Genomic DNA, 57,671 nt, shown 5'->3' with positions numbered 1-57,671 from the left:
TCCTGACGGAGTCCTTGAAGGATATGGCGGTGGAGCATGCGGTTGCACAATCGGTGAACAACGTCGAGAAGATCAAGAAGCAAGTGGATGAAACGTTGAAGATTCCTACGGATATATCCAATAAAATTTATTTCGATAAACAGCTTAAAGTACTGGTGAGCCGAAATTACGAGTCCACATTGGAGGTCTTCCGCGCTTATGCCGATTATACCGAACTGAACGATTACGTACAGCTGTACAAGGAGCTGGCGAATATTCGCTTCTACGTGGATAACCCTACCTTATTGGAGAACTGGGCGATTTTCAAGCTGGGGCCCGATATGCCGGGGGAGGTTTGGTACAAGGAAGCTCTGCAGAAACGAGGCAAAATCGGCTGGTATTTCATCCCGGACCCGACCAAGAAGGACCAGCGATACGTGAGCCTTGTCAGGCCTGTCTATTACGATAACATGAGCTTCTGCGGCATGCTGGTCATTACGGTAAATCCCGCCATTCTGCATTCGATTATTAATCAGGAGCCCTTCGAAACGATGATTCTCTCGGACCAGGATGAGGTGCTGGCCGCCAAGAATCCCTCTCTCGTCGGAAGCTCCATGAAGCATTTGCAGTTGGTTGATTCATTAGGCAGTCAGGACGCTCAGGTGGAGGACACGGTTTACGAAGGAAAACCGGTTAAGGTCATCATTCAATCGATGCAACCGGAGAACAGCAACAACCACCTTCGAATCATCAGCATCGTCCCGCTGGAAACGATTCTTAGGGCGTCCGAACGAATTAGCATTTTCGCTTATGGAATCATATTCAGCAGTCTTTTGTTTGCTCTTCTGGCTATCTTCTTTTTCTCCGGAGCGCTGACCAAACGGATCGGGCTCTTGATTCGCGACATTCGAATGGTCGCCAGAGGCGACCTGAATCACAGCTCGATGGTTCAGGGTACGGATGAAATCGGGCAGCTCTCCCGTCATTTTAATTTCATGGTGAAAAGTGTAGACGAGCTGATGAAACGGGTGGATGAGGCGCAGCGGCAGCAGCATACGCTGGAGCTGAAGCAGCGGGAGATCAAATTTAAAATGCTGGCCAACCAAGTGAACCCGCATTTTCTGTTCAATGTGCTCGAAACCATCCGGATGAAGGCGGTCGTTCAGGAGGAAACGGAAATCGCCGATTCGGTCAGGTCGCTTGGCAAGCTGCTTCGGCACAATCTCGAAATCGGGCAAGAGGCTGTTTCGCTCGTTTCCGAGATCGACCTTGTTCGGACTTATCTGCAAATTCAAAAGTTCCGCTTCGGCGATAAGCTGAGCTACGAGCTCCCTGATCCCGAGGAAGCGGAAGGGATCCTCATTCTCCCGATGCTCCTCCAACCGATTGTGGAGAACGCGATCATTCACGGGATTGAGAACATCATGGGGCAAGGGATGGTAGCAGTCAGGCTGGAGCGGCGTATGACGGACTTCGCTTTGATCGTATCGGATAACGGGCCCGGCATCGATATGGACAAATGCAAGCGGATCATGAACTTACTGGATGATCCGGAAGAAGAGGAAGGCCAGAGAATAGGACTGCGGAATGTGCATCAACGGATCCAACTTTATTACGGTGCATCGTATGGATTAAGCATAAGCAGCGTTCCCGAACAAGGGACGACGGTTCATATACTTTTGCCCTTAGGAGGAGGAAATATCGATGTATAAGCTGGTCATTATTGATGACGAGCCGATGATTCGCCAAGGCTTGAAGAAGCTGATCGACTGGCAGGCTCTCGGGGTTGACATCTGCGGCGAAGCCGACAATGGCATTGACGGTCTGCAGCTGTGCAAGGACATCGGACCGGATGCGGCGATAGTCGATATCCGGATGCCCGGACTGGACGGCCTTCAACTGATCGAGGCGGCCCGGCAAAGCGGGCTCCCGTGCGATTTTATCATTTTAAGCGGCCATTCCGAATTTTCCTATGCCCAGCGTGCGACCGAATTCGGCGTTCGCTGTTATTTGCTCAAGCCGATTGAGCAGTCGGAGCTGATCCATCGCATTCATTCTCTGCGCGAGATTTGGAGCAAGCGGAGGGAAGAACAGGAGCGGGTTCAATCTTCGGCTCGAATCATGACGGAGCATCGGCTGCAGCGGCTTCTCTCACTAGAAGCCGGAACGAATGGCAAGGAAGAAGATCTATCCATGCTTTCAAAGCAGTTGGGGCTTCCTTGGAACGAATACCGGCTCGTCCTCATCGGTGCCGACCGGCAAGAGATGGAAGCGCAGCAGATGGAGCGAATCACCGAAGAGTTACAGCAAACGTTTATTACGCAAGATGGCGGTACCGTATTTCCTGTTCGCCAGTATGTCGTTATGCTGATGGAACGTGCGCCCGCCATGAGCCGGCTGGAGCATTGCATCGCTTCCCTGAAAGAAAAGGTAGGGATAGAGCTGGTCTATACGTTAGCCTCCCCCGTGAGCGTTTTCGAGCGGCTCCGGGAATCGTTTCATGCGGCCCACGAAGTCATGAAGCACCGATTCGTCTGCGAACGCAGGGAGAGCCGGGTTTTGCCGTTCGTAAAATACCCGCAGCTGCCTTCGATGGCGGCGGAAAGCTCCTTTACGCTGGAGAGCTTTGCAGAACGGACGTCCCAAGCGATTGCCGCCGGCAACCGGGAGCTGCTCCTTGTCCTGCTGGAACAAGCGGTGCTGGTGATGCTGCGGCAGAGCTGGAACGAGAAGCAGCTTAAAGCGAGCTTTGCGGCCCTTTATACGGAACTGGTCAAGATCCTCCTCTCGCTAAACGAGCGCCTTCGTTCCGCGATCCCCGCGCTCAACGTAACGATCGAAGCCATGGACGGGCAGACGACGCTGCAAGCGCTGAAAGACTACATGGCGGGGCTGCTTGCGGATATTTCGGAGCAGTGGGGCAAAGACCGCAAAAGCCATAGCTTCTCCAGCATTCTCGAATATATCGGTAACCATTACGGCACCGAGCTGACGCTGGAATCGCTGGCCGACCGGTTTCACTACAATCGCTCTTATTTGGGGAAGATGTTCAAAGCGCAGACAGGCGAATCGTTCAATGCGTATTTAGATCGGATCCGTATGGAGAAAGCGAGGCAATTGCTGGTCGACGATTATAAAGTATATGAAGTGGCCGAGATGGTCGGCTATGCAACCGTCGATTACTTTCATCTTAAGTTCAAGAAAGCTTTCGGTGAATCTCCCTCCTCTTATCGCGACAAATGGAGGGCTAATCGATGAAAATTGATAACGGTTTCAAAAACCTCTCATTTTCACATGACGAATGTCGCATCACTCGGGTACTGCAAACGCTTTATTTGCTTTATAGTAACCACTAGAAGGACTGACACTTTGTAAAGGAGCCACTTGAATGGAAACTATGACGGGATCTCATACGGCTGTTACCGAAGGGAGGAAAAAGTCAACATGGAGTACGATCGTCCGGCAGAGATACCTTTTTCTGATGTCGCTGCCGTTCGTCGGTTGGCTTCTTATCTTCCATTACTTTCCCATTTGGGGCTGGACGATGGCGTTTCAGAAATTCCGGCCCGGCCGATCGTTCAGTGAGCAGCAGTGGGTGGGCTTCGATAATTTCGTTCAGCTTTTTCAGGAGCCGCACTTCTATCTGGTTCTTCGCAATACGTTGGCCATGAGCTTGATGAGCCTGATCGTCGGTTATACCATACCGATTTTGTTCGCGATCCTGCTTAACGAGCTGCGCTTCATGATATTCAAGCGGACCATGCAGACGATCTCGTACCTGCCGCACTTTGTTTCATGGGTGGTTGTGGGGGGAATCGTTACGAAAATGCTGTCGACGGACGGAGGCATTGTGAACCGGATTCTGCTCTGGCTTCAGGTGATCGACAGACCGGTACAGTTTATGGCGCACGGTGAATGGTTCTGGGTCATCGTTACTTTATCCGACCTTTGGAAGGAGATGGGGTGGAATTCCATTATTTACCTGGCGGCGATCGCGGGCATCGATCCGGAGCTCTATGAGGCGGCCAGGGTGGACGGAGCCGGAAGATTCCGGCGTATCTGGCATATTACGCTGCCGGGTATCCGCACGACGATCATGGTGATGATGATCCTTTCCATCGGCTGGTTAACGAGCATCGGCTTCGAGAAGCAGTATTTGCTGGGCAATGCTTTGGTACAGGATTATGCCGAGGTTCTGGACTTATACGTACTGAATTACGGAATCGGTTTGGGCAGGTTTTCGTTCGGTACGGCGATCGGCATCGTCAACACCATCGTCTCGATTTTTCTGCTCCTTACATCTAACTGGGCTTTTAAGCGTTGGACCAAAGAGAGCGTCATTTAGGAGGCGAAGGGATGATGAAACTCCATTGGAGATTACGGCCAACCGATTACGTATTCGAATGCTTTCTTTACCTCTTCATGATCTTCGTCGGAGTGGTAACGATCTACCCGTTCTGGAACATCCTCGCGATTTCCTTGAATGAGGCGATGGACACGGTCCGCGGCGGAATTTACCTATGGCCGCGCGCGTTTACCCTGGAGAACTATAAACAGCTTTTCGTTTACAACAACCTGCTTATCGCCTTTAAAAATTCGGTGCTGCGAACCGTCATCGGCACCGCGATCGGGGTGTTCAGCTCGGCCATGATCGCATATGTGCTCAGCCGCCGGGATTTTATCGCCAGAAAGCCGATGTCGCTCATTTTCGTCCTGACCTTATATTTCTCCGGGGGGATGATTCCGGTCTATATGCTGATGCGGGATCTGCATCTGATGAATTCGTTTTGGGTCTATATTTTGCCTAACCTCGTAAACGCATGGAACGTTTTCGTGATTCGTTCCTTTATGGACGGGCTGCCGATCAGTTTGCAGGAATCCGCCAAGCTGGACGGGGCGAACGATCTTACGATTTTCCTGCGAATCATTATGCCGCTCTGCAAGCCTGTGCTCGCCACGATCGCGCTGTTCATTGCGGTAGGCCAGTGGAATTCGTGGTTCGATACGTTTCTTTATAACAGCGGCGCGGAGCACCTGACCACGCTGCAGTATGAGCTGATGAAAATATTGGCGAATACGACGGCGGGTGCCAATAACGCGGATCTTGCGCGCAGCGGGAACCCTGCGTTATCCGCTCAGGTCTCCCCGGAATCGATCCGGGCGGCGATCACCATCGTGGCCACGCTGCCGATTTTGGTCGTATATCCGTTCCTGCAAAAGTATTTTGTCAAAGGGTTGACGCTCGGCGCGGTGAAAGCTTAAAGAGCCTTACGGCGAGCGGCCGATTCAATCGGGTATCGCCGGGCAGCTTGCCCGGATACATACATAGAGTATTTTCAAGGAGGCTGTATCATGAGGAAAAATAGAAAACTCGCCGCGCTGACCATGGCGGCGGCCATTACGTTGGCAGGCTGCAGTTCCGAGGGCGATTCGAAGGGCTCGGGAGCCGCCGACCATTCGGCCGGAAAGGACGATAAGGCGCCCATTACGCTGACGATGTTTTCGGCAGACCCGAACACCCAGTACGAAAACATGCAAAGCCCGGTAGGGAAAAAAATTACCGAGCTGACCGGCGTAACCCTGAAAATGGATTATCCGGTCGGGGATCCGAAGCAGAAGGTATCGCTTATGGCGGCCAGCGGAGAATATCCCGATCTGATCTTCGCCAAAAACGAAATCGCAACGATTGTGGACGCAGGCGGACTCATCGACCTGGCTCCACTGATCGACAAGCACGGCCCGAATATCAAGAAGCTGTACGGGGACTATTTGAAGCGATTGAAGTGGAGCAGCAAAGACGGTTCCATCTACTTCCTCGGAACGTTCGGCGTGAACGAGGTGCAGTGGGAGCCGAAGGACGGCTTCCAGCTGCAGCACCAGGTGGTGAAGGAGCTCGGCTTCCCCAAGCTGAAGACCTTGCAGGATTACGAAAGCGCAATAAAAGCATATAAGGAGAAACATCCGACCATCGACGGCAAACCGACCATCGGGTTGTCACTATTGGCGGACGACTGGCGCATCGCGCAATCGGTGACGAACCCGGCGGTATTCGCTACCGGCGGCTCCGATGACGGCGAATGGTATATCGACGAGAAGACGATGAAACCGGTATTTCACCTGACCCGTCCTGAAGAGAAGGAATATTTCAAGTGGCTGAATCATATGAACGATATCGGCCTGCTCGATCCGGAAAGCTTCGTGCAGAAGTACGATCAGTACAAGGCGAAGATTGCCTCCGGCCGCGTGCTCGGCATCATTGATTCCAAATGGCAGTACCGCGAGCCCGAGCAATCTCTCCTGCAGGCGGGCAAACCTGAGCTGACATACGGCATGTATCCGATCACGTTGAATGAAAACTTCAAGAATAAGAACTTCCAGAGCGCCGGTTATTCCGCAGGCTGGGGGGTAGGCATCTCCAAGTCGGCGAAGGATCCGGTCCGGGTGATCAAGTTCCTGGATTGGCTCGCATCCGACGAAGCGCAAATCCTCAACAACTGGGGCATCGAAGGCGTACATTACAAGATCGAAAATGGCAAGCGGGTTATCCCCAAGGAAGAAATGGAGCAGCGTGTCAAGGATCCGCAGTACGGCAAGAAAACGGGTATCGGCGTGTACACGTACCCGTTCCCGGAATACGGCTACGGCGTAAAGGATCCGTCCGGTCAAACCTACAAGATTGAGAGCCCGGAGCAAATCATATCCAAGTATTCGGACATCGAGAAGGAAGTGCTTTCGAAATACAACGCCAAGATGTGGATGGATCTCTTCCCCAAGGTGTCCGAGTTCCCTGTTAAGCCATATGGCGCAGCATGGCAAATCAACATTCCGCAGGAAACCGACGGCGCCGTCATTATGCAGAAATGCATGCAGATTGTCCGCAAGCGGATTCCGGAAGCGATCCTGGCGAAGCCGGAGAAATTCGACGAGGTATGGGACAGCTTTCAGAAGGAGCTCGAGCAAGCCGGAGTCCACAAGCTCGAGGCTCAATTCGAAGGTCTGCTGAAGGAACGGATTAAGCTTTGGAATTCCTGAACGCCGGCGTATAGCATAAGAGAAGGAAGTAGGAGGCTGGCGCCCGTGCCGATGGACACGACGTCAGCCGTTCCTTATGCAGGTCTGTTGATAAGCTCCCGGGCAGACCGGTTTTCGCAAGGACGCGCATCCAGCCCAAATGGTATAATGTGGGTATATAGCGATTGGATGTGAGTCTATGGTTAAAATTATCGTTGTTGACGACGAAGAATACATTCGTCAGGGACTGGCGAAGCTGATTCAACGGGCGGGGAAGCAGTATGAGGTGATCGGGACATTCGCCAGCGGTGCGGAGCTGCTGGGTCAGCTTGCCATGCTGGAGCCGGATCTGATCATTACGGATATTAAAATGCCCCGGATGACGGGGCTTGAACTGATCGAACGGCTGCGAACGCTCAGGCCGGACGTACACATAGCCATATTAAGCGGTTTCAGCGATTTCAAGTTTGCCCAAGAAGCTCTGCGGTTTCACGTGTTGGATTATTTGCTCAAGCCCGTGGACCAGGATGAGCTTGACCGGCTTCTCCATATGGTGGAATCCGGGATAAAGGAGAAGCGGCGGAAATCCGAAGGCGCGCTGGAGGAACGCGTTCGATTTTTGCTGACCGAACATGCTCCCGTGCTTTCGGAGCCGTATGTACAGCAAGTAACGAAAGAGCTGAACGAACTTCCTCTATTCCGGAGCCATTGTGCACTCATGCTGGTTCATGCGGAACCGGTTTTGCAAAAGGACGATCTGGATGGGCTCCGAACGTATTGGGAGCATGAATGCAGAGTCTGGGAATGGGATCAGGCACGTTACCTCGTGCTGCTGTCCATAGGTAGCGGCGAACATGCGGGTAGGATGAAAGAGCTTTCGAACATCATGATGCGGCATTTGGCCGCCTATCGGCGAGTGCGAATAGCGGCGAGCGGTATGTTCAGCGGTGCCGAGCATCTTGCCGAAGAAGGACGCAGAGTGGAGAAGGCCTTCTATGAGGCCTGGTTTGCGGAAGGAAAGCAGGTGTTCATGCTGCCATTCGATCCGCCGATTCACGAGAAGCCGCCATATCCGGTACTTTTATTAAGCCGTGAATGGTATCAGGCACTTGAGCTGTCGGATACGGATCGTGCGGTGGAGGAATTGGCGCGTTGGGTTCAAGAGCTGAAAGTCCGCAAGTATCCTTGGCCGCAGCTGCAGGAAAGCTGTACCCATGTACTCGGCCAGATTCGCGAAAAACGGGGATTGGGTGCGTCCGCAGCATTGGAGAGGGAGGAACCGGTCCCTCATCTATATGGGGAATGGGCTGCGTTCGCCGCTTCCTTCCGGCAGATGGCGAGGGAAGAGCTGGCGCAACTGAAGGAAGCAAGGAAGGGCAATCAAGTGATTCATAAGGTCAAAAGCTACATTCAGGAACATTATACGAAAGAACTGGAGCTATCGGAGCTCGCCAATCTCGTATATTTGACCCCCAGCTATTTGAGTAAATTGTTCAAGACGGAGACCGGGGAGACCATTACCGATTACATCATTTCCGTCCGCATTGAGCAGGCCAAACTTACTTTGCGAAGAGCACAAGGGCTGAAAACATACGAGGTCGGAGAAATGGTGGGTTATGCGGACCCGGTTTATTTCAATAAAGTATTCAAAAAGGTGACCGGCATGACGCCGAAGGAATACCGCGAACGCGCCAGGTAAATTAACTTTTCAAGGAAGCATGGTTTTGATAACAAAGGGATTGGGGCGAAAACGATGAGTGAAACACATTGGAATATCGTTCATTGGGACTTCAAAAGCACGGAGGACCGCGAATGGCTTCAGGCCAGCGTACCCGGGTGCGTCCATACGGATCTTCTGAAGCAGGGGATCATCGATAATCCTTTTTACGGAATGAATGAGAAGAGGCTGCAGTGGATTGATAAAAAAGACTGGGAATACCGGACGGTCTTCGATTACCCGGAAGAGCTTCAGTCCACCGAGAGGCTGGAGCTTGTCTTTGCCGGATTGGATACTTACGCGGACGTATGGGTGAATGACGAGCGTGTGATTTCTGCCGACAACATGTTCCGGGAGTGGAAGGCGGACGTGAAATCCATACTTAAGCCGCAAGGCAACGTCATCAGGGTACTGTTTCGCTCTCCGATATCGGTGGATCTTCCCAAGCTGGAGCAGCTCGGTTACGCTCTGCCCGCCGCGAACGACCAATCCGATGTCGGCGGGCTTGGGGAGCAAAAGATCAGTGTCTTTGCCCGTAAGGCGCCTTACCATTACGGCTGGGATTGGGGGCCCCGCTTCGTTACAAGCGGGATATGGCGAGAAGTCAAGCTGATCGGCTGGTCGGAGTGCCGCATTACGGATTTGTATATCCATCAATCCGAGGTCTCGTCTTCCGCCGCTAACCTTCGGGCAGTGGTCGAGGTGGAGGCGGCAGCGCCTTGGAGCGGATCCCTTAAAATAGGGACCGGCGAGCTTCATTGGGAAAGGGATATCGAAGTATCCGCCGGGATTCACCAAGTGGAGCTGGAGCTGCAAATCGAGCGGCCGGATTTGTGGTGGTGCCGAGGACTTGGGGAGCCGAATCTGTACACCTTCCAGGCCGAGCTCATACGGGAAGGAAAGAGCCGAGCGCTGAAATCGGTTCAGACCGGACTGCGGGAGGTCAGACTCGTTACGGAAAAAGACGACGCCGGGTCCACGTTTTATGTGGAGCTGAACGGTGTACCTGTATTTGCTAAAGGAGCCAATCATATCCCGAACGATAGCTTCCTGACGGAAATCACCTATGACCGGTACCGGCATGAAATCGAGACGGCGGTCGCTTCCAACATGAATATGCTGCGAGTCTGGGGAGGAGGCATCTACGAGCAGGATGCTTTCTACGAACTGTGCGACCGGCATGGCTTGCTGGTTTGGCAGGATTTCATGTTTGCTTGCAGCATGTATCCGGGGGATGAAGCGTTTTTAAACAATGTGCAAGCGGAGGCTGAGTATAATGTTAAGCGCCTGCGCAACCATCCTTGTATTGCGCTGTGGTGCGGCAATAACGAGATCGATACCGCATGGGCCCATTATGACGAGAATGCCGGCTGGGGTTGGAAGCAGCAGTATTCGGGAGAGCTTCGCGAGAAGATTTGGGCGGATTATGAGGCAATCTTCCACCGCATATTGCCGGCGGCAGTGAACGCTTACGCACCGGGTATGTCCTACTGGCCTTCGTCGCCGCTTTGCGCGCTGACCGGCGATAGCAGACAGCATGCGTATGCGACCTCCAAAGACGGCGATACGCATTATTGGGGAGTTTGGCATGCCGTGGAGCCTTTCGAGAATTATAATGTGAAAGTGAGCCGGTTTGTCAGCGAATACGGCTTTCAATCGTTTCCTGAATATCGAACGGTACGAACTTACGCCGAAGAATCCGAGATGGCTTTGGAATCGCCGGTCATGCTGGCTCACCAGAAGAATAACCGCGGCAATCAGCTGATTAAAGAATATATGGATATCTATATGAAGGAGCCTAAAGACTTTGCCGGATTTCTATACATGAGTCAGGTGCTTCAGGCGGAGGCGATGAAAATGGCTATTGAAGCGCATCGGCGCCGCAAACCGTTCTGTATGGGCAGCCTGTATTGGCAAATGAACGATTGCTGGCCGGTCGCCTCCTGGGCCGGTATGGATTATTACGGTAATTGGAAGGCTATGCAGTATTATGCGAGACGAAGCTTTCAAGACGTCGCCGTCTCTCTCTATGAGAAGGGGAGCGGGCAGCTGGAACTCTATGTCCTATCGGATCAGCTAGCGGAGGTTAACGGCGAATTGGCATTCCGACTCATGGACTTCGACGGTGTCATTCTATGGCAGCAGCAGTGCGCTGTAAGGATACCGGCCAATTCGAGTCAACAGGTGCTTGCATGGGATCGGAACGAGCTCCTCCGGGACCGTGACCCGGCATCGGTACTCTTTCAGGCTGAGCTGCGATCGCAAGGTTCCGTTCTGGACAAGAAGGAGCATTACTTTGAATCGCATAAAAATTTACGTTTGACGCGACCGGCCATTCAGCTCGCCGTATCGGCGGACAGCGACGGAACGAAGGTTGTACTCGAAACGGATGTGCTGGCCAAGCAGGTATGGCTATCGGCGGAATCGGACGGCCGATTTACCGATAATTTTTTCGATCTGATCCCGGGACAGCCGCAAACCGTCCGATTCCAATCGCAGAACAACACGGCTGCCGATCCGGAGAAGCTGGTCGTACGTTCTATGTTTGATTTTGTCTCATAATCCGGCTATCCTCGTACCGGGATAAGCGCATATCGTATGCGTTCGTGTCATGATCATCCGTTTTCGGGCTATGTAACCGGAGAGCCCCAGCATAGAAATCCATCCACTCGGGTATCGCTCTCCGGTACGTAGTGAAAAGGGTACTTCCTTATTCGTAGTGCAATACCAACGGTTTTGGGGCAAATCGGGTTGTTTTGGGTCCGCAAATGGGGACTTGATATGATAACAGGAAAGACTCCGTTTGTAACATTATTTAAGTTTTTGCTACTCCCAAAGATTTGTGTTTCCATATTATTCGTTCGGCAACCTCCAACTGGTGTTTTTCGCATTCAACAATGACTACTACATCAATTGGCGTATCTCTTACGAACCATTTATTTTTCTTGAATAGCAAGGTGATCGTAACCCCAAGGGCACCTCCAAAAACCAATCCTATCAACGCCCAAATAATGGGCCCCCAAATCCAAATAAATCCATAAATACTTCCCAGCAGCATAAAGACCGTTGCCAAAATGAAAGCCAATTCAAATCTGCTGGCACTTTCTTTATGCGACCGCAGCACATCTGGCGAATCAGGAGAATTTTTATCCAGTGTCGCAACAAAAATATTATCTTTGGAAATTCCCTCTTGTTCCAGATCGCTCAGAGCGAGTTCCAAATAGGCAGTATGTTGAAATGTTGAAATGATATGCACGGACTCACTCCTTTTGTTTTTTTTAGGCATCTTGAAGCGAATGGATTGATAGTTATCCGCCAAATACCTTGACTGTTCCGTTTTATATAATTGATTTGTAAATTGAATGTCGATATAGGTCGAACTGCTAGCAAACCCCAATAGTGAGGGGAGATTTAATAACCACTGCTTACTTATTTCGGTTTTAACCAAATCAAGTTTTCCTTCAACCATCCAATGGATGGATGGAAGCACTTTAGATTGATAAATAGTAAACAAAGTACAGATCAGAAGGAAAAAGCCCAAGGGAAGTCTGTTGGTGTATAAGGCCCCCAAACCGGGCATGAAAAGGGTCCAAATCACACCGTTTATCGGTTTTCGATAATTAAGATAATTAATTTCAAAGGCTCCGATATTAAACGGCATAATAGGCGAATCAACTCGGTCAGCTAACTGGGAGTATTTATTTAAATCCAAGGTGATACGGTAACAATCCCACATGGTAAAAACATAAATGGCCATATAAAGAAGAAACCATCTTGTATCAATTACGGATTTAGCAAGGTGAAATTGACCAATCATTGAATAAAAAATGGCTTCGTTGATATGAGCTTGTACATTGGTAACAAACTCCCAAATCATTAATATGGTTCCCGAGCCATATTTGCATAATTGCATATGTCCGGCTCCCGGAAGGGCGGCAGACCACCATACAAGCGTCCATGGGTTTTGTTCATGAATGTAATTTGCGATATATTGCGAAAGATGTGCCTTAGGACGGCGAAGTTCGTTAGAAAAACTATTTCCCAAGTTCGATAACCTCAATTCCTATTCCAAGTCCATTTCCAAACTTTTTCCCAAGTTCGATAACCTCAATTCCTATTCCAAGTCCATTTCCAAACTTTAAAGGGAGCACGTAATACCAATAAGTTAGCCGTTGTTCTTAAAATCATTTATTGAAAATTCATTTTTAGCAAACCATAATAACCCATACATACCATATATTATATAATGGGTATTTTTTCTATTTCATAAAATATTTATGCGTAATCCGTAAAGAAGGTTAAGTTCTTGTCAACTGCCCGGCGACATAAACATAGGCGCTGTGAGATCCCCGTAACATAGGGATTTTTTAATTCAAAAATTCGACTGAATGGAGGCCGAAGCTCTTCCTATGGAAAGGTATACCAAAAAGATAAGAATCGCGGCCGAAAAACTGGATATGGTCACTAGGGCTCCACGAAAAGGACTGACGAACAACTGAATGTAAGGGTCTATAGCTAATCATATGGAAACAAACGGGCCATCAAGAGATGGTGTGAGCGGCGTATCTTCAAGCGCAAAGTCAAAGCTTGTGAACGTTTACAATGAAACAGCGGGAGTCGATTTTCGGGAATGCATCACCGTAATTTACTGAGGAGGAGAAGGGAGGACTAACCCACATCCTACTTGGCTTCCCATCAAAGAAAGCCATGAAGAAGATGCGGGCTAGGGTGAAAGAATAACCGCTCCAAGAAGCCGTCTTCCATGGTCGCTTCAGGATATAGTGAATGAATTTGAACCCGGTCATTCAAGGATGGCGAGGATACTACGGTAAGACTGACCCACAGTTTCCAGCCGTTTTTCTGCAGAAAATTAATCGGCATATTCGCAGAAGATTGTTTATCTTCCTACGTAACAAGCAAAAGCGGACCAGAATTGGACGATGCTTTGTTTATGAGTGGCTTGAAAACCGTCTCCCCCTGGGACACCGTAATGCTTGAGGTGGAGAACGTCGGAAAGCCGTCATTCCACTGTTTTGGAAAATTCAATGATTTTACCATCCGGAAGTACATAAAAGGTTTGATCGCTTTTGCGTAGTATGGCCATGCCATCAGCTTCGTCTGAAAAAGCGTCATGCCGCCATAATGGACCAGCGCCCAGTATTCCATCGAAACCATCAAAACTTGGCGATACAATCGTTTCGCCTTTAGGATTGATAAAGCCCCATTTTCCATTCACTTTAACTAACGCTTGGCCGTTACGGAACGGAGCTGCAAAATCATACTGTGGCGTTATGACCATTTGAGCCGATTTGTCGATGTAACCGTAGGACTTCCCATCGAATGTAACTGCGGCAAGGCCTTCTCGAAAGTTACCGGCGCCGTAATAAATGGGAGGGATCGCAAATTCGCCTTGCTTGTTAATGTACCCGGCTTTGCCATTTTTGAAAACCGGCGCATATTCCCCGAAAAATCCTCCCGCTACGGATAGTCCCAATTGTTCGAAATCAATAACGAGTTCGCCCTTCGTGTTGATAAAGCCTCTCTCGTCCCCTTCCACATGCGCCATTCCATTAAGGAATTCAGAAGCCGATGTGTATTTAGGCTCTATTACCTCTTCTCCGGAGCGGTTAATAAATCCTACTTTGTTATTTATTGCGAACCGCGCCAAGCCCTCTGAGAAAGGAAACACAATCTCATACTTCGGAGCAATGACAAAGTTGCCTTGCCTATCGATAAACCCCCACTTTCCATCCTTTCTGACAGCAGCCAGCCCTTCTTTAAAATCTCCTGCATATAGTCTAGCGCTTAAATCAAGTGTAATAACGAATTTACCGGTCCGGTCGATATAACCCGCCTGTGATAAATCCTTGCTTACCGCATAGGCAAGCCCTTCTGAAAAAGGATAAGCTAGAGCGAATTTTGGCCTTATCGCTTTTTTACCGGTTTGATCGAAGTATCCCCAGTGACCATATTCCCCTTTGAACAGGTTCATCTTTCCGCCAGCGTTGTAAGGGATAAGTACCCTTTGATCGGCCAATGAAACGACCTCCTGCTGCCTCTGAAGCAAAGCGATGATTTGCTGCATTTTTTGTTTGTCGGATTCGCTGACAGCTTTTTGCCCAGTTATTCTGGCCAAATCCAGAGCAGTGCCTTCCCGATCCGAGGAGGTTACATCCGCTCCGTACTCCAACAGTAGCTGCACGAGCTTCGGATCTTTGTCCATGACAGCAGCTTCCAAGGGGCTGACAGATTCGCCGGAGACGGCTATTTCGTGATTCGGATCCGCACCGTACTGAAGCAGCAGATCGATCATTTCTGTATTTTTATGATGCATGGCCCAAGACAAAGTTGTCGACCCGTCGTCTCGATTGACAAAATTGGCTCCTCCGCGGTGACTTAACGAATACGTGGCTTGCTCCAAATCGTTGTTCTTGGCAGCCACGTAAGTGGGATAACCTTTGTCGAATACAATTTTGATGCGATTGTCACTTTCAACCCAGGATACTTCACCCAAAACTTCTACAAAAGGCTTTAATGGGACGAACACCGCGTCATTGATCACTCTAGGAACAAATGCCAGAGGCTTCGAATAGCCAAAAATTTTGATTTCGGATGAATTTACGTTCAATTCGATCAAACTACCTTTATAAGTGGCCGTGACCATTTGCGTCTCGGCTTCCCATTCAGTTTGCATCCCAACGGTCTCCAAAAAAGGCAGCAGCTCCCCCCAAACCACCCCATCCTCCAAAAACGGCGGCTGAGTGAACGGAACGCGGTATCCATCGGCGTAGACTTCCACCGGATTATCAGAAGCTGCTGCATATCCGTTGTACAAAGGGAATGTAAACAAGAGCAAGAAAAGTAAAGTCATTGTGAATCGGCATATATTGCTTCGTTTCATCGTAACCAGCCCTCTTTTTTCGACATTTGGATAATCTTTCTACATGGATTCAACACTTACATTCAATACTCCTGCTATGGCTTATTTTTTCCTAGGTATATCCCATTGAAGTAACTGGCAGGATAACGTGGTAAATGCCTCGAAAGTATTAGGTATTAATTTAAGGGGGGGGGGGGTTGTTTTGAAAAAAAAGTTAATATTGCTGTTTGCCGCCGTTTTGTTTTGTTTACAACTTAAGGTTGCGGAAGCTATACCAGAACCAAGCAAATTGTCAACGGTAATCACTCTTTTGGAAGAAACGCCGATCTACACTGCCCCCGACGAGACGATAGAGCCAATAGGCGCGCTTGCACCCCAGAATCTCCAAGTTATCGGTGCCGAGGGGAATTGGCTTACCTTTCAAAAAGATACAGACAAAAAATGGTTCAAAGTACAAACTTGGATGGGTGCTGACCAATGGATTCATTTGGAACTTCGGCGGATGGGCTTTATTCAGAAAACCGACATGGGTATATGGCTGAGTAAAGAAACGCGTTTAAATGACTCGCCTTTTTCGGACAGCGCAACCGAGCTTGCTCTTTCGCCACAAACCGTGCGCATCGTCGCACGCTACCAAAATAAATTTCAAAGCAGTTATCTTGCCGAAACGTGGGCAGGTGAAAAATGGCTAATTGATGCGGAGAACCACTCATTCCCTGTAACAATTGTAAATGAGCAAATCGCTTTGTCGACAACTACCTCAAAATTCGATCTTCCGGTTCCTTACGATGGCGATAATGGAGTGCTTCAGCCGCAAATCGTCACCTCTTTCGAAAAATACAACGACTGGTACCACGTGAGAACCGCATCCGGCGAGGAGACATGGATAAACAAGAAATTTTCGGAACCGGAGAACATTCATAGGACGGACGAATCCGTTGAATTTCACACGGTTACACCGTTACGGAAATATCCGAACGTTTACGAAAATCAGTATGGGCGCTATTGCTCCTCAAACGGTGAAAGCCTTTGAAAAATGGGTATCTCCGGACGGCGAACAATGGTTTCACATTCATAGCTGGCAAGGAAATGCATGGATCAAGTCATTAATAAATGACCAATATCTTGACAAAGAAGCCGCTATAAAAATCGCCAAACAAATGGACTCCGTAAACAATCCGCAGTGGAACGCTGAATTTCTAAGAGATTTTCAAGACGAAATATCAAAAGAAAACCGCGCGGTTTGGAAGGTGATCGCCGTTTACCCGGCCGAAAACAAAATGATCGTGTTTATAGACGCCGTGACCGGTAAAGTCTTGGCATTAACCGAAACAGAACCCCCGACGAAAGAAGAGCCAATTGATCAAACGGAGCGGGAAAGATTTAAACCAAAACTTGATCCTGACTTCATTTCCACTGCAAGTCAAGGAAAACTCAAAGGAATTGATGTGGCTCTAGGGAATTCCAAACAAGACTTGATTCGATTATTGGGCGAGCCAGATGAAATCGGCATCCAAGATGGAGAATATTTAAAGTATGGAAATTGCTTCTTCTACTTAAACGAGCGGGATGATCGTGTCCATGTCATCGACGTCAAAATCGAAACGCCTGGAGCCAAAATAAAAGAACTTTTGGGCAAACCGAACTATGAAGGGCCAAACGAAGCCGGCATAGAGGAATATGTAGTCGGATATGAAGCCGGTAATTATTATCTATATTTCAAGTTTCGAACAGAAAATGCGGAACTTGGAGTATTGCGGTTCAAAAATCCAAAAGGCGGATACTAAAATGGTTTTCGGCGTAGAATTGGCGATCTGTCGGCGATAGGCTTCGCTCTCGCGATTCCTATCGCGACGCCGCCACGGCTGCACTGGCAGCGCATCGGACAGCGGAATGGCCGGGCTGAGCTCGATTGGGCAACGATCACTTTCATTTACGTATCGAACATAAAAAAACACAAAGCGACATGACTTATGCTATAATAGTTAAAAAATCGGCGATTCACACAGGAGCTATCCGATGTTTCCCATTGAAAGACTGAATAAAATCAAAGAGCTGCTGTTTAAAAAAAAGCGGGTCGATGTCTACGAGCTGAGCGAGCTGTTTTCCGTTACGGAAGTCACGATTCGCCGGGACCTCGATAAGCTGGAACAGATGGGCGTACTGCTTAAGACGTACGGCGGAGCGGTATTGAATGAAAACCTGCTGCAGGCTCAGCCTGCTACGAATGCAAGTGAAACGGATGACAAAATAGCCGAAGAAAAGCGGATGATCGGCAAAATAGCGGCTCAAATGGTCGAGGACGGGGAAGCGATCTACCTCAGCCCCGGCACCACTTGTCTGGAGATTGCGCGCAACCTGAAGGACAAACGGCTGACCGTCGTCACCAATGACCTATATATCGCGCTTATGTTAAATGAAAGCATCGGCATCAAGGTGGTCGTAACCGGCGGCGATTTAAGGCCGTCCTCGTCGATGCTGACGGGCGGTTTTACGATGCAGACGCTCACCGGCATTTTTATCAATAAAGCGTTTATATCGGTGAAAGGCGTCCATTTTGACTCCGGTTACACGGTGGGAAGCTATGAGGAAGTGATGGTTTTGCAAGAGGTGATGAAAATTTCGAGCGATATTGTCATTGCCGCAGATTATACGAAATTCGGCGCGATCGGCTTTGCGAAGCTCGGAGACTTATCGCTGGCCAGCAAAGTGATCACCAATAAACAAATTCCGTCCGAGTATAAAAAGCACTTTTTCGAACAGGCGGTCAAGCTGTATACCACGTTCGAGCTTGAATAATAAAAAAGCGTGTTCAAGCGCGGGGAATTGAAGGCATACACCAGTTGACGCGAGCGTCACCTAAATGAACAAGTTCCGGAAGAAAAGAGGCGAACAGGTGGAACATTTCCTGCAAATGAAGGACATCACCAAAAGCTTTGGAGACAATACCGTGCTCAGCCGCATCCGGTTCAGCGCGGACCGTGGTGAGGTTCACGCCTTAATCGGGGAGAACGGGGCCGGGAAGACGACGCTGATGAAAATATTGGCGGGCTTGTTCATGCCCGACGAAGGCGACATCATCATCGGCGGGGAAAAGGTGACGATCCAGAGCCCGAGGCAGGCGCAGGATCTTGGCATCGCCATGATTTATCAAGAAATCAGGCTGTTCCAAGATTTGAACATTACCGAAAACGTTTACATAGGCCGAGAACCGCTGAAGAAGTGGAGCCGGTTCATTCATTGGGACCAGGCTTATGCCGAAACCCGCCGGTATTTGGATATGTTCGGTCTGAACATCGATTCGAAAGCGTCGGTCAAATCGCTCAGCGTCGGACAGCAAAAGTTTGTGGAGATCATCAAGGCGTTATCCCGGCAGGCCAAAATTATGATTATGGATGAGCCTACAGCTGCTTTGACTGAGCGGGAAATCGAGCTGCTGTTCGGCGTTATCCGCCATCTTAAGCAGCTTGGGGTAACGATCGTTTACATCTCTCACCGACTTGAGGAGATCAAGCAAATCGCGGATCGGGTAACCGTCATAAGAGACGGCGAAGTCATCCAGACGTGTCCCGTCGGCGAGGTCGAGATCAATGAAATCGTCAAAGCGATGGCCGGCAAAGACCTGAGGGACCGGTACCCGAAGCTGAATGTCAAGAAAGGCAAAGAAATCATGCGGGTGGAAAATCTTTACTTTCAGGGGCGCATCCGGAATATTAATTTTGACATCAGACAGGGCGAGATTATCGGACTGACCGGCCTTAGCGGGGCGGGAAGACGGACGCTGGCCAAAGTATTATTCGGCATTAATGGCCCATACGAGGGGAGCATTACGATTCGCGGCAAATCGTTCCGCTCCATGACGCCTCATATCGCTAAGACGAACGGATTGTGCTATGTGACGGGGATCAACACGGAGGAAGGGTTGATCGCGGATGCGCCCATCTCGGAGAATATTACGTTAACCAATCTCGGAAGAGTGTCGCGCGCCGGCTTCTTGAATGACGCCAAGGAAACGGGCTTTGCCAAGGAGTTTATTGAAAGGCTGGAGATTGCGGCGGACGAGAACGAGCTCGTCGGCAATTTGAGCGGGGGAAAACAGAAGAAGATCGTCTTCGCCAAATGGCTGTTTGCCGGAGCTCACGTGCTGATCATCGACGAACCGACGGCCGGAATCGATATCGGCTCCAAATCGGACATTTATAACATTATGAACGAAATGGTATTGTCCGGCGCTTCGATCATCATCATTTCATCCGATTTGCCCGAAATCATGGGCATGTCGGACCGGATTTTCGTTATGTATAACGGAGAAATCCGTAAAATATTCGAGCGCGAAGAGGCCACGCAGGAACAGATCTTATACTATGCCTCCGGTGCTGTCTGATAATAAAGTTGTTTAAAATGGTCGCAAAAAAAAAAGCAGTAAACCCGGCCTATGAGGCCGGCCGGGTCAGAAATAAAGTTATTTAAAATCATTGAACTAACCACCCGTTAGAATAACGATGACATTCTAACTTTAATAGTACGGCTCATAGACTGCCAATAGCTTCTCCTGGACGCTGGAAATGTTGGCGCGCGGCCTCAACCTTTACCCGGATCGCGCAATCCTCGACATGATCGTTGATCAACCCCATCGCTTGCATAAAGGCATACACCGTAGTTGGTCCTACGAATTTCCAGCCCTGCTTTTTGAGCTCCTTCGACAGCGCGGTCGATTGCGCTGAGATCGATGCGGTCTGCGGCTTTGCCAACTGACTCCGGCCTGGCTCGTACCGCCAAATGAAGGCGGCCAGCGAGCCTTCCCGTTTGATGAGCTCCTGCGCCCGCTGCGCATTGTTAATAACCGCCTCAATCTTACCGCGATGTCGGACGATGCCTTCATCCTCGAGCAGACGGTCGAGGTCACGCTCCGTATAGTTTGCGATTCGATCGAAGTCGAAATTATGGAACGCCGCACGGAAGTTCTCGCGTTTCGCAAGTATGGTGCGCCAACTCAGTCCAGATTGGAAACCCTCCAAACTCAATTTCTCGAACAACCGCTGATCGTCTCTGACCGGAAATCCCCATTCAGTATCGTGATAATGAAGAAACTCCGGCGCGGCCCCGCACCAGCGGCAGCGCAGTTTACCATCATGTCCAACAATCGTCGCGTTCATTGGTCCCTCCCGATTCGTTCGTAAGCTGCGCGGCGCTCGCCATACGGCTCAACCAGTCACACATCAGCTCGACCTCGTGCTTGATGAAACTCTCATCCTGAAACGCTTGCGCCAGCGTGGCGACCCCTTGGCTTCGGGCGAGGAGATGCATCGCCAGCTCGTCGGCGTTTGCTTCGAGGCCGAGAAACGCGAACTGCCGGCTCAACCAGGCCCGAAACAGGGAAAATAGCTCGTTCGCCTCCGCTTTTGAGGCATGATTCAGCTTCGCCAGTTCCGTGCACAGCGTACCTACTGGGCAACCGTACATTTTAATATCAGTTTGGTTCGCGATCAGAATGTTGATAAAGCTCTTGATACGTTCCTCGGGCCGCTCACCTTCATCTTCCCATTGGACGAGCATGTTCCGGGTGTTCTCCAGTCGCAATTGGATCACGGCAGACAGAATTTCATCCTTCGATTTGAAGTGATAAGTGAAGTTCCCCTTAGAAATTTGAACGGAATCGGCAATATCCGCAATCGATGTATGTTCATAACCTCGCTGATAGAATAGACGGTCGGCCGATTCGACGATGTGCTCGCGAGTTGATTTACCCTTCATGTCTAACACCTCCATAGCCGACCACACTTCCAAGGCCAGTCGACTTGCTTATGCTTTCTCATCGCGGTAAAAGGAATAGTCGATGTAACCAGCTTCGCCGCCTTGGTAAAACGTGGCCCGATCAGCTTCATTTAATGGCAGACCCTCCCGATAGCGCTTCACCAGATCCGGATTGGCCAAGAACGGAGTCCCAAAAGCAACCAAGTCTGCGGCGCCACTACGTACTGCCGTTTGGGCACGTACCAAGTCATAGCCATTATTAGCAATATACAGTCCAGAATACTTCGAACGCAAGGCGAGATAGTCCAACTCACTGTTCTTCGTCATCATATCACCTTCGAGCACATGCAAATACGCCAAATCGCGCGAACTCAACTGTTCGACGAAATACGAGAAGTGCGTCTGCGGGTTGGAATCCGACATGGAGTTGAACCGATTTTCCGGGGTCAAGCGAACACCTACGCGCTGCGCAGGCCACACCTCGCATACCGTATCGAGGACTTCGTTCAACAAACGCATACGATTCTGCACGTTGCCTCCATACGCGTCAGCGCGGTGGTTGCTGCCGTCGCGGAGGAATTGATCGATCACATAACCGTTGGCGCCGTGCACCTCCACGCCATCAAAGCCCGCATGTTTGGCCATCTCGGCGGCGTGTTTGAACTGAGCTACAATCTTCGGAATTTCGGAGGTCTCAAGTGCGCGTGGCGTCACAAAATTATGCAATCCAGTATATGTAAAGACTTGTCCCTCCGGCCGCAGCGCCGATGGAGCCACTGGCGTCGCATTGTCCGGCTGTAAGCTTGGGTGGGAGATACGCCCGCAATGCTGCAGCTGAAGAAAGATTCGGCCGCCGGCCGAGTGCACCGCATCGGTCACTCGGAGCCAGCTAACAGCTTGGGTTTCCGTATAGATCCCCGGGGTGAACGGGTAGCCGACCGCCTCAGGTGAAACGGGTACAGACTCAGTGATGATGAGACCAGCACTGGCGCGTTGTTGATAGTAGGTCACCATCATTGGGGGCACAACCCCGTTTGCATCAGCACGATTACGAGTCATCGGTGCCATGACCATCCGATTAGCCAAAGTCAGATCACCCAGTTGAACAGGCTCAAATACATCTTTTGACATTCACGATCACATCTCCTTCAAAGTTTGCAACAAAATTAGGACGATCGTCCAATTTAGTTCAATATTAGCACGATCGTCCTAATTCGTCAATCGAAAAGGGCCGCATTTTTAAAAAACTTTATTATCAAAATTAAAAGACTTTATTATAAACAGCTTTAATTCCAGACAACATCCTGCGTGAAATAAGTCGGTTTGCCGAATGGACATTCATCTGGCTTAATATGAAATTGGATTGACGCAGCTCCAGACCATAGGTCTGGAGCAATTGTTTTGTTTGAAAAAAACATAAACGATCATAAATAAAATAAAAAATAAAATAAATGTATACTCAAACGATTATTCTTATGTTATACTCTACACAACAACGAACGATTTTATAAAAATAATGGATAGGGGCCCAGCTTATGTCAGAGTTTATCCTCGAACTGAAAGCGATTACAAAGACGTTCCCGGGCGTCAAAGCGCTGGATCGCGTTCAGTTTGCGCTCAAGCCCGGAGAAATCCATGCGTTGATGGGCGAGAATGGAGCGGGAAAATCGACGTTTATCAAGATCATTACCGGCGTCCACGCACCGGATGAAGGCGAAATGTTTCTGAACGGCCGAAAAGTCGAGTTCAAAGGGCCGAACGATGCGAAAGCGCACGGAATCGCGGCAATTTATCAGCACGTGACCTGTTATCCGGATTTAAGCGTAACGGAAAATATTTTTATGGGACACGAAAAAGTACATCACCGAACAAAGCGCATCTTATGGAACGAAATGCACGGCGAGGCGCGTGAGCTGCTGAATCGCCTCGGGGCGCCGTTGGATCCGAAGGAGCTGATGGGGTCGCTCAGCGTGGCGCAGCAGCAAATTGTCGAAATAGCGAAAGCGTTGTCCATGAATGCGAAGATTATCATCATGGATGAACCGACGGCGGCTTTGACGAAGCGTGAAAGCGAGGAGCTGTACAAGATTGCGGAGCAGCTTCGCGACAGCGGAGTGGCGATCATCTTCATCTCTCACCGGTTTGAGGACATGTACCGGCTGGCGAGCCGCGTGACGGTGTTCCGGGATGCCCAATATATCGGATGCTGGGGCGTTCAGGACATTACGAATGATGATCTCATCGTGGCGATGGTCGGCAGGGAGGTTACGCAGCTGTATCCGTCCAAGAAAGCGAAAAAAGGCGAGGAGCTTCTGCGCGTCGAAGGGCTGGAGAGAACCGGCTATTTCGCTGATGTATCCTTCAAGCTGCACCGCGGGGAAATCGTCGGTCTGACAGGGCTCGTCGGTGCGGGTCGCACCGAGGTATGCCAAGCGATCTTTGGCATTGAAAGTCCGGACCGCGGCAAGCTGTTTCTGAAAGGCGAGGAAGTCAAGATTAAGAGCCCGCTCCATGCGATGAAGCTCGGTATCGGTTATTTGCCGGAGGACCGGCAAAAGCAAGGTCTTGTGCTTCAGTGGGGAATCGGACGCAACATCACGCTGCCGACCCTCGACGGTTACTCGAGGAAAGGCTGGCTGAACGATGATAAGGAGGCGCACATATCCAAATCTCTCGCCGAGAAAGTGGGTGTCAAGGCAAGCAGCATTCATGATCTTGTCAGCTCCCTATCGGGCGGCAATCAGCAGAAAGTGGTTTTCGCCAAGCTGCTTACCGCCGAACTCGACATCATCATCCTCGATGAGCCGACCAAGGGCGTCGATGTCGGAGCGAAATCGGCGATTTACGAAATGATTAACGAGCTGGCGAGTCAAGGCTACGGCATTCTGCTGGTCTCCTCGGAAATGCCGGAGGTGATCGGGATGAGCGACAGGATCATCGTCATGAAGGAAGGACGGGTGACCGCCGAGTTGAGCGGCGATTCGGCGACGCAGGAAGCAATTCTGGAAGCCTCCATGAGCCATAAAACGTTAACGGGCTGACCGGAATTCCGGTCATGTCGGAAAGCATTATGAATTCAAAGGTGGTGCATCATGGCTGATAAAGCCTTAGAGAAAACTTCAACTTCAATTGCCCGGGGGAACATGTCTCGCAAAGCATCGATCAGCGCGAACATCGCCAAGTTCCGCGAGCTGGGATTGCTTGCCTTTATATTGCTGCTATCCATTCTTGTCCAGGTGCGGAACCCAAGTTTTCTAACCTTGGAAAATGTGAACGACCTTGTAACCAATACGGCTATTCTCAGCATATTAAGCGTGGGGATGATGCTGGTTATCGTAACAAGGGGCATCGATCTTTCGATCGGCGCAACGCTTGCCTTATCGGGGATGATATCCGCGCTTACCGTAAGCGCGAACCCGGAGCTGCATCCTCTGCTCGCCATCGTGCTTGGAACGGCGGTTGGCGTCGTATGCGGCGTTGTTCTCGGTTTCCTGATATCCAAAATGGGCATTCTTCCGATCATCGCCACGTTAGGGATGATGAATGTATTTCGGGGGCTGACGTTTATGGTCAGCGGTGGAAAATGGGTCAGTGCCCATCAAATGCCCGATTCGTTTAAAGCTATTGCGACCGGGTCCATCTTCGGACTGAACACGCTTATTTTTATCGCCGTCGTCATCTACGTGTTCTTCTATTACTTCGTCAATCATACGCGGACCGGCAGGCAAATTTATGCGGTCGGGAGCAATCCCGAGGCGGCGAAAGTAAGCGGTATCAATAACGACAGAATTTTGTGGATGGTGTATACAATCATGGGAGCGTTGTCGGGCCTTGCCGGCGTGCTGTGGGTTTCGAAGTTTGCATCCGCACAAGGCGATACCGCAATGGGGTATGAGTTAAGCGTGATCGCGGCCTGTGTGCTCGGCGGCGTCAGCATTGCCGGAGGTTCGGGGAAAATATCCGGCCTTATCCTCGGTTCAATTCTGCTCGGGATTCTGAACAATGCGCTTCCGCTCATCAACGTTTCGCCATTTTGGCAAATGGCGATTCAAGGCGGTATTATCCTCGTTGCCGTCCTCATCAATGCCCTAGTCAAAAGAGGTGTGGACCGCAACCACCTCATGAGGAGGAAGATCTAGCTCATGGATGCAAGAACGCTGCAGCACAACAAGCCGTTTAGCGTAAAGCAGTTCTTTTTTCAATGGGAATGGCTGCTCGTCGTCATTCTGATTATCGTCAATGTCATGAACACGAACCTTTCACCCTACTACTGGAACTTTGAAAGCATTCGCGACGCAACGATGAGCTTTCTCGACAAGGCATTTATCGTGCTGCCGATGGTGCTCGTCATGATTCTCGGCGATATCGATATTTCCGTTGCTTCCACGGTCGCGTTGTCTTCGGTCATTATGGCCGACCTGTATCACAGGGGCGTCCCGATGGAACTGGCCATCGTCATTTGTCTGATCGTCGGAACGGTATGCGGTCTCGTTAACGGGCTGCTGATCGTTAAGTTTAAGGAACTGTCTTCCGTGATCGTGACGTTGGCGACGATGATCATCTACCGGGGAATCGCTTATATGATCCTGGAGGATCAGGCGAAAGGGCAATTTCCGGAATGGTTCAGCTTCTTCGGCTGGGAATATGTCGGCGGTGTTCCGTTTATTCTGATTGCCTTTGCGTTTTTTGCCGTCATCTACAGCTTGCTCCTGCATAAAACGACGTTCGGACGGCGTATTTACGCGATCGGCAACAACAGTACGGCGAGCCGGTTTTCCGGTGTTCAAGTCGATAAGATCAAGGTGATCGTGTTTGCGCTGGCCGGCCTGATGGCCGCGGTCACCGCCGTTTTCTTAACCTCCAGAATGGGCAGCACGCGGCCGAATGTCGCGACAGGCTACGAACTGGACGTGATCGCCATGGTTGTGCTCGGCGGCATTAGCACCGCGGGCGGCAAAGGAAGAATGATCGGCGCGATCCTCGCCGTATTCCTGATCGGCCTGCTCAGCTACGGGCTCGGACTCGTGAATGTGCCGGCACAGATGCTGCTGATTATCGTGGGACTGCTGCTCATCTTCGCGGTGATGATTCCGAAGCTGAATCGTGCGAAGCTGCGCAAGCCGTAGAGGATATATTACAGCCCGAAGCTGAGGATGATAGGGCGTTGGGCATGTTCCGGCGCTTCGGGGTGTTTTTATAAAAAAGCTGACGATTTCAAAGCATGCTCAGCTTTGCCAAATTTTAAAGGAGGGTTTACGAAATGAAGAAACTGTTATCCACATGTTTGACCGCTGTACTGACTTTATCGATGCTGGCGGGCTGCGGCAGCAATAACGGCGCAGCGCCGGCGAGCGGCTCGAAACCGGCGGACTCGACCGCCAAACCGGCTGATTCCGGCGCGAAGAGCAAGCATGCCATTATTTTCAAGAACACGGGCAATCCTTACGGCGAGAAGCAAATGGAAGGCTTCAAGAACGCCATCACCGAGCTTGGAGGAGAAGCGATTCTGAAAGCGCCGGATCAACCGACGGCGGAAGCGCAAATTAAAATGATCGAGGAGCTCATTTCGCAGAAAGTCAGCTCGATTGCGATCGCTGCGAACGACCCGGATGCGCTGCAGCCTGCTTTGAAGAAAGCGATGAACGCCGGCATTAAGGTACTGTCGCTGGACTCCGCCGTTAATGCGCAGAGCCGCCTCGTGCACGTGAACCAAGCGGATCCGGAGCGGATCGGCCGCGTACAGGTGCAGGCGATCAGCGAGATGATCGGCGGCAAAGGCGAAATCGTCGTGCTCAGCGCGACATCCCAGGCGACGAACCAAAACACGTGGATCGAATGGATGAAGAAGGAGCTGACGGATCCGAAGTACAAGGACATCAAGCTGGTGAAAGTGGCATATGGCGACGATCTGCGTGATAAGAGCGTATCGGAAGCGGAAGCGCTTCTGAAATCGTATCCGGATCTCAAAGGCATCATCGCTCCGACGACAGTCGGTATCGCTGCGGCAGGCAAAGTGCTGACGGATAAAGGGCTGAAGGGCAAGGTGCAGCTGACCGGTCTCGGTCTGCCGAGCGAGATGGCTCAATATATTGAAAGCGGCGTATCGCAATGGATGTATCTGTGGAATCCGGTCGATGTCGGCTACCTGGCAGGCTATACGGCTGACGCGCTTGTAAAAGGCACGATCACCGGCAAAGTCGGTGACAAGTTCAAGGCCGGACGCCTCGGCGACAAGCAGATCATTGCGGACGGCAGTGGAACGCAAATTATGCTCGGCGATCCGTTTAAATTCGATGCCAAAAATATCGGCGAGTGGAAGAAAGTATATTAATTCCAGGTTATCGTGAGAAAAATCGGCGGTGGTCGAAAGCGACCCGCCGATTCTTTTTTTGTCCTCGCTTAAGGAAATTATGCAAAGCTAATTTTTGTGGATAATAGGGGGCTCCCCCAAAAGTAATCGGAATAGGCTGCAAAGGTTCACGTCACTTTTGGGGGACTTTGTCCTCTGCGACGTCTTCGTCAATTCCCGCGCCATTTTTTTCGGAAAGCGAGCGGTGTCAGCTGTTCCTGCTTTTTGAACATATTGATAAAGTGGCTGACATGGTCGAAGCCGACCTGCTCGGCAATCTGCGCCACCGGTTGATCCGTAAACTGCAGCAGCTCCTTCGCGGCGGTGATCCGGTTCCGGATGACGTATTCGATGGGAGCGATCCCCATGTATCTCTTAAATTCTCTCGCCAAATAAAATTTGCTGACGGCGAAGCGGCCGGCTAACGTGTCCATCGTAATTCGTTCCTGGAAGCATCGATTCAAATGCTGAACGATTTCCTCCAAGTAGCTTGGCAGAAAACGTGAGGTTTCTTCCGAGTTCCCTCTCAATTTATACAGCGACAGTTCGGTAAGAAGGTTCACCAGCAGCGCGGAAGCAATATACTCCGTACGCACGTCCTTGGTTTGATGGGTTTCGATTAACCGGCGGATCAGCTCCGAAATGGGAGAAACGGAGGCAACGTCGCATAGGGGCGTTCCATCTCTCATGAAATGATCGAAATAGCTGCGGCTGGCGCTGCCGTTGAAATGAACGAACAGCAGCTCCCAGCTGCCGGTTCGGCTTGTATAGTAGTGCTGGTAATCCATACAATCGATGAAAAAGGTTTGACCGGGCCGAACGGCATAGGTTTGCCCCCGATATTCGAGCGTTCCCGAGCCGGAGAGCGTATGTACGATGAGAAACGAATGGAGGTGCTCGCGCTCGGTATAGTACTGAGGGCCGGCGCGAAGGTGGCCGATTTCCTGCACGTAATAGAACATCGATTTCGCCGGCAGGCTCGGCGTGACGATCAGTCGGGTCGAAGCGGGACTCCAGTCGAGCTCGGCCTTTAATTTGTAGCGCTCCATACCGCATGGCCTCCCTGTGGTACATCTTGTCCTCTTATTATGCAAGATACTGTGATAAGCGGGCAAGATTCTTCGATGTTTTTTGGAATGTAAGCCGTTACAATCGATTGAGGATTACTAAATTTCTGTACAAGGAGTGGTGGGAGGATGTCCCTGCTAACACCGATCAAAGCGACCCGTAAACCGCGAATCGGCTTATATTCCATTGGGCTTCGGGCGTATTGGAGCCAATTTCCCGGGCTGAAGGAGCGGCTTCAGGAGTACGGCGCTTTTTTGGAAAAGAAAATGACTTCGCTTGGGGCGGAGGTATTCAACTATGGACTGGTCGACACCGAGGCGGAAGGGCGAGCGGCGGGGGAGTGGTTGAATGCCCGCAATGTCGATCTCGTCTTCTGCCATTCGGCTACCTACTCTACCAGCTCCACGGTGCTCCCTGTGCATCAGCAGTGCGGTGCCCCCGTCGTCATTCTGAATCTTCAGCCGACGGAGCGGATCAACTATGAGAAGACGACGACAGGCGAATGGCTCGGTCATTGCGGCGCATGCCCAGTTCCGGAAATTTCGAATGCCTTTAATCGAAGCGGCATTGACTTTAAGGTCATCAACGGCTTGCTTGGACTTGACTATACGCCGGCCATTTCACTGACGAACGAGATTACGCATGAGCGAAAAGAAGCGGTGCGCGCGTGGAAGCAAATCGAAGAATGGATTTGCGCCGCCGCCGTGGTCCGGACGCTTCGCCACAGCCGGTTCGGCTTTCTGGGCAATACGTACAGCGGGATGCTCGATATGTACAGCGATTTTACGATGATCCAGGCGCAAACCGGCCTTCACGTGGAAGTGCTCGAAATGTGCGATCTGGACCGGCAGCTCAGGGAAGTGACCGATGCGGAGGTTAAAGCGAAGCGAGCCGAGATCGAAGCGATGTTCCGGATCAGCGGGGACTCGCCCTCCGACCCGATTGCCCGGAAGCCGACGGAAGAGCAGATGGAATGGTCGTGCCGGGTAGCGGCGGCGCAAGAGCGTCTCGTGCGGGAATTCGATCTCGACGCGCTCACTTATTATTACCACGGGGCACCAGGCGGCGAGTACGAAAAACTGCAGGGCGGCTTCATTGTCGGCCACTCCTTGCTCACGGCGCGGGGCATTCCTTGTTCCGGGGAGGGCGACTTAAAGACGGCGGTTGCGATGAAAATATGCGATATTCTTGGCACAGGGGGCAGCTTCTCGGAAATCGTCGTCGTCGATTATGAGGATGAGACAATCCTGCTCGGCCATGACGGGCCATTTCATATCGCGATATCCGATGGCAAGCCGATACTGCGCGGGATGGGATTGTACCACGGCAAGCAGGGCACCGGCGTATCCGTGGAAGCGAAGGTGAAGGCGGGGCCGATTACAACGCTGAACGTGACGCAGACCGGCGACGGCAAGCTGAAGCTGATTATCAGCGAAGGCGAATCGACCGACGGGCCGATCATGCGGATCGGCAATACGCAGACGCCGGTTAAATTCACGCTGCATCCGGACGACTACATGGAGCGTTGGTTCGCCGAAGCGCCGACGCATCATTGCGCGATGTCGATCGGCCATAACGCTTCGGTTCTGGATAAGGTCGGACGTCTCTTGAAATGTCCTACCGTTACCCTGTAACGGCATGTGCACTAGTAGCGAGCGGAGGGAACCCAACTGTTGATGTGCCGGCGTTCCCTCCAATCGAAAACAATAAGGAGTGTGAACCGTGTATGCAGCACATATCATTCGTCTTAAAGATCGATCCTGCGGATTTCGGCGCCTACAAGGAGCGGCACGAGCATGTGTATCCGGAGCTGGAGCGCCGTTTTGGCGAGGTTGGCATCCACAGCTATCATATTTTTTACCATGAAGGGACACTGTTTGCATATATGCTGGTGGAAGATTTCGATGCGGCCATGGCGCAATTGCAGAACGATCCGGCCAACGTAAAGTGGCAGCAGTTTATGTCCGACATGCTGAAGGCATGGGAAGACGGCAATATGATCAAGATGATCCCGCGGATGTACAGTTATGAGAAATAACAGCGTATGAATCTACCATTTGAATGGGAATTGATAATATTTCACATTCCAATGATAATAAACAATAAGTACCATTGGAGAATGCCGGATAATAATATTCACACCATTATGGACCTAAAACAGTTAAAGCATCACGTACTTTGTGTGCAAAAGATAAAGGATTGTCAATGGATTGGAAGTGAATAAACATGATTTGCGGCTGATTCTACAACCAATGTTGGAGGAGACGGGGCTGCGCATAGAGCTTACCTCTCTCTATACGGTTACTTCCCTTTATGGCGAGCCGTATAAGGGCACTGAATGGTATAATCCCGAGCAACAGAGCGTCATGATCTGGTTTCTGGCCAAAGAGACTGGCGGCGAGCTTCGTGCGGGAGACGACATCGACCAAATAGGTTATTTCTCTTACGAGGAGCTCCCCCGAATCGCTTTTCCCGTGCATGAGATCGTGATTCGCAAATTGCTGGACAAATAAACAGCAGAATCACAGGGTAATTTAAACATTTAAACCTATATATGTAATCATCTGCTTGGGATATAATTAATTTTGTTAAACTAAACCGTTTAACTACTTAAAATAGGAAAGGATGACTATTTAATGAAAAAGAGATTGATATCTTTAATGCTTGCTGCTTCATGTTTGTTCACGGTTGCTGTGCCTGCGTTCGCAAGCGATGCAAATTTTTATTTAGACACTTATGGTCAAACTTATTCTACAGGATTACTTGAAGGAGATAGTGTTTCCTTTTTTAATGTAAATAATTTTGGTGGCCATGAAGTGTGGTACGAATTGACAGATCAAAATAATAATTTACTTGCAGTAGGATGGGTACAACCTGATTCATCGATAACCTATAGTCGCTATTCTTATCCTGACACACAAATTGATGGCGCGGCATCGTTGGCTTGGAATTATTGGAATCTGCCTCCTACAAATAACTCAATAACCTCAATTAATATGACTATTGGCTGTACTGGTTCATGTGATGCTTCTGGATATATAGATGTCAACTAATAAATAATTTTTTATGTAATACTGTCTCGTTAAATGCCGCGTAAATCGCGGCTTTTTTATTTATGGGATAAAGTTGCATACAAAAGGACCTAGCAACGATCTTGATGCTGGGTTTTCTTACATTCCCTCATTATTGAAGTATGATCGGTATTCGGACTAAACGCATATTTTTAAAGCAATAGTGTCTCGTCCAATTCATTTTCCGTCGTTTAACATACGTTATGTTGTACTACGATGGAGGAGGATTCATATGGCGGAAAATGTGAAGGTAAGTCCACGATTTAAAAGGCTTTGTATGCAATTCGGAAAAATCTTGGGAGGCGAATCGGAAATTGAAAAAGGTCCGGTTTGTTTTGTCACGCGAATGACGAACTTAAAGGAATCGATCCTAGGAAGAAGAACGCGCTCCCCGTTAGTTCAAATGCAAATGTTCTCCTTTGAATCGCTCGATAAGTCGGGGCGCGCACTGTGCTTGGGCGAGACTGCCGTTCATCAAAATCAGGTGAATCGCTTGATGTCGAATCTCCGAAAACGCGGAATAAAAGTGACAGCGCTTCATAACCACTGGCTTAAAGAAAACCCTCGATTAATGTATATGCACTGGGAAGCCATAATGAATCCGGTTGTATTTGCAAAAAGAACCAAAGAATCCATTGCATTCTTGGGTTAATTGGCTGCTCAGTTTGGAGCTGTAGGTTCACTTCATTTATGAAAGGATGGATTCGTATGACGGAAAAAGTGGTCGTAAGTCCCCGTTTTAAAAAACTATGCAATCAATTTTCAACCATTTTGGGTGGAACAGAGCATGAAATTACTAAGGGGCCGGTTTGTTTTGTCTCTAGAAATAGAAGAATCAATGCCACTATTTTAGGTAGACGTACAACATCCCCATTGGTCCGTTACCAATTGTTTTCGTTTGAATCGCTGGATAAATCGGGACGAGCACTTTGTTTGGGGGAAACGGCGCTATTCCAAAACCAAGTCAATCGTTTGCTGTCAAACCTTCGCAGAAACGGGATTAAAGTAACGGCAGTTCATAATCACTGGCTTAATGAGAAGCCGCGTCTTATGTATATTCACTGGGAGTCCATTGACAATCCCATCGCATTTGCAAGGAAAGTAAAACGTTCTATTGCTTTCTTAGGTTAATAAAGAGCTTCAATATTACGGAGAGCTGCAGTTCATTGCTGCAGCTCTTTATTTTTTCTTAAAAGCAGGAGTCAGTGCCGCACAAGAAGAAATTAAATTTATTGAGTTTAAATGTAATAAAATATGATAAAAAGAGGAAATGAGAACCTTTGAACAAATCGTTTGACTTCTTCAGGGGTTAATACGTATTGAAGGATCTCTATTTCTACCATTAAGTGGTTAATCGAATGAGGTCAGAGAGAAGGCGGGAAGAAATGAAAAATGGAAGTATTATAAATAAACTAAAGAGAATTGAAACAGTCTTTTTATATGGAGTTTTCATTTGTTACATCCTTTTTTTATTTAAGTTATTGTTCTTATCAAGAGTTTCGCTTTTTGATTTGTTAAATAGTCAAAGGACTTTAAACAGGTCAATCAATCTCATTCCTTTTTACAGTATAAAGGAATATATATTTACCAGCTCTGCCACTATAAAAAATTTCGCGTTTGCCAATGTGGCTGGCAATATAATGATCTTTATTCCTCTTGGCACATATTTATCATTATTCAAAACCGATAAAAGAGTAATAATCAATTTGCTATTTATATTCATAGTGAGTTTATTTATTGAAATCATTCAGGGGCTTTTAGGCATTGGAGCATCAGACATTGATGACATAATTTTAAATTGTTTCGGTGGATTAGTTGGTATTGTAGGGTATAAGTTTTTATTGTTTATACTACGAGATGAGAAAAAAGTACGTACAGCAATCACAATACTATCAGCAATTGGATTACCTGTTTTATTATATTATTTATTCGTGGTGAGATTGCGCCTCTGAATATCTATATTGCATATGCGAGATGATGCCCTCCACAAACATATCGCTCCCCTCAACAGGGTTCTATGGCTCTGAATACGTAGTCCGGCAGGTGTGACGTGCTGCGTTCCGTTACAAGTCGGGTCGGGTGACAACAACATTGTCTCATTAAATACGCCGTGTAAATCGCGGCTTTTTCTGTATTATGGGTAAAGCGGCCTTATGAAAATCTTAATAATTTCTCATGCGAAAAATCATAAATAAAGTTACCGAATTTAGTAAAATAGTAGGATGCCAAGGTTTTGTCTGAAAAGGAGCTGAAATCATGTGCGCTAAAGTTCTCATTGTTGACGATGAGCATGAAATAGCGGATTTAGTAGAAGTGTATCTGCGAAATGAAAATTATGAAGTGCTCAAGTTTTATGCCGCAAAGGAAGCTCTTTCCTGCATTGAAACGACGGAGCTTGACCTTGCCATTCTGGACATTATGCTGCCGGATATCAATGGTTTTGCGCTTTGCCAGAAAATACGGGAACGGCATACATATCCCATCATTATGCTGACGGCCAAAGATGAAGAGACGGATAAAATTACGGGGCTCACCTTGGGTGCCGACGACTACATCACAAAACCGTTCCGTCCGCTTGAGATGGTAGCGCGTGTAAAAGCACAGCTGCGGCGCTATAAAAAATACAACACGATGCAGTCTGCGCTTGCTGCCGACCCTGTAATCGTCCATTCCGGTTTGGTTATGAATGTAAACTCGCATGAGTGCCTCCTGAATGAAAAACCGCTCGAGCTGACACCCACCGAGTTTTCCATACTCCGCATATTACTGGAACGAAAGGGCAGCGTGGTAAGTGCCGAGGAACTATTTCGGGAGATTTGGAAGGACGAGTATTACAGCAAAAGCAACAATACGATCACCGTTCATATCCGTCACTTGCGTGAAAAAATGGGCGATACTGTAGAAAACCCAAAGTATATCAAGACCGTATGGGGGGTCGGCTATAAAATTGAAAAGCAATAAGAAGGGCAATTATGCAAGGTTGAAGCAAAAAGCTTTTTTACAGATGCTGCTGATTACGGTTTCCGCTGTCGTTACCGTTTTTTTGTTGCGGGATATTCTACGTGGACAGATTGGAGATCGCATCGTTCAATTTCTGATTGATACTTTTGATCTGGATAATTCCGCTGCACAGCAAATCTATCAGTTAGTATTTCGCAATAACATAGAAATCATTCTGTTTCTTTTGACTTTGGTTTTGCTGGTCATTCATTCCCGGTTCTTTATCTCGTGGTTCACAAAATATTTTGATGAAATCAGCTCCGGCATGGATCGGCTTGTGGAAGATTCGGAGGATAGAATATCCCTCTCCCCGGAGATGGATTTCATGGAAAATCGTCTGAATACCATAAAGGACCAGCTGCAAAGACAGAAAAAGGCTGCTCAGGAAGCGGAGCAGCGCAAAAATGATTTGGTCGTTTATTTGGCCCACGACATCAGGACTCCGCTTACATCGGTTATAGGTTACTTGAGTTTATTGGACGAGGCTCCCGATATGCCCATGGAGAAGAGAGCCAAATATACTCACATTACTCTCGACAAAGCCTATCGCTTGGAGAAACTAATCAACGAGTTTTTTGAAATCACCCGGTACAACTTGCAGCAAATCAAGCTGGAAAAGGAAACGATAGACCTTTACTACATGCTTGTGCAAATGGCAGACGAGTTTTATCCGATCTTATCCGAAAAAGGAAATACCACTGTACTTCACGCAGACGAAAATTTGACGGTGTACGGCGACCCGGTGAAACTGGCGCGGGTCTTCAATAATATTCTGAAAAACGCGGCCGCCTACAGCTACCCCAACACGGAAATCGTTATTTCTGCAGAGGAAATGGAAGGTTCGATAAAGATCGTTTTTCAAAATCAAGGCAATACCATTCCACCGGACAAGCTGGCCGCTATTTTCGAGAAGTTTTATCGCTTGGATGAAGCGCGCACGGCGGGCACCGGCGGTTCCGGGTTAGGGTTGTCCATCGCCAAAGAAATCGTCACCCTGCACGGTGGAACCATTGAGGCTCAAAGCAAAGAGAACATAGTTACCTTTACGGTATCTTTACCTGTTAGACATTAGGAAAAACTCAATCCGATGTTAGGATTTTCTTAGGAATTCATCAACTCCATATTAAAAAACGGCCTGGCCGCTTTTGATAACATGGGTTTATCAAAGCAGACAGGCTTTTTATTTTGCAGAAAGGATGGTTGACCCCGTGGAGAAAAAAGGAATCACGATTTACGGATGTGAAGAGGACGAAGCGGATTTGTTCAGAAGGTATTCACCGCATTATGGTGTTGAACCGACGATCGTCCAATCCGCGGTATCGGCAGAAAACGCCGCGTTGGCATCGGGCAATTGCTGTATAAGCGTTAACCATAAAACGGAAATAGATCTTTCCACTCTTCGCGCCCTCAAAGAGAACGGCATCGCTTACATATCCACAAGAAGCATAGGCTGCAATCACATTGACATGGAAGCGGCTGAACAGCTTGGCATTACTGTTGGCAATGTAGCATATTCGCCGGCCAGCGTAGCGGATTTTACTTTGATGCTGATACTCATGTCCATACGAAATGCAAAGTCGGTTTTATGCAAGGCAGACGTCCATGATTACAAGCTTTGCGCTGTACCGGGACGGGAGCTGCGCGACATGACGGTGGGGGTACTCGGGACAGGGCGTATAGGTCAGGCGGTTATTGATCGGCTAAACGGCTTCGGATGCCGCATACTGGCTTACAACTTGCATCCGCAAGCTAAGGCCGAATATGTGACTCTGAGCGAGCTGCTGCGGCAAAGTGATGTCCTGACGCTCCATATGCCGCTAAATAGCGATACATACCATATACTTGACCGGAAACGAATCGAAAGCATGAAACAAGGGGCCTTTGTTATTAACACCGCACGCGGTTCTCTTATTGACACAGAGGCGCTGGTCGGGGCTCTGGAAGCTGGGAGGCTGGGTGGCGCCGCACTCGATGTCGTTGAAGGTGAAGAAGGTATATTTTATCGCGACTGTACCAACAAGCCGATCCATAATCAACTGCTGCTGCGACTGCAAAAATTGCCGAATGTGATTATTACGCCGCATACCGCTTTTTACACCGATCACGCGCTGCAAGATATCGTGGAGAACTCAATTCAGAACTGCTTGGCATTCGAAAGGGGAAGAAGATAAATGAACAAGCTCAAGATTGCCGTTTTATTCGGAGGCTGTTCGGAAGAACATGACGTCTCCATAAAATCCGCACAGGAGATCGCCAGAAACCTTGACCCGGAGAAATTTGATCCGCTTTACATCGGGATAACCAAAGCCGGCGGATGGAAGCTCTGCGACTATCCCGATGCGAATTGGGAGAGCGGACATTGTATTCCCGCCATGTTGTCGCCGGACAGAAATGTCCGCGGGGTGATTGTGATGGAGCAGGGAGAATATAAGATCATCCGCCTGGATGTTGCCTTTCCTGTTTTGCATGGAAAGATGGGAGAGGATGGCGCCATGCAGGGACTGTTGGAGCTTTCCGGCATTCCCTATGTAGGCTGCGATGTCCAGAGCTCGGCGCTGTGTATGGATAAGTCTTTGACTTATGTGATCGTAAGAAACGCGGGAATCGCTACGCCTGACTATTTGACATTCAACAAAGGTGACGAACCGGACGCGGAGCAATTGGTTTATCCCGTCTTTGTTAAACCAGCCCGTTCCGGATCGTCTTTTGGTGTCAGTAAGGTACGCCATAGGGATGAATTGCCGGAAGCCATCGAAAAAGCAAGGCAATATGATACAAAAATTTTGATTGAGCAAATGATTTCCGGCAGCGAGGTAGGCTGCGCAGTGCTCGGAACCGGTAACGACTTGTTTGTTGGTGAGGTGGATCAAATTCAGTTGTCACATGGCTTCTTCCGAATCCATCAGGAACAAAATCCGGAGAACGGTTCTGAAAACTCTACGATCAAGGTTCCAGCCGATATTTCAGATCAGGATAAGAAACGGATACAAGAAACAGCGAAGCGGATTTATCGGGCTTTGGGCTGCTGCGGGCTTGCTCGCGTGGATATGTTTCTGCAGGAAGACGGGCAAGTCGTGCTCAATGAAGTCAACACGATGCCTGGTTGCACCTCATACAGCCGCTATCCAAGAATGATGGCCGCCGCCGGCTTAACGCTCGCCGATGTGATTGAACGCGTTGTTACTTTAGCGATGGAGGGATAAGCATATGGAAAAAGGATTTGTGTTCCTTGATGAAGTTCTCCCCGGAATTCGTTGGGATGCTAAGTATGCCACATGGGACAATTTCACCGGAAAACCGGTCGACGGTTATGAAGTCAATCGTATAGTCGGTACCCATGCATTGGCTTCCGCGCTGCATGCGGCACAGGAGCAGGCAGCTGATCTTGGGTATGGCTTGCTTCTCTGGGACGGTTACCGTCCGCAACGGGCTGTGGATCGCTTTCTGCAGTGGTCTGAAGAGCCTGAAGATGGGCTTACAAAATCAAAGCATTATCCTAATATCAACCGTACCGATATGATTAAGAAGGGTTACGTAGCGACTCAATCGAGTCATAGCCGTGGCAGTGCAATTGATCTGACGCTTTATCGATTGGATACCGGCGCTCTTGTTCCGATGGGCGGTGATTTTGATCTGATGGATGTTATCTCCCATCACGAAGCTAAGGAAATCGGTGAAGCTGAAGCTAGAAACCGCCGGTTATTGCGTTCTATCATGGAGTCCAGCGGTTTTATCGCATATGAATGTGAATGGTGGCATTACCGATTGAAAACTGAGCCATATCCCCATACTTATTTTGATTTTCCTATAACATGGGACAGTGAAAAGTATTTGCCGATAAATCGTCAAATAGCAAAATAACCCGGCCGGGATTCCTATGAATTTACAGAAGAAAAATTACGAAATCATTACGGACGAGCTTCGGCGCATTATCGAAGCGGGACTGATCAAGCCGGGAGAGAAGCTGGACACAATCGACCGGCTGGCGGCGCAATACCGTGTGGGACGCTCGACGGTGCGCGAGGCGCTCAGCCATCTGAAGGCGCTCGATCTGGTCGAATCCCGGCAGGGTGGAGGCACTTACGTCAAGAAGCCCGGGCTCGAGCCTCCGGCCATGCCGGAATCGCTGCAAAATTCGAACACCGAGCTTTCGCAGGTGCTCCAGGTGCGTAAGATCCTCGAGGTCGGAGCAGCCGAGCTGGCTGCCAAGCACCGGACCGCCGAAGACGTCGAAAACTTAAGCAAAATCATCGGGCAAATGCGCAACGCCGCCAACAGCGAAGAGATCAGCCGGATTTACGATACGAACTTTCATCTCGCCATCGCCAAAGCGACTGGCAACGCGATTCTGGAAACGATGATGATACACATCTCCGAGGCGATGTTCCGCACCATCGAGATCAGCCGCAAGCTTTGGCTCTACAGCGGGAAGGATACGGCCGGTAAGCTGTTTGAGGAGCACAAGAAGCTGTTCGAAGCGATCCGCGACAGAGATCCGAATCTGGCCGCAGCAACGATGGCGAAGCACTTCGCCCAGGTCGAGAACGCTTTGCTGTCGGTAAAATGAAACATTCACTGCAATATTTCCCGTTATTCGAGGTGACATAACATGAAAACCATCGTTTTTACCGGAGGAGGTTCGGCGGGACACGTCACGCCGAACCTCGCGCTGATGAGCAAGCTTCGGCAGTTAGGCTGGGAAGTCCGCTACATCGGTTCAGCCACCGGTATCGAGAAAGACATTATCGAACGCGAAGGCGTTCCTTTTTATCCGATTTCCTCCGGGAAATGGCGCAGATATTTTGATCTCCAAAATTTCAAAGATCCCTTCAGAGTCATTAAAGGCGTTTACGAATCTTATAGATTATTACGTCGTTTGAAGCCCGCCATCGTTTTTTCGAAAGGCGGGTTCGTTTCCGTCCCGGTTGTTCTTGGAAGCCGGATGAACAAGATCCCGGTCATTATCCATGAGTCAGATATGACGCCGGGACTTGCCAACAAAATTTCGATTCCTTTTGCAAAGAAGGTTTGTGTCACGTTTCCGGAATCGATACAGCATGTGCAGGATCAAAAAGCGATTTTAACGGGACTTCCGATTCGTGAGGGAATTTTAAACGGAAAAGCTTCAAAGGGCTATCATTTCTGTGATTTTCATTCCAGGAAGCCTGTTCTTCTGGTCATGGGCGGCAGTCTTGGCTCTCAAGTGATTAACCAGGCCGTCAGGGATAATCTGGACAGGCTGCTGACGCAATTCCAAATTGTACATATTTGTGGAAATGGTAATGTCTCCCTCGAACTTTCCGGCAAGAGAGGGTATAAACAATTCGAATATATTTTTGACGAGCTTCCGGACGTCATGGCGATGTCGGATGTGGTCATTTCCCGGGCGGGAGCCACTTCGATTTATGAATTTCTCTTATTGAAAAAGCCGATGCTTCTCATTCCACTCACGCTGCAGGCGAGTAGAGGCGATCAAATTTTAAATGCTAAATCGTTCCAAAAGGCCGGCTACGCCGATGTGCTTCCGGAAGAAGAGCTAACCCCCGAATCCTTTGCTGAACGTGTTGAAACACTCTATGCGAAGCGAGAAGCCTACAAAGAAGCCATGTTATCCCACAATGAAACGAATGCGGTAGAAACGATTGTCAAGCTGATTGAAACGAATAGCTTAACGTCCTGATTTCGAGAAAGCGGATAGGCGATTGTCACACCTCAAGTGATTGACTCCTTATACGACATGAAAAATCGGTCTGGTCGAATCCCGGCAGGGCAGAGGCACGTACGTCAATTCTCATTTGAACCAATTGAACTGAGCTTTTAGGAAGCCGGGCCGGGTGACAATAACCTTATCTCATTTTTTGCCGCGTAAATCGCGGTGACTGTATAAAATGAAATTAAAAAGTCTGGCTTGTCTATGGGAATAAAGGAAAACATGTATGAAATACATATATATCATGAGCATTTTCAAGGGGAGGGGAGTAAATGTCCAATGATTTTGTCGTTCGCTCGCTAGATGAAATAAAATTCTGGTCGCGTATCATGAAGGAACATTCACTGTTTCTCAAACTGGGTTTTAGATGTGAAGATACTCAGTTGATTAATGAAGCAAATTTTTTTTATTCAACATTTGAAGCAATCGAGAGTAGAGCACATGCCTTTGATGCAGGAACGGACCCGCAGAGCATTCAACGTTTTAATGTGGAAGTCCATACCGCTGTATCCCATATATGGGCATTCAAAAGGAAAGTTCTTGGCTTAATTTTACATTGCCAATTACCGGGGCAAAACAATTTCCCTTTACTGGTGGATCATGTAAGCAGAGAAGCATTTTACTTTCGAAACCGACTTGAGCAGCTCAATACAGGACGGTTAGACGCTTTGCCGGATGCCATCATTAACGAGAATGTGTTCTTTCTAAGAATTATGGCAGACCATGCAAAATTCATTGGTCATCTTCTTGATCCTTCCGAAAGAAAATTAGTAGACCAAGCAAGACAATTTAGCGAGGAATTTGATCAATTATTATTTCAGGCAAGGGATATCGATTCCATGCGACCTCAATCTCAAACTGTTCCATTACTTGACCAATTTTTAGACCAAAACAGAGTCTCGGTAAAATCCTTACGTGATTTCAAGAAAACTGCCCGAGACTTAATCGAGGCTTGTCGAATAAAAAGTATTATCCATCCGTTATTAGCTGACCATGTTTTCCGCGAAGCAGAAAGATTTCTGGTTATCATTGACATGTTCGAAAGCACATTAACCGGAAAGCCTATTCAAAATGTTCAATTTGATTGATAAAGAAGCCAGCAGATCAGATGAGGATTAACATTTGATGAATCGAAGGAGGCGTTCATTCCTCTGACGGAGTTTTACCACGATCAGGTAATTGGATCAGTGAGACTCCGAATGGAACAGTACATTTCTCACCAATGAAGACCCACCCGTTGGCGCGAACCACGGGTGGGTCTTCTAAGTTCAATCGATCGATTAGCGAATATTTGCTGGTGCCGAATCTAACGACGAGGCCCCGCTGCGGGGAGCCTAGAAAATCGACTCTTTACTCATGTGAGTCGACCTGCGCCGAGCCCGAAAGCGGTGTGGTGTCGAGGTATCTGACCTCGTAGACGCGTTCGGCGAACTTCCACCCCTCTTCTGTACGCCGGTAGCGATCATGGTACACGGCATAGTTTAGCCCGCCCCTGCCGTCGAGCAGACGCGCGAGCTCTGAGATGTAGGCGCGGCCTACTGCGGTATCGCCATCGAGCCGGATTGTGCCCGGGTGCGTGGTTTGCACGAAATAGTCCCACTGACTCTGCAGCCGTTTGCTCCCGGCGCGAATCTGCTCCCGGCCGACGAATTCGACGACTTGGGGAATCCGCCACACGCCGTCCTCCGTGAACAGCGACGCGAGGCGGTCGGGGTCGCGCATCATCACCGTGTCGGTGAACTCGCCGCGCAGCGCCTCGATCTCGAAGCGATCAACAATTCTCTGAAATTCACTCATTGGTTTTTCCTCCTCTGTATGTGCGCTCACTACTTTCTCCGCCTTGTGTAAGATTAAAAGATGATACTTCTTCCGCTGGGAAGCGGAACTTGCGCTGCTTCGTCTCCGCCGGGTAAGGGCCGACGGCGATAATTAAAATGGGCTTCAAGTGAGCCGGGGTGCCGAACATCTCGGAAACTGCGGTCGGATCAACCGAAATCCGATTCTGTATTGTTAAAGTCGTTCCAACAAGTATCAGCTCCTGTTCATTTTCACCACAATTTGCATGCCGTCGGCTGACAACAAATCCGAGTGTGTTATCATGTGACTATAAAGTCACTTATGATATCTTTATATTATGTTACCTAATAGTAACATGTCAAGCGGTTAAAATCACTTTTTTAGATCGTCCAAGAAGGAGGTGTTTCAATTGGAAAAAGACACACTTACGGAGTGGGATCACGACGGTGTCCAGTCGGAAAAGATCGGCTGCCGTCGTTGCGAGCAGGATTGATTAATTTGACATCCATCGTTAAACTAAAATTTTATTCGGTCGGGCCAGGACTGTACACATTAGCAATCCATGAGAAACCTGGCATGCTGTTGGATGATAAAATGTAGACATAGAGGAGGCCGCAAATGGAATGTGTAATCCTGACGATGAATGTGCAAGAAAACCAGGGAGGAGAGTCAGTCGCATGGCAAAGATCGTTTTCGCATTGAACCAGTCTCTGGACGGGTTCGTCGACCACACGGCATTTCAGCCCGACCCCGTTCTATTCCGTCATTTCATCGACGACGTGCGCGGCTTGGCGGGCATCCTGTACGGGCGCCACATGTACGAGACCATGCGATATTGGGACGAGGAACATTTTGAATGGGATGCGTCCGAACGGGAATACGCAGCGGCGTGGCAAAGCAAACCGAAGTGGGTGGTGTCGAGGACGTTAAAGTCCGTCGGTCCGAACGCTTCTCTGATCGAGGGCGACCTCGCAGCGGCCATACGTGGGCTGAAGGCTCAGCATGAAGGGGAGATTGAAGTTGCCGGGCCGGAGTTGGCGCACAGTCTAACGGAGCTCGGTCTCGTTGATGAGTACCGACTCTATCTCCATCCAGTCGTGCTTGGTCACGGCAAGCCGTTATTCGCCGGCCCGCGGCCGCCGCTGCGCCTCGTGGCAAGCGATCGAATTGGCGAGCAGGTGATCAGGTTGACCTACGTTCCAGCTTAGCTGTGCGTTTGACCCAGCGGCCTAAAAGGTACGTAACTTTAATAGGGATTCTCCGGTTGTAACGGTAGTCAGAGGATCCCTTATTCTTTGAAATTTGTTCAGTTATGCGATTTATTGGAGTAAACCCGAGAACAAAGCTACCGTACAAACTCCAGCTAAGTGAAATATCGAATTAACGAATCCAACGACATCAACCGGCACTGGGCGTATGAAGACGCTCAGTGCCGGTTCTTTTGTCGATCCGCATGACCGTTCAAGAGGAACGAGAGCAGAGCCACCGTTTTTGTTCTTCACTTTGGATAAAACCACTTACTTCCTGATGGAACGTACAAAAATAATAATGAAAAAGAAAAACGCATATATTTGTGTCGCTATACTTAAATTCTTCATTTCAATAATAATTTTATCTTCGATGTTTGGATAGACGGCGGCTGGCCCCGGAAAAGATCGGCTACCGTCGTTGTGCTATCGGGCAGGTTAATTACAACATATGGTAATATATAGAAAGTGGTAAAAAGTTGAAATCCAGTTTAATAACAAAGATCGGCAAAGGAGCGCTGTAACATGAGCCAATTTGTGAGATCCGACATCCTAGTGGGCCTGGATGTGGAGCGCCGGGCGATGGGCACGCCGTCTGCCAGCGGTGACGTAGTCGTGGAGCGTACCGAGGACGGATCGGAGTGTAGGATCGTGTTCGCCAGTTGTCCTGCGGGGGAGATCGATGAACTGATCCGCCGGGAGCGGGACGCCGCAGTAGCCGGCGGCTATAGTCTGGAGTGGAAGTACTACAGCCACGACACGCCCGTAGACCTGCCCGAGCGGCTCGTCGCCGCCGGATTCGAGGCAGCCGACGAGGAGGAGGTGCTGGTTCTGCCGCTGGACGAGGTATCGCTGGCCACCTTCGGTGACGTCGACAGGTACGATATCAGGATCGTCCGGGACGAGCGCGACCTGGCCGACTACGCTGAGGTGTCCAGCGAGATTGGCAGGCGAAACGTGGAGGAAGAGCGGCGCGCGCTGGCTCTGAAGTTGAAGGAGAGTCTGGACGAGATGAGCATCCACATCGCCTACGTGGACGGCGAGCCCGTCGCCTGTGGGCGAGTATACTTCCGAACCGGCGGGTCATACGCCGAACTGACCGGGGGCCGCACCAAGACCACACACCGGCGGCAAGGCCATTTTACCGCGCTGGTCGCCTCGAGGTTGCAGGAAGCCCGTGACCGCGGTCGGACGCATGCTTTCGTCGACGCGCTGCCGACTTCCGCGCCGATCCTGCGCAAGCAAGGCTTCCAATTCGTGACGCGGACGCGGCCGTTCGTGTTGGAGCAACCGCCGAAGTGAGCGGAACTTTGTTGCGCTAACGGATACAAGAGCTTAATAAACTTAAACAATGAAGCTGCCGCGGAACAATGACGGCAGCTTCATTGATCGGGCAGGATAACGCAGATGGCTTAAGCTGGATGACGACTATTTCAGAAATTAACCACAGAAACAAGCAAAATGAAAAAAAGAGATGTAATTCGCAGAGTGACAAGATTTACTATCGTCGTTCAATTAACGAGGAACGATAGCTTAATAAACCAGACAAAGAAGCTGCCGCGAGAACGACCGGCAGCTTTCTTACGCTCACAAGCAGGATTTTTAACTAAGTGTGATTTTTTACTCGCCAATTAGTGAATATGGTAAAATTATGAAATGGCAATCAACAATCAGAGATGCAAGGAGAAAAAGACATGTCCCCAGAGATTGAAAAGAGGATTGAGAGAATTTCGAATAGTTTGCTTCCGGACTGCCTGAATTCATCACGCCAAATTGATTCAACCGTTCTTAAAGGAACACGCTTCTCGCTTACAGCTGATGTTCCTCCCGCCTTATAGCCGCTGCTGGTATGCTTTAAGATTTCAGTTTATTTCCCGATATCGTCCGGAAACTCAGGGTCAGGGTAGACATAAGGCGTTTTCGGAGCCGGGATTTTTCCAATTTTTGTAGCGTTAAGTTTTATGATTTCCATATCATCACGGGTGGTCGTGGCTAATGTGCCGGATACCTTTACCCACTCATCTTTGGAAAAGTTTTTCCCGAGAGGCGATTCGACGAGTACTCCGAACGGGGCGGCGTCTGCAGAACAGCACTGCATCGCGAACCGGGCGATGACAAATTGATTGGGTTTCATGTCGTCCTCTCGGTAAACAAACCCACTGATTTCAATGGATTTACCAACAAAATTTTTAGGGTACATCGCGAGTGAGGTCAGCGAATCAATAAAGCTCCTTTCCTTGATCTGGATGACGTCTTGCTTGTACAGATACATACCCATTTTGGCATATTCTTGCGTGAACTTATCAGCTTGGAACATCTCTTTCAGCTTATCGTCCTCAGAAACAGGTTTGCTTACCGGATTCGATTTGACGTCTGCATTCGCCGAGCTTTCACGAGAGTCTATTAGAGTGTCGCTTGGAGATGAAGTACTCGTCATCCCTGCAGAAGGAGTCGACGGATTGCCTTGTACTGATGCTATTGTAGCCGTACCGGCCGGTTTACTTGCACTTGGCAGACTGGCCGTTAAATTTATGCCTTTTACATCGATGACGTTACTGTTCATGACGGAATCCGGCAACAGAAAGCCTAAGAGCAAAGGGACTATGAACAAAGAGTAAATGAACACATTCACCGGCAACGATCGGGAGGGGAGGTGTTCGCAACCGCAGCTGTCATGTTCGCGCCGAAATGATTTTACTGCTGCATACAGCTGAAAAACAGCCATGGCAAACAAAGCTAGCGAAGCAAGCTTAACAAAAATCTGCATGCGCGGGGCAATGTAATAGACCAGATTTTCGTTTTTAACTAAAAATACGATGTATACGGATAAACTTGCCATAATCATCGCTCTATATACATAGTGAAAAGCTAAACGCCTTTCTGACAATTTCGAACACCTCTTTACTTCATTAATGGATAAACAAGCTTTCCAGGGCAAAGGCTCCAGCCGGTACCAGGATGACGATAAGTAAAAAAAGAATGACGACAAAACGAGTCTTGAATGCGGACAACAGCATTAAAGTGCTTTTTAAATCGAGCATCGGTCCGAAAACAAGAAAGGTCAGCAAAGATCCTGCCGAAAAAGTGCTCAAAAACGACGTAGCGACGAAGGCGTCGGATGTGGAACAAAGCGACAGTACGTAGGCGAAGCCCATCATGAACAGATGTGAACTTAACATTCCATGACCGATCTGAGTAAGGTCTCCGCGGCTTACGAAAGTTTGGATCGTGGCTGTAATGAACGAGCCGAACATCAAATATTTGCCCATATCAAAAAATTCGGAGCAAGCATGTTCAAACAAGGAGTACCACTTGCTGCTCTGATGATGCTGATGGGAATGATCATGCGTATGATCATGCGTATGATGATGGACGGATTCCCCATGCTCATGGGAATGAACATGATGAAGAGCGGATTTGCTCGTTCTGAACGCATTTTTCTTCACAAAATAATATATAAACAGACCAACGCACGCGGCAACTCCAAAAGCCAATCCCATTCGCATATAGGCCATCTCAGGCCTGGTTCGAAATGCCATGTATGTAGCTGCAAATACAACCGGGTTGATAATAGGGCCGGCTAATATAAACACCGTCCCGATATAAAGGGGCATTCCTTTGGCTATAAGCCGTCTGACGACCGGAATCATGCCGCATTCGCATACCGGAAAAATAACTCCCAGGACGCAAGCGAATAAAATACCGAGTAGGGGATTGCGCGGAGTCAGCTTTTGAATCCACTTCTCGGGTATGAACACTTGCATCAAGGAGGAAACGAGCACTCCAAGAATGATAAAAGGGAGAGCTTCCAGCATGATGCTGATTAACGTCGTTTTAAACGTTTGAAGATGACCGGCATCAGGCAAAGGAATATGTATGGATGTAAATATTTTCGGGTTCGTCGCTATGACGATCATGAAGCTGATAGCTGCAATGAAGAAGAAGTTGATTGCCAAAGCCGGCATAACGTAAAGCCTCCCAAGAAAAACGCTTGTTTTACATGTTAGCAGATAAATCTGAAAGTTACCTTAAAATCTAATAAAAGCTTTCTCCCAAAAAGAAAAAGCAGTATCGCTACTGCTTTCAAGTTACATCTTTATAGATTTCGCGCATAACATGCTTCAATTCCGGAATGATGATTTTCGTTAGCGCCAGCTTAACGGCCCCTGAAGAGCCTGGCATGGAAAAAATCGCCTTATCCCGATATACGCCTGCGACCGCGCGGCTCAGAATGGCGGCAGGTCCGATGTCCTCGGTATAGCTTAGAAAGCGGAATATTTCGCCGAAGCCTTGCAGCTCTTTGTCAAGCACATCGCGAACAGCCTCGTAGGTCGTATCCCGCTTGGCAATACCGGTACCGCCGTTCAGCAGTACGGCTTCCACCTGCGGATCGTCTCCCGCCTGACGAAGGAGCTGCTGGATGCCGGCGTAATCGTCTTTGACGATATGGCGGCCGACTATAACGTATCCCTCAGCTTCAAGGAGTTCGCGCATCAGTTGACCGCTTTTATCCGTTTCCAGCGTCCTCGTATCCGAGACGGTAACAATCAAGCAGCGAACGGTGGGCGGTGCTTCCTTACGGTGCTGTTCGATAGAGGATGCGATCATACGGCGACGCAGGCGGCGAACTGTTCCTTAAACCAGGCTTCATCCAAATTGCGGCCAATGACAACGAACTCGCTGCGCCGAGCTTCCTCCGGTTTCCACTCCCGATCCGCCGTTGAGTCGAACAGCATATGTATGCCTTGGAAAACGACCCGCTGTTTCACGCCTTTAATGTTCAAAACCCCTTTATAACGGAACGTATCAACACCGTGCTCGGAGAGCCAAACGCCCAAAAATCTCTCCAGCTTGTTCAGATCGAGAGGGCGTTCTTCCTGTAAAACAATGGACGCTACATCATCGTCATGGTCGTGGTCCTCTTCTTCAAGGAAGCCGGGCTCAAGCTCAAGCTTTTGCTGCAAATCGAAAGCGTTGATGCCGAGCACCTTGTTTATGTCTATGTTCGAACGCTCCGTACGGTATATTTTGGCTGTCGGATTCATGGACCGTAAACGGCTTTCGAGCTGCTTCAGCTCATCTTCGGAAGCAAGGTCGACTTTGTTCAGCAGCATGACGTCGGCGAAAGCCACTTGCTCTTGGGCTTCATGGCCTTCATCCAGATGCTGGCCGGCATGGCGGGCGTCGACGACCGTAACGATAGCATCAAGACGGTAAAACTCCGCCATTTCCTCATCGACAAAAAACGTTTGTGCCACCGGCGCCGGATCGGCAAGACCTGTCGTTTCGATCAAAACGCGGTCAAAATCCGCTTTGCGATCGCCGATTCCGCGTTTCGCATCCATCAGTTCTCCCAAAATACGGATCAAGTCGCCCCTTACTGTGCAGCAAATGCAGCCGTTGTTCATTTCAAAAATCTCTTCGTCCGCGCCGACAACGAGCTGGTTGTCGATGCCAACCTCACCGAATTCATTGACGATGACGGCGATTTTTTGACCATGCTCGGCCGTAAGCACGTGATTGAGCAGAGTCGTTTTCCCTGCGCCGAGAAACCCGGTCAGAACAGTGACAGGTATGCGTGGATCAGACGTAGTCATTGAATATCGCTCCTTTAATAGTAATAATTACTAATAATGAGTATATCGTTGTCGGACTGGCATGTCAAATGGGGATCGTGAATGGATGCGCGTCATTGTTCCCACAACCTCAACCAGTTGTCCTTCAGCTTCTCGGTATCCATATCGATGCCGATGACGACCAGGTAAGGCTGGCCGAAATAGGCGGCAGGCTGCCAATTTGCTTTTTTCCCCGCATATTGCATTAGATGCGTATCCGTATTCGGCTGCAGATGAAAATATCCTTTTGCTCTAAGTATGCGATCCTCGGATTTCTTCAGAAAAAGATCGATCCGCTTTGGATCTGTCGACCGGTCGGCAGGGCAGGGGAGAGTAACGGTTTGCAGACGGGAGTGGGAACGTTCATGGTTCTTGTGCTGTTGGTGATCATCATGATTGTGAGGAGCGGAATGAACGGTTTTCAGCGCCTTGAACGTGACTTTCGGAGCTGCAGGCCCGGTGACGGCCGGCTCGATTCCGTGCAACAGTGCTTGCAGATCGATGTCGTTTTGTACGGTAAAATGCATTGGGGCAGCTGAGTTATATTTGCGGATGCTGCTGCCGACCTTCATGAGATGATGTTTGGAAACGAGATCGCATTTATTGACGAGCAGCAGGTCGGCTACCTCGATCTGCCTTCTGAGCGTCCGGACGAGCTCCCGGTCTGCGGCAAAAATGCTGTTGTAGTCCAGCACATATTCCGCATCGATGACCGTGATGACCATTTTCAGCTTCGTTCGGTCCATCAGCTGCGGTTCGGCAAGACAATCGGCTACTTCCTCCGGATTGGCCACGCCGGTCAACTCGACGAAAACGACGTCCGGGTTATTTTGCAGAAGCAATTCCATGCTGCTCGCGACTTCGCTTTTTTTGTCGCAGCAAATACAGCCGTCGAGCAACTTTTCCAGAGAGAGTCCCGGCATATGTTCGGAAATAAGATGACCGTCAATATCCATACGTCCCAGCTCGTTCATCAGAACGGCAGCTCGAAGGTTCTTCCGCTTGGCCCGATCGAGCAATCGAAGAAGAAGTGTCGTTTTGCCGCTGCCCAGAAAGCCGCTTAAAATAAAAACGGGGATTCCGCTCATATGGATTCTCCTTTTCTCAATATATAGATGGCTTGACACTGCCCTATTATATTAGGTCATATTCGTAATGATTACAAATAAAATTTTGGATAAAAGTAATTTTTACTATTTACAAATCGTAATGATTACTATAACATAAGGTTTGTCATTTTTACTCCGAAAGAAGGGAAGAACCGTATGATTGTAGCGTCTATGGAGGATGTGATGTTCGGCTACTCCGACACGCCTTGTCTGGAAGATGTGAACATACATATTTTGTCCGGAGAGTTTGTAGCGATTACCGGGCCGAATGGCGCGGCCAAAACGACCATGCTGAAGCTGCTGCTCGGGCTGCTTAAGCCATGGCAGGGAAACATCAGGCTACACGGCAAGGGAATGGAAGGCAAGAGGCCCGTTATCGGATATGTGCCTCAGCAAATTGCCGCTTTCAACAGCGGTTTTCCCAGCAAGGTCATGGAGTTTGTGCTTTCCGGACGCCATACTGCCGGATCATGGTTTCGCAGAATGAACAAGATGGACTACGAATGGACGGAAACCGCTTTGCGGCAGGTAGGGATGTGGGAGCTTCGACACCGTAAAATCGGAGAGCTGTCCGGTGGGCAGAAGCAGCGGATTTGCATTGCCCGGGCACTTGCCGGACAGCCGGATTTACTTGTGCTTGACGAGCCGACAACAGGCATGGATCTCGAAAGCCGTACCGGCTTTTATCAATTGATGTCGCATCTGGTGAAAGACAAGGGTATGACGGTGCTTATGGTAACGCACGGCTTGGAGGAAGTGCGCCCGTTTCTTAACCGCATCATCCATTTGGAGCGAAAGGAGCATGGCGGATGGAAATGCTGCACTACGACTTCATGCAGCGGGCATTTTGTGCCGGTGGAATAGTCGCACTCATCGCATCCGTGCTGGGAGTGTACTTGATGCTGAGGCGTCAGGCTCTAATGGCCGATACGCTTTCTCACGTGTCGCTGGCCGGCGTCGCGCTTGGCGCCATCTTGAAATGGAATCCGTCCGTGACGGGATTCCTGGTTGCCGCACTCGGCGGCGTCGCCATTGAGGTGGCCAGGCGATCGTTCCGCGCTTACAGCGAGATGTCGATTGCCATTATCATGATCGGCGGATTGTCGACAGCCGTTGTGCTGATGAGTCTTAACCAAAGCATTAACAAGGGATTCACCGCTTATTTGTTCGGATCCGTTGTTGCCGTAAGCTCGGAGCAGCTTTGGATGATGCTCGGTGTGGCTTTACTGACGGCTGTTTATTTTTTCTTTCTTCGCCGGCCTTTGTACCAAATGATCTTCGATGAAGATACGGCGGTCACAAGCGGACTTCCCGTGAAGTGGATCTCGCTGTCATTCAGCGTGCTGACGGGAATGATTGTCGCTGCCGCCATGCCGGTCGTCGGCGTTCTGCTTGTGTCGGCGCTTATTATTTTGCCGGCGGCGCTGGCGATCCGCATTGCTCCCAGCTTTTCCGCGGCGATTCTCATCGCGATGGTCGTAGGCGTTACCGGGGTCATTTCGGGTATAGCCGTATCGTACAAGATAAGCACACCGCCCGGCGGCTCGATTGCGCTTATCTTATTATCGTTTCTCATTGCCGGACTTACGCTGAAAAAAGCGACGATCCGGATTCTCAAAGCAAGAAGCAAAAAGCAGGAAGACCAAGTGAAAGAAACCGTTTTTCAAGCGGAAGCCCTAAGCTTGCGCAATAAATAAAACAATTGTTCAGGAGGTTCTTATGAAGTCATTCATTCAAAATGCCATTGTTTTCGCTGCAGTATCCAGCCTGGTGCTCGGGGGTTGCAGCAGCTCGTCTCCCGCGAATTCTGCAAGTCCGGGTGGAGATACGAAATCCGCCGGAGCAAACGCGGAAAAGCGGTTAAAAGTGGTGACCACATTTTATCCGATGTATGAGTTCAGCAAGCAGGTAGCAGGGCAGCATGCAGATGTAATCGGGCTGATTCCCGCCGGAGCGGAGCCGCACGATTGGGAGCCGACAGCTAAAGACATGGCACAAATTCAGGAAGCAAGCGTATTTGTGTATAACGGAGCCGGCGTTGAGAATTGGGTGGATAGCGCGTTAAAGAGCATCAATAAAGATAAAGTCACTGTGGTAGAAGCAAGCAAAGGCATTGAGCTGATGGAAGGCATTGCGGAGGAAGAGGAAGAAGGACACGATCATAAAGAGGACAAAAAAGACGCGAAGGAACCGGAAAAAGTGATGGATCCTCACGTATGGCTTGATCCGGTGCTTGCGCAAAAAGAAGTGCAGTCGATTGAGGCGGCTTTGGAGAAGGCGGATCCGGCTCACAAAGACGACTACAAGAAAAATGCCGACGCATATATTGCCAAGCTGCAGGAGCTTGACAAGTCTTTTAAAGAGGGTCTCGCCAATGTCAAGCGCAAGGAATTTGTGACGCAGCATGCGGCATTCGCTTACCTATCCAAGAGATACGGTCTGACCCAGGTACCTATCGCCGGGCTGTCTCCGGAGGAAGAGCCTGCAGCCGCCAAAATGGCGGAAATTGTGAAATTCGCTAAAGACCATCAAGTCAAAACGATCTTCTTTGAAACGCTGGTCGATCCGAAGGTCGCTCAAACGGTCGCCAAGGAAATCGGAGCGAAATCATCCGTGTTGAACCCTATCGAAGGTCTCACTGACGATGACAAAAAGAATAATCTGGACTACATCGGCATCATGAAGCAAAATTTGAACGCCTTAAAGACGGCGCTTAACGAATAGTTCGGGCAGCGGAATGCCAGGGAATAGTTATACAGAGGCTGATTCTCTGGTCTTTCCCATACCGGCTTAAAAGGTCACGATTCGATGGCAGCAAGGAGGGGATTATTTTTTGGAAACTATACCGGTATATGTCCTCTCGGGATTTTTGGGGAGCGGTAAAACAACCTTACTGACGGGCATGTTGGACTATCTGAAACGACGAGGGGCTCGTCCTGCCGTGATTATGAACGAGATCGGCGACGTAAATCTGGATGGTACTCTTGTCGATGACGACGTACCGATGGCGGAATTGCTCAGCGGCTGCATTTGCTGCTCCATTCGCGAAGATTTGAGCACGTCATTGCTTGAAATCTACCATAAGGATAAACCGGATGTCATGATTATAGAATCGACCGGCGTTGCCAATCCGCTCGAGCTGCTCGAGGGGATTACGAATGCATCGCTGATCGTTGGTATCGAGCTGCGCCTTGTCGTCACGGTAGTCTCTTCCCCGCATTTTCTAGAGCTTTCTCAAGGGGAGAGAGGCAAGACGCTGCGGCTGATGGAAGAACAAATTCGCTGTGCCGATCTGCTTCTGCTGAATAAAACGGATTTGCTTACCTTGGAGCATATCCGGGAGGTGAAAGATCGCCTCCACATATTGAATCCGCAGACAACGGCTGTAGAAACGATTCGGTGTCAAGTGAACATGGAGAAGTTGTTCGAATTGGACGGCAAAGGCGCGGATACCGGCCCTAAGAAAGCCGACGGACATTCGCATGAACCACATGGCGGGCATCATCATCATACCCATAATCATGTGATGGCCTATACGCATTTTTTTCAGGAAGCGGTCGATCAAGTGAAGTTTGAGAAACTGATCAGCAGGCTGCCGAAAGAGGTTTATCGGGCGAAAGGGATCGTGCAGTTCACCGATAGTAAGGACCTTTATTTGTTCCAGTATGCGTATCGGGAGCTGGAGATTGTCAAAATAACTCCGCAGCAAACCGTACAGCTGGTCGCCGTATTCATTGGGGAGCACATCGATAAGGAGCAGCTGCGTCTGGCGGTTGAGCAAATAACAGCATCCTCAGTAAAATAAACTGAACTTACCTTCGGCATCGTCTTTATTCGTAATAGTTACACATAACCAAGATGATGTGCGAACAGCGAGGAGGATTACTTATGCCGGAAACTTCGCCTGCCTCCAATCGGAAAAACCGGAGAGCTTTGCAAGCTGCAGACCTGGAGCGACTGAATGCGATGATTCACCGCCTGACAGCATACGGGGCGCGTATTACCAAGCAGCGTAAACAGACGTTGCTGTTTTTTCTTGAGGCTCCCGGTTTTGTTTCCGCGATGGATGTTTATTACGATCTGGCCAAAATTTATCCGGGTATCAGTTATGATACCGTTTATCGGAACATTCGATTGTTCAAGGAGCTCGGCTTCATTGAACAATTCGTTTACGACGATTGCGTGAAGTTCAAAATGAGCTGTATCCATGCACAGCAAGAGCACTATCATCTGATTTGCGTACGCTGCGAGAAAATCATATCCATGCATTTCGAACCGACCCAGCTGACGGCACAGCTGCCGGATCATTTTAAACCGATGCAATATAGATTCGATGTGTACGGACATTGTTCTTCTTGCAACGAGTAGTTTGCATATTATTCATTCCAACTCAGAAGGAGTTAATCCAATGAACGAACATAAAATCCCTGTTACCGTCCTTAGCGGGTATCTGGGGGCCGGGAAAACGACGATCTTAAACCATGTACTGAACAATCGCGAAGGGCTTAAGGTTGCGGTGATTGTCAACGATTTGAGCGAGGTCAATATCGACGCCGATCTGGTCAAGGCAGGAGGCGGGTTGTCGCGGACGGAAGAGAAGCTGGTGGAAATGTCCAATGGCTGCATTTGCTGTACACTGCGTGAGGATCTGCTGCGTGAAGTAGAGCAGTTGGCGAAGGATGGCCGCTTCGACTATATCCTGATCGAATCGACGGGGATCGGCGAGCCGCTTCCGGTCGCCCAGACCTTTACGTATATCGATGAAGAACACGGCATTGATCTGTCGAAGATCTGCCGATTGGATTGTATGGTCACCGTCGTCGATGCCTATCGCTTCTGGCACGACTTTTCTTCCGGCGAAACGCTACTGGAAAGGCAGCAGGCGGCCGGAGAGGACGATACGCGCGATGTCGTGGATCTCTTGATCAGCCAAATCGAATTTTGCGACGTGCTGCTGCTGAATAAATGCGATATGGTGAGCCCGGAAGAGCTGGAGCAACTGGAGCAGGTCTTGCGCAAGCTGCAGCCCAGAGCCAAGCTTATTCGTACAACCTACGGCAAAGTGGATCCGAAGTCCATCTTGAATACCGGATTGTTTGATTTCGACGAAGCAAGTACGTCCGCCGGTTGGATGCAAGAGCTGGAGAAGGAGCACCATACGCCGGAGACGGAGGAATATGGCATCTCTTCCTTCGTGTATGAGCGCCGGCGACCGTTTCACCCGGAACGGTTAACGGAGTGGATGGTGGAGTGGCCCGAAGAGGTCGTTCGGGCCAAAGGGATGATTTGGCTCGCTTCGCGCAATGATCTCGCGCAAAGTCTGGGGCAGGCCGGTCCTTCCATCCAATTTGGCCCGGCCGGATATTGGGTTGCCGCGCTTCCGGAGGCCGAGAAGGAAGCTGTGCTCGCCGAGGAGCCCGAGCTCAAGGAGGAGTGGGATCCGGTATACGGAGACCGTATCACGAAGTTTGTTTTAATCGGGATCGATTTGAATAAAGAGGAACTCATCGCAGGGTTGGATCAATGCCTGTTAACTGACGAAGAGATGCAGATGGACTGGAGTCAGTTTGCCGATGAGCTTCCAGGCTCTTCGATCGAACAGCTGGAGATGGTTTTGTCCAATTCATAGAAACTATTCGAAGGGAGGGAACAACATGCGCGTCATTGTAACGCTGGCTTGCACGGAAACGGGCGACCGCAACTATACAACGTCGAAAAATAAAAAGACGCATCCGGGCCGATTGGAAATGATGAAATATTGCCCGCGGCTTAAAAAACGCACACTTCATCGTGAAACGAGATAATGACAAGAGCCGGGCTGTTTTAGTCCGGCTTTTTCAGGTAAGAGCGGACAATTGACGTATACGGTGATTATTAATTTTACGGTGGAAGGAGCCTGACTTGTGACGACATGGAACCTTGCGGGAACGCGGCATCATGTGTTTATGTGCAATGGCAGCTCGTGCATGAGGCAGGGAGCGGAAGAGGTGACGCGTGCAATTCGCGAAGAGATTGCTGTGCGTGGGGCAGATGGTCTCATTCATACGACACGGACGTTATGTCAAGGCCGCTGCGAGGATGCATGTGTCGTTACGGTGTATCCCGAAGGGTCTTGGTTTAAGCAGACTACGCCCGAGCTGGCCCGAAGGCTGGTCAACGAGCATTTGCTGCAAGGAGAGCTGATGTCGGAGCACTTGAGTTTTATATACACGGATGCCTTCATGCCGACAGGCAGGTCTGTCACCGGTATTGCAAAAGGGTATGGAAAGTAAGTAATCGAAATCGATTTCAGGGTTGCAGGACGTTAGGAAGCAGACAGCGCGGCGAAATTGTATTTCCAGAAATATTTTCCTAATCTGGTTGACAATGAAATTTGCCGCGTTGTATACTCTCAAATGATAGTAAATATTACGAATAAAGGAGTGGGTTGATGTACTGAATGAAGCAGCCGGTCAGAAAAAACAGTCAAGTCGATTTCAGGAATAGAATTCATTATCGGGATATTGGAGGTAGGTCCAAAATGGCACATCTGTTGATGATTGAAAGCTGGGTGGGCGCAAGCGGTAATTTGCTGCCGCCACTTATCAAATCCCTCGGGCACACCTATACGTTTGTTACCCGCAAGCTCGAGCATTATCAAAGTCCGCTGAGCGTGGAGCAGCATCCGGTGGTGCGATACGCGGATTCCGTTCTTGTAACGGAAACGAACGATACGCCAGGCTTAATCGAATTTTTACGGCCTTATACATTTGATGGAGTCATTACGGTCTGTGATTACTACATCGAGGTTGTGAGAGAGGTAGCCAAAGCCTTTGAACTCCCTTGTCCTTTCCCGCAAGATGTTAAGACCGTACGTCACAAGCACCTGATGCGCCAGGCGCTGGACAAAGCGCGACTCGCAAATCCGCACTACCGCCTCGCGAATAGCTGGACTGAAGTCGTAGCGGCTGCAGAGGCCATTGGCTATCCGCTGGTCATCAAGCCGGTAGATCTTGCATCCAGCGCGTTTGTCAGCTTCATTAACAATTCGAAAGAGCTGCAGGACGCCTATCGTGCTCTTGAAGCGTTCCCGCTTAATTTTAGAGAGCAGGAGAGGGACTGCACGATTCTGGTTGAAGAGTTCATGAAAGGGGAGGAGGTTAGTGTAGAGAGTATTTCCTATCAAGGCGAGACGACGATACTCGGCATCACGGATAAATCCGTAACCGGGACACCCTATTTCATCGAAAATGGCCACATGTTTCCGGCGCAGTTGAACGACGAAACCCGATCTGCTGTGACACATTTTGTTCAAGATGCGCTTAAAGCGGTTGGATTCGACCATGGGATCGCCCATACGGAGGTGAAAATCACGCCGGACGGGC

55 protein-coding genes (2 of these 55 running past the window's edge) are annotated in these 57,671 nt (G+C 49.4%); 42 read left to right on the top strand and 13 right to left on the bottom strand.

Annotation, left to right across the window (positions count from 1 at the left end):
* The 7 genes from MYS68_RS11220 to MYS68_RS11190 form a co-directional block, all read left to right on the top strand.
* Nucleotides 1–1,691, top strand: the 3' portion of a protein-coding gene (locus MYS68_RS11220) for a sensor histidine kinase (RefSeq protein WP_248925923.1). Its footprint begins 103 nt before the window's first position; the window shows 1,691 of its 1,794 coding nt (coding positions 104–1,794); its start codon lies off the left edge, out of view; it ends in the stop codon at nucleotides 1,689–1,691.
* Entirely contained in the window at nucleotides 1,684–3,237 is a 1,554-nt protein-coding gene (locus MYS68_RS11215) for a response regulator transcription factor (RefSeq protein WP_248925922.1), read from the top strand. The genes MYS68_RS11220 and MYS68_RS11215 overlap by 8 nt, the downstream gene beginning before the upstream one ends.
* 130 nt (nucleotides 3,238–3,367) lie before the next feature.
* Complete coding sequence (locus tag MYS68_RS11210) at nucleotides 3,368–4,324, top strand: ABC transporter permease (RefSeq protein ID WP_248925921.1); 957 nt, start codon at nucleotides 3,368–3,370, stop codon at nucleotides 4,322–4,324.
* A gap of 11 nt (nucleotides 4,325–4,335) precedes the next feature.
* The gene (locus MYS68_RS11205) at nucleotides 4,336–5,241 is read left to right on the top strand and encodes a carbohydrate ABC transporter permease (protein WP_420852111.1); all 906 of its coding nucleotides are present in this window, start codon (nucleotides 4,336–4,338) and stop codon (nucleotides 5,239–5,241) included.
* Between the two features lie 90 nt (nucleotides 5,242–5,331).
* Nucleotides 5,332–7,011 carry an ABC transporter substrate-binding protein gene (locus MYS68_RS11200; RefSeq protein WP_248925920.1) on the top strand — a complete coding sequence of 560 codons (1,680 nt, stop codon included), beginning with the start codon at nucleotides 5,332–5,334 and terminating at the stop codon, nucleotides 7,009–7,011.
* 178 nt (nucleotides 7,012–7,189) lie between these two features.
* The gene (locus tag MYS68_RS11195; protein ID WP_248925919.1) at nucleotides 7,190–8,689 is read left to right on the top strand and encodes a response regulator; all 1,500 of its coding nucleotides are present in this window, start codon (nucleotides 7,190–7,192) and stop codon (nucleotides 8,687–8,689) included.
* 54 nt (nucleotides 8,690–8,743) lie between these two features.
* On the top strand, nucleotides 8,744–11,269 hold the full coding sequence (locus MYS68_RS11190) for a beta-mannosidase (protein ID WP_248925918.1): 2,526 nt from the start codon (nucleotides 8,744–8,746) through the stop codon (nucleotides 11,267–11,269).
* Between the two features lie 253 nt (nucleotides 11,270–11,522).
* Here the strand turns inward: MYS68_RS11190 and MYS68_RS11185 are convergent, their stop codons facing one another.
* The gene (locus MYS68_RS11185) at nucleotides 11,523–12,752 is read right to left on the bottom strand and encodes a hypothetical protein (RefSeq protein WP_248925917.1); all 1,230 of its coding nucleotides are present in this window, start codon (nucleotides 12,750–12,752) and stop codon (nucleotides 11,523–11,525) included.
* Nucleotides 12,753–13,492: 740 nt separating this feature from the next.
* Between MYS68_RS11185 and MYS68_RS39080 the strand changes: the two genes are divergently transcribed.
* Complete coding sequence (locus MYS68_RS39080; protein WP_420852110.1) at nucleotides 13,493–13,705, top strand: group II intron maturase-specific domain-containing protein; 213 nt, start codon at nucleotides 13,493–13,495, stop codon at nucleotides 13,703–13,705.
* Nucleotides 13,706–13,727: 22 nt separating this feature from the next.
* Here the strand turns inward: MYS68_RS39080 and MYS68_RS11180 are convergent, their stop codons facing one another.
* Entirely contained in the window at nucleotides 13,728–15,608 is a 1,881-nt protein-coding gene (locus tag MYS68_RS11180) for a WG repeat-containing protein (protein ID WP_248925916.1), read from the bottom strand.
* Nucleotides 15,609–15,789: 181 nt separating this feature from the next.
* Between MYS68_RS11180 and MYS68_RS11175 the strand changes: the two genes are divergently transcribed.
* The 4 genes from MYS68_RS11175 to MYS68_RS11160 all read left to right on the top strand — a co-directional run bounded on the left by MYS68_RS11175 (nucleotide 15,790) and on the right by MYS68_RS11160 (nucleotide 19,971).
* Nucleotides 15,790–16,620, top strand: coding sequence for a hypothetical protein (locus MYS68_RS11175; protein WP_248925915.1), 831 nt, complete (start codon nucleotides 15,790–15,792; stop codon nucleotides 16,618–16,620).
* A complete protein-coding gene (locus tag MYS68_RS11170; protein ID WP_248925914.1) occupies nucleotides 16,583–17,374 on the top strand; it encodes a DUF4309 domain-containing protein in 792 nt (263 codons plus the stop codon). The genes MYS68_RS11175 and MYS68_RS11170 overlap by 38 nt, the downstream gene beginning before the upstream one ends.
* Nucleotides 17,375–17,606: 232 nt before the next feature.
* Nucleotides 17,607–18,386, top strand: a complete 780-nt coding sequence (locus tag MYS68_RS11165) for a DeoR/GlpR family DNA-binding transcription regulator (RefSeq protein WP_248925913.1) — start codon at nucleotides 17,607–17,609, stop codon at nucleotides 18,384–18,386.
* A 64-nt stretch (nucleotides 18,387–18,450) separates the two neighbouring features.
* Complete coding sequence (locus MYS68_RS11160) at nucleotides 18,451–19,971, top strand: sugar ABC transporter ATP-binding protein (protein WP_248925912.1); 1,521 nt, start codon at nucleotides 18,451–18,453, stop codon at nucleotides 19,969–19,971.
* A gap of 145 nt (nucleotides 19,972–20,116) precedes the next feature.
* On the opposite strand, the gene MYS68_RS11155 is transcribed toward MYS68_RS11160, so the two are convergent.
* Genes MYS68_RS11155 through MYS68_RS11145 form a run of 3 tightly spaced genes read right to left on the bottom strand, consistent with a single transcriptional unit; the run spans nucleotide 20,117 to nucleotide 22,472 of the window.
* Nucleotides 20,117–20,743, bottom strand: a complete 627-nt coding sequence (locus MYS68_RS11155) for a DNA-3-methyladenine glycosylase I (protein ID WP_248925911.1) — start codon at nucleotides 20,741–20,743, stop codon at nucleotides 20,117–20,119.
* Nucleotides 20,718–21,341, bottom strand: coding sequence for a TetR/AcrR family transcriptional regulator (locus MYS68_RS11150; RefSeq protein WP_248925910.1), 624 nt, complete (start codon nucleotides 21,339–21,341; stop codon nucleotides 20,718–20,720). Before MYS68_RS11150 ends, MYS68_RS11155 begins: the two co-directional genes overlap by 26 nt.
* Nucleotides 21,342–21,389: 48 nt before the next feature.
* Nucleotides 21,390–22,472: an alkene reductase gene (locus tag MYS68_RS11145; RefSeq protein ID WP_248925909.1), complete on the bottom strand. Its 1,083-nt coding sequence runs from the start codon at nucleotides 22,470–22,472 to the stop codon at nucleotides 21,390–21,392.
* Nucleotides 22,473–22,876: 404 nt separating this feature from the next.
* Here MYS68_RS11145 and MYS68_RS11140 point away from each other — a divergent pair, with 404 nt between their 5' ends.
* The 4 genes from MYS68_RS11140 to rhaS all read left to right on the top strand — a co-directional run bounded on the left by MYS68_RS11140 (nucleotide 22,877) and on the right by rhaS (nucleotide 27,672).
* Nucleotides 22,877–24,382: a sugar ABC transporter ATP-binding protein gene (locus MYS68_RS11140; protein ID WP_248925908.1), complete on the top strand. Its 1,506-nt coding sequence runs from the start codon at nucleotides 22,877–22,879 to the stop codon at nucleotides 24,380–24,382.
* Nucleotides 24,383–24,484: 102 nt separating this feature from the next.
* Nucleotides 24,485–25,480: an ABC transporter permease gene (locus MYS68_RS11135; RefSeq protein ID WP_248925907.1), complete on the top strand. Its 996-nt coding sequence runs from the start codon at nucleotides 24,485–24,487 to the stop codon at nucleotides 25,478–25,480.
* A 3-nt stretch (nucleotides 25,481–25,483) separates the two neighbouring features.
* Nucleotides 25,484–26,467 carry an ABC transporter permease gene (locus MYS68_RS11130; protein ID WP_248925906.1) on the top strand — a complete coding sequence of 328 codons (984 nt, stop codon included), beginning with the start codon at nucleotides 25,484–25,486 and terminating at the stop codon, nucleotides 26,465–26,467.
* A gap of 134 nt (nucleotides 26,468–26,601) precedes the next feature.
* Nucleotides 26,602–27,672 carry a rhamnose ABC transporter substrate-binding protein gene (gene rhaS, locus MYS68_RS11125; RefSeq protein WP_248925905.1) on the top strand — a complete coding sequence of 357 codons (1,071 nt, stop codon included), beginning with the start codon at nucleotides 26,602–26,604 and terminating at the stop codon, nucleotides 27,670–27,672.
* Nucleotides 27,673–27,860: 188 nt separating this feature from the next.
* Here the strand turns inward: rhaS and MYS68_RS11120 are convergent, their stop codons facing one another.
* Nucleotides 27,861–28,739 carry a helix-turn-helix transcriptional regulator gene (locus MYS68_RS11120; RefSeq protein ID WP_248925904.1) on the bottom strand — a complete coding sequence of 293 codons (879 nt, stop codon included), beginning with the start codon at nucleotides 28,737–28,739 and terminating at the stop codon, nucleotides 27,861–27,863.
* Between the two features lie 147 nt (nucleotides 28,740–28,886).
* On the opposite strand from MYS68_RS11120, the gene MYS68_RS11115 reads away from it, so the two are divergent.
* Entirely contained in the window at nucleotides 28,887–30,392 is a 1,506-nt protein-coding gene (locus MYS68_RS11115) for an L-fucose/L-arabinose isomerase family protein (protein ID WP_248925903.1), read from the top strand.
* Nucleotides 30,393–30,484: 92 nt separating this feature from the next.
* Entirely contained in the window at nucleotides 30,485–30,796 is a 312-nt protein-coding gene (locus tag MYS68_RS11110) for an L-rhamnose mutarotase (RefSeq protein WP_248925902.1), read from the top strand.
* Nucleotides 30,797–30,902: 106 nt separating this feature from the next.
* Here the strand turns inward: MYS68_RS11110 and MYS68_RS11105 are convergent, their stop codons facing one another.
* Nucleotides 30,903–30,986 (bottom strand): hypothetical protein, encoded by an 84-nt coding sequence (locus MYS68_RS11105; RefSeq protein WP_248930878.1) that lies wholly within the window; start codon nucleotides 30,984–30,986, stop codon nucleotides 30,903–30,905.
* Here MYS68_RS11105 and MYS68_RS11100 point away from each other — a divergent pair.
* The 13 genes from MYS68_RS11100 to MYS68_RS11040 all read left to right on the top strand — a co-directional run bounded on the left by MYS68_RS11100 (nucleotide 30,969) and on the right by MYS68_RS11040 (nucleotide 41,627).
* Entirely contained in the window at nucleotides 30,969–31,271 is a 303-nt protein-coding gene (locus MYS68_RS11100; RefSeq protein WP_248925901.1) for an NUDIX hydrolase, read from the top strand. The genes MYS68_RS11105 and MYS68_RS11100 overlap by 18 nt on opposite strands.
* Before the next feature lie 123 nt (nucleotides 31,272–31,394).
* Nucleotides 31,395–31,811, top strand: coding sequence for a hypothetical protein (locus MYS68_RS11095; RefSeq protein ID WP_248925900.1), 417 nt, complete (start codon nucleotides 31,395–31,397; stop codon nucleotides 31,809–31,811).
* Nucleotides 31,812–32,061: 250 nt separating this feature from the next.
* Nucleotides 32,062–32,481 carry a DUF1259 domain-containing protein gene (locus MYS68_RS11090; RefSeq protein WP_248925899.1) on the top strand — a complete coding sequence of 140 codons (420 nt, stop codon included), beginning with the start codon at nucleotides 32,062–32,064 and terminating at the stop codon, nucleotides 32,479–32,481.
* Between the two features lie 56 nt (nucleotides 32,482–32,537).
* Complete coding sequence (locus tag MYS68_RS11085; RefSeq protein ID WP_248925898.1) at nucleotides 32,538–32,960, top strand: DUF1259 domain-containing protein; 423 nt, start codon at nucleotides 32,538–32,540, stop codon at nucleotides 32,958–32,960.
* A gap of 254 nt (nucleotides 32,961–33,214) precedes the next feature.
* Nucleotides 33,215–33,781 carry a VanZ family protein gene (locus MYS68_RS11080; RefSeq protein WP_248925897.1) on the top strand — a complete coding sequence of 189 codons (567 nt, stop codon included), beginning with the start codon at nucleotides 33,215–33,217 and terminating at the stop codon, nucleotides 33,779–33,781.
* Between the two features lie 304 nt (nucleotides 33,782–34,085).
* Nucleotides 34,086–34,790 (top strand): VanR-ABDEGLN family response regulator transcription factor, encoded by a 705-nt coding sequence (vanR, locus tag MYS68_RS11075; protein WP_248925896.1) that lies wholly within the window; start codon nucleotides 34,086–34,088, stop codon nucleotides 34,788–34,790.
* Nucleotides 34,771–35,901 (top strand): vancomycin resistance histidine kinase VanS, encoded by a 1,131-nt coding sequence (gene vanS / locus MYS68_RS11070; RefSeq protein WP_248930877.1) that lies wholly within the window; start codon nucleotides 34,771–34,773, stop codon nucleotides 35,899–35,901. The genes vanR and vanS overlap by 20 nt, the downstream gene beginning before the upstream one ends.
* 136 nt (nucleotides 35,902–36,037) lie before the next feature.
* Nucleotides 36,038–37,000 carry a D-isomer specific 2-hydroxyacid dehydrogenase family protein gene (locus MYS68_RS11065; protein ID WP_248925895.1) on the top strand — a complete coding sequence of 321 codons (963 nt, stop codon included), beginning with the start codon at nucleotides 36,038–36,040 and terminating at the stop codon, nucleotides 36,998–37,000.
* On the top strand, nucleotides 37,001–38,032 hold the full coding sequence (gene vanA, locus MYS68_RS11060; RefSeq protein WP_248925894.1) for a D-alanine--(R)-lactate ligase: 1,032 nt from the start codon (nucleotides 37,001–37,003) through the stop codon (nucleotides 38,030–38,032).
* Between the two features lie 4 nt (nucleotides 38,033–38,036).
* Nucleotides 38,037–38,690: a D-Ala-D-Ala dipeptidase VanX gene (gene vanX / locus MYS68_RS11055; protein ID WP_248925893.1), complete on the top strand. Its 654-nt coding sequence runs from the start codon at nucleotides 38,037–38,039 to the stop codon at nucleotides 38,688–38,690.
* A 16-nt stretch (nucleotides 38,691–38,706) separates the two neighbouring features.
* Complete coding sequence (locus MYS68_RS11050; protein WP_248925892.1) at nucleotides 38,707–39,396, top strand: FadR/GntR family transcriptional regulator; 690 nt, start codon at nucleotides 38,707–38,709, stop codon at nucleotides 39,394–39,396.
* Between the two features lie 42 nt (nucleotides 39,397–39,438).
* Entirely contained in the window at nucleotides 39,439–40,509 is a 1,071-nt protein-coding gene (locus MYS68_RS11045; RefSeq protein WP_248925891.1) for an undecaprenyldiphospho-muramoylpentapeptide beta-N-acetylglucosaminyltransferase, read from the top strand.
* A 302-nt stretch (nucleotides 40,510–40,811) separates the two neighbouring features.
* The gene (locus tag MYS68_RS11040) at nucleotides 40,812–41,627 is read left to right on the top strand and encodes a DUF2935 domain-containing protein (RefSeq protein WP_248925890.1); all 816 of its coding nucleotides are present in this window, start codon (nucleotides 40,812–40,814) and stop codon (nucleotides 41,625–41,627) included.
* A 262-nt stretch (nucleotides 41,628–41,889) separates the two neighbouring features.
* On the opposite strand, the gene MYS68_RS11035 is transcribed toward MYS68_RS11040, so the two are convergent.
* Nucleotides 41,890–42,336, bottom strand: coding sequence for a nuclear transport factor 2 family protein (locus MYS68_RS11035; RefSeq protein WP_248925889.1), 447 nt, complete (start codon nucleotides 42,334–42,336; stop codon nucleotides 41,890–41,892).
* Nucleotides 42,337–43,013: 677 nt separating this feature from the next.
* Between MYS68_RS11035 and MYS68_RS11030 the strand changes: the two genes are divergently transcribed.
* Nucleotides 43,014–43,544, top strand: a complete 531-nt coding sequence (locus MYS68_RS11030) for a dihydrofolate reductase family protein (protein WP_248925888.1) — start codon at nucleotides 43,014–43,016, stop codon at nucleotides 43,542–43,544.
* Between the two features lie 564 nt (nucleotides 43,545–44,108).
* Nucleotides 44,109–44,885 (top strand): GNAT family N-acetyltransferase, encoded by a 777-nt coding sequence (locus MYS68_RS11025; RefSeq protein WP_248925887.1) that lies wholly within the window; start codon nucleotides 44,109–44,111, stop codon nucleotides 44,883–44,885.
* Between the two features lie 565 nt (nucleotides 44,886–45,450).
* Here the strand turns inward: MYS68_RS11025 and MYS68_RS11015 are convergent.
* From MYS68_RS11015 to MYS68_RS10995, 5 genes are all read right to left on the bottom strand, one after another.
* On the bottom strand, nucleotides 45,451–46,422 hold the full coding sequence (locus MYS68_RS11015) for a TIGR03943 family putative permease subunit (protein ID WP_248925886.1): 972 nt from the start codon (nucleotides 46,420–46,422) through the stop codon (nucleotides 45,451–45,453).
* A 70-nt stretch (nucleotides 46,423–46,492) separates the two neighbouring features.
* On the bottom strand, nucleotides 46,493–47,548 hold the full coding sequence (locus MYS68_RS11010) for a permease (protein ID WP_248925885.1): 1,056 nt from the start codon (nucleotides 47,546–47,548) through the stop codon (nucleotides 46,493–46,495).
* 118 nt (nucleotides 47,549–47,666) lie between these two features.
* A complete protein-coding gene (locus MYS68_RS11005) occupies nucleotides 47,667–48,191 on the bottom strand; it encodes a MogA/MoaB family molybdenum cofactor biosynthesis protein (RefSeq protein ID WP_248925884.1) in 525 nt (174 codons plus the stop codon).
* Nucleotides 48,188–49,180: a CobW family GTP-binding protein gene (locus MYS68_RS11000; RefSeq protein WP_248925883.1), complete on the bottom strand. Its 993-nt coding sequence runs from the start codon at nucleotides 49,178–49,180 to the stop codon at nucleotides 48,188–48,190. The genes MYS68_RS11005 and MYS68_RS11000 overlap by 4 nt, the downstream gene beginning before the upstream one ends.
* 92 nt (nucleotides 49,181–49,272) lie before the next feature.
* Nucleotides 49,273–50,286, bottom strand: a complete 1,014-nt coding sequence (locus MYS68_RS10995) for a CobW family GTP-binding protein (protein ID WP_248925882.1) — start codon at nucleotides 50,284–50,286, stop codon at nucleotides 49,273–49,275.
* Nucleotides 50,287–50,463: 177 nt separating this feature from the next.
* Between MYS68_RS10995 and MYS68_RS10990 the strand changes: the two genes are divergently transcribed.
* The 9 genes from MYS68_RS10990 to MYS68_RS10950 all read left to right on the top strand — a co-directional run.
* Nucleotides 50,464–51,171 carry a metal ABC transporter ATP-binding protein gene (locus MYS68_RS10990; RefSeq protein WP_248925881.1) on the top strand — a complete coding sequence of 236 codons (708 nt, stop codon included), beginning with the start codon at nucleotides 50,464–50,466 and terminating at the stop codon, nucleotides 51,169–51,171.
* Nucleotides 51,117–52,004 (top strand): metal ABC transporter permease, encoded by an 888-nt coding sequence (locus MYS68_RS10985; protein WP_248925880.1) that lies wholly within the window; start codon nucleotides 51,117–51,119, stop codon nucleotides 52,002–52,004. Before MYS68_RS10990 ends, MYS68_RS10985 begins: the two co-directional genes overlap by 55 nt.
* A 22-nt stretch (nucleotides 52,005–52,026) precedes the next feature.
* Complete coding sequence (locus MYS68_RS10980; RefSeq protein WP_248925879.1) at nucleotides 52,027–53,031, top strand: metal ABC transporter substrate-binding protein; 1,005 nt, start codon at nucleotides 52,027–52,029, stop codon at nucleotides 53,029–53,031.
* 109 nt (nucleotides 53,032–53,140) lie between these two features.
* Complete coding sequence (locus MYS68_RS10975) at nucleotides 53,141–54,112, top strand: CobW family GTP-binding protein (protein ID WP_248925878.1); 972 nt, start codon at nucleotides 53,141–53,143, stop codon at nucleotides 54,110–54,112.
* Nucleotides 54,113–54,195: 83 nt separating this feature from the next.
* Entirely contained in the window at nucleotides 54,196–54,675 is a 480-nt protein-coding gene (locus tag MYS68_RS10970) for a Fur family transcriptional regulator (RefSeq protein ID WP_248925877.1), read from the top strand.
* A gap of 40 nt (nucleotides 54,676–54,715) precedes the next feature.
* Nucleotides 54,716–55,936 (top strand): GTP-binding protein, encoded by a 1,221-nt coding sequence (locus tag MYS68_RS10965; protein ID WP_248925876.1) that lies wholly within the window; start codon nucleotides 54,716–54,718, stop codon nucleotides 55,934–55,936.
* Between the two features lie 25 nt (nucleotides 55,937–55,961).
* On the top strand, nucleotides 55,962–56,111 hold the full coding sequence (gene rpmG, locus MYS68_RS10960; RefSeq protein WP_248925875.1) for a 50S ribosomal protein L33: 150 nt from the start codon (nucleotides 55,962–55,964) through the stop codon (nucleotides 56,109–56,111).
* A 99-nt stretch (nucleotides 56,112–56,210) separates the two neighbouring features.
* On the top strand, nucleotides 56,211–56,579 hold the full coding sequence (locus tag MYS68_RS10955) for a (2Fe-2S) ferredoxin domain-containing protein (protein WP_248925874.1): 369 nt from the start codon (nucleotides 56,211–56,213) through the stop codon (nucleotides 56,577–56,579).
* A 248-nt stretch (nucleotides 56,580–56,827) separates the two neighbouring features.
* Nucleotides 56,828–57,671 carry the 5' portion of an ATP-grasp domain-containing protein gene (locus MYS68_RS10950; RefSeq protein ID WP_248925873.1) on the top strand. Its footprint extends 416 nt past the window's final position, so the window shows 844 of its 1,260 coding nt (coding positions 1–844); the start codon lies at nucleotides 56,828–56,830; the stop codon falls past the right edge of the window.

The sequence above is a fragment of the Paenibacillus hamazuiensis genome, assembly GCF_023276405.1.
Lineage (GTDB): Bacteria > Bacillota > Bacilli > Paenibacillales > NBRC-103111 > Paenibacillus_AF > Paenibacillus_AF hamazuiensis.
This window is presented reverse-complemented; position numbering and strand designations above follow the sequence as displayed.

What these genes read in the sequence shown, in the direction of transcription:
- MYS68_RS11215 (WP_248925922.1), top strand. Translation starts at nt 1,684, where the DNA reads ATGTATAAGCTGGTCATTATTGATGACGAGCCGATGATTCGCCAAGGC.
- MYS68_RS11210 (WP_248925921.1), top strand. Translation starts at nt 3,368, where the DNA reads ATGGAAACTATGACGGGATCTCATACGGCTGTTACCGAAGGGAGGAAA.
- MYS68_RS11205 (WP_420852111.1), top strand. Translation starts at nt 4,336, where the DNA reads ATGATGAAACTCCATTGGAGATTACGGCCAACCGATTACGTATTCGAA.
- MYS68_RS11200 (WP_248925920.1), top strand. Translation starts at nt 5,332, where the DNA reads ATGAGGAAAAATAGAAAACTCGCCGCGCTGACCATGGCGGCGGCCATT.
- MYS68_RS11195 (WP_248925919.1), top strand. Translation starts at nt 7,190, where the DNA reads ATGGTTAAAATTATCGTTGTTGACGACGAAGAATACATTCGTCAGGGA.
- MYS68_RS11190 (WP_248925918.1), top strand. Translation starts at nt 8,744, where the DNA reads ATGAGTGAAACACATTGGAATATCGTTCATTGGGACTTCAAAAGCACG.
- MYS68_RS39080 (WP_420852110.1), top strand. Translation starts at nt 13,493, where the DNA reads ATGAATTTGAACCCGGTCATTCAAGGATGGCGAGGATACTACGGTAAG.
- MYS68_RS11180 (WP_248925916.1), bottom strand. Translation starts at nt 15,608, where the DNA reads ATGAAACGAAGCAATATATGCCGATTCACAATGACTTTACTTTTCTTG.
- MYS68_RS11170 (WP_248925914.1), top strand. Translation starts at nt 16,583, where the DNA reads ATGGGCGCTATTGCTCCTCAAACGGTGAAAGCCTTTGAAAAATGGGTA.
- MYS68_RS11165 (WP_248925913.1), top strand. Translation starts at nt 17,607, where the DNA reads ATGTTTCCCATTGAAAGACTGAATAAAATCAAAGAGCTGCTGTTTAAA.
- MYS68_RS11160 (WP_248925912.1), top strand. Translation starts at nt 18,451, where the DNA reads ATGAACAAGTTCCGGAAGAAAAGAGGCGAACAGGTGGAACATTTCCTG.
- MYS68_RS11155 (WP_248925911.1), bottom strand. Translation starts at nt 20,743, where the DNA reads ATGAACGCGACGATTGTTGGACATGATGGTAAACTGCGCTGCCGCTGG.
- MYS68_RS11150 (WP_248925910.1), bottom strand. Translation starts at nt 21,341, where the DNA reads ATGAAGGGTAAATCAACTCGCGAGCACATCGTCGAATCGGCCGACCGT.
- MYS68_RS11145 (WP_248925909.1), bottom strand. Translation starts at nt 22,472, where the DNA reads ATGTCAAAAGATGTATTTGAGCCTGTTCAACTGGGTGATCTGACTTTG.
- MYS68_RS11140 (WP_248925908.1), top strand. Translation starts at nt 22,877, where the DNA reads ATGTCAGAGTTTATCCTCGAACTGAAAGCGATTACAAAGACGTTCCCG.
- MYS68_RS11135 (WP_248925907.1), top strand. Translation starts at nt 24,485, where the DNA reads ATGTCTCGCAAAGCATCGATCAGCGCGAACATCGCCAAGTTCCGCGAG.
- MYS68_RS11130 (WP_248925906.1), top strand. Translation starts at nt 25,484, where the DNA reads ATGGATGCAAGAACGCTGCAGCACAACAAGCCGTTTAGCGTAAAGCAG.
- rhaS (WP_248925905.1), top strand. Translation starts at nt 26,602, where the DNA reads ATGAAGAAACTGTTATCCACATGTTTGACCGCTGTACTGACTTTATCG.
- MYS68_RS11120 (WP_248925904.1), bottom strand. Translation starts at nt 28,739, where the DNA reads ATGGAGCGCTACAAATTAAAGGCCGAGCTCGACTGGAGTCCCGCTTCG.
- MYS68_RS11115 (WP_248925903.1), top strand. Translation starts at nt 28,887, where the DNA reads ATGTCCCTGCTAACACCGATCAAAGCGACCCGTAAACCGCGAATCGGC.
- MYS68_RS11110 (WP_248925902.1), top strand. Translation starts at nt 30,485, where the DNA reads ATGCAGCACATATCATTCGTCTTAAAGATCGATCCTGCGGATTTCGGC.
- MYS68_RS11105 (WP_248930878.1), bottom strand. Translation starts at nt 30,986, where the DNA reads ATGTTTATTCACTTCCAATCCATTGACAATCCTTTATCTTTTGCACAC.
- MYS68_RS11095 (WP_248925900.1), top strand. Translation starts at nt 31,395, where the DNA reads ATGAAAAAGAGATTGATATCTTTAATGCTTGCTGCTTCATGTTTGTTC.
- MYS68_RS11090 (WP_248925899.1), top strand. Translation starts at nt 32,062, where the DNA reads ATGGCGGAAAATGTGAAGGTAAGTCCACGATTTAAAAGGCTTTGTATG.
- MYS68_RS11085 (WP_248925898.1), top strand. Translation starts at nt 32,538, where the DNA reads ATGACGGAAAAAGTGGTCGTAAGTCCCCGTTTTAAAAAACTATGCAAT.
- MYS68_RS11080 (WP_248925897.1), top strand. Translation starts at nt 33,215, where the DNA reads ATGAAAAATGGAAGTATTATAAATAAACTAAAGAGAATTGAAACAGTC.
- vanR (WP_248925896.1), top strand. Translation starts at nt 34,086, where the DNA reads ATGTGCGCTAAAGTTCTCATTGTTGACGATGAGCATGAAATAGCGGAT.
- vanA (WP_248925894.1), top strand. Translation starts at nt 37,001, where the DNA reads ATGAACAAGCTCAAGATTGCCGTTTTATTCGGAGGCTGTTCGGAAGAA.
- vanX (WP_248925893.1), top strand. Translation starts at nt 38,037, where the DNA reads ATGGAAAAAGGATTTGTGTTCCTTGATGAAGTTCTCCCCGGAATTCGT.
- MYS68_RS11050 (WP_248925892.1), top strand. Translation starts at nt 38,707, where the DNA reads ATGAATTTACAGAAGAAAAATTACGAAATCATTACGGACGAGCTTCGG.
- MYS68_RS11045 (WP_248925891.1), top strand. Translation starts at nt 39,439, where the DNA reads ATGAAAACCATCGTTTTTACCGGAGGAGGTTCGGCGGGACACGTCACG.
- MYS68_RS11040 (WP_248925890.1), top strand. Translation starts at nt 40,812, where the DNA reads ATGTCCAATGATTTTGTCGTTCGCTCGCTAGATGAAATAAAATTCTGG.
- MYS68_RS11035 (WP_248925889.1), bottom strand. Translation starts at nt 42,336, where the DNA reads ATGAGTGAATTTCAGAGAATTGTTGATCGCTTCGAGATCGAGGCGCTG.
- MYS68_RS11030 (WP_248925888.1), top strand. Translation starts at nt 43,014, where the DNA reads ATGGCAAAGATCGTTTTCGCATTGAACCAGTCTCTGGACGGGTTCGTC.
- MYS68_RS11025 (WP_248925887.1), top strand. Translation starts at nt 44,109, where the DNA reads ATGAGCCAATTTGTGAGATCCGACATCCTAGTGGGCCTGGATGTGGAG.
- MYS68_RS11015 (WP_248925886.1), bottom strand. Translation starts at nt 46,422, where the DNA reads ATGGCAAGTTTATCCGTATACATCGTATTTTTAGTTAAAAACGAAAAT.
- MYS68_RS11010 (WP_248925885.1), bottom strand. Translation starts at nt 47,548, where the DNA reads ATGCCGGCTTTGGCAATCAACTTCTTCTTCATTGCAGCTATCAGCTTC.
- MYS68_RS11005 (WP_248925884.1), bottom strand. Translation starts at nt 48,191, where the DNA reads ATGATCGCATCCTCTATCGAACAGCACCGTAAGGAAGCACCGCCCACC.
- MYS68_RS11000 (WP_248925883.1), bottom strand. Translation starts at nt 49,180, where the DNA reads ATGACTACGTCTGATCCACGCATACCTGTCACTGTTCTGACCGGGTTT.
- MYS68_RS10995 (WP_248925882.1), bottom strand. Translation starts at nt 50,286, where the DNA reads ATGAGCGGAATCCCCGTTTTTATTTTAAGCGGCTTTCTGGGCAGCGGC.
- MYS68_RS10990 (WP_248925881.1), top strand. Translation starts at nt 50,464, where the DNA reads ATGATTGTAGCGTCTATGGAGGATGTGATGTTCGGCTACTCCGACACG.
- MYS68_RS10985 (WP_248925880.1), top strand. Translation starts at nt 51,117, where the DNA reads ATGGAAATGCTGCACTACGACTTCATGCAGCGGGCATTTTGTGCCGGT.
- MYS68_RS10980 (WP_248925879.1), top strand. Translation starts at nt 52,027, where the DNA reads ATGAAGTCATTCATTCAAAATGCCATTGTTTTCGCTGCAGTATCCAGC.
- MYS68_RS10970 (WP_248925877.1), top strand. Translation starts at nt 54,196, where the DNA reads ATGCCGGAAACTTCGCCTGCCTCCAATCGGAAAAACCGGAGAGCTTTG.
- MYS68_RS10965 (WP_248925876.1), top strand. Translation starts at nt 54,716, where the DNA reads ATGAACGAACATAAAATCCCTGTTACCGTCCTTAGCGGGTATCTGGGG.
- rpmG (WP_248925875.1), top strand. Translation starts at nt 55,962, where the DNA reads ATGCGCGTCATTGTAACGCTGGCTTGCACGGAAACGGGCGACCGCAAC.